Origin of the sequence: Pseudomonas yamanorum, from assembly GCF_013386765.1 — a bacterium.
In the GTDB taxonomy this organism is placed as follows: domain Bacteria; phylum Pseudomonadota; class Gammaproteobacteria; order Pseudomonadales; family Pseudomonadaceae; genus Aquipseudomonas; species Aquipseudomonas yamanorum_A.
Genome location: NZ_JACARE010000024.1, coordinates 119,965 through 176,357, shown reverse-complemented (window position 1 = coordinate 176,357; position 56,393 = coordinate 119,965). Strand labels below are relative to the sequence as shown.

Here is a 56,393-nt window from a genome sequence, read left to right as displayed (position 1 = left end):
ACATGCCGGCGGCACTGCGCAGCCTGCTGGATTTCCTGGTGCTGAGGTTTCCGGAAGAGCCTGAATGGGACGTCGGTCTCTAAGCCGACATAAACAGATTGAATGGCGCCCGATAATGGCGACATGCCCACGCTGACCTATGCTTATACAAGCACCTTCTTGATCCGATCAGAGGTCAGCATCATGTCGATCAAAACAAGAAAGTACCTGATGATTTTCACCCTGTGCGCCGCCGCTACAGCGCTCTATGGCACTGCCGCCTACCGCGTTGAACAGGCCCGCATGCAGCCGAGCTACGCCGCCAGCTGCAATCACGGCCAATGCGTTGGCCACATGGCCGCCTTCAGCTCGTTGCGCTAACGTCCTGATCGGCTTTCAACTGCTCCCGAAACGCTTTCGGGGAAAACCCGACGCGCCGGCGAAACAGCCGCGAGAAGTTGGTCGGGTCGGAAAACCCCAACACTTCCGACATCTCGTTGATGGTCATGCTGGTGTAAGTCAGCAGGCGCTTGGCTTCCAGCAATTGGCGGTCGTGCATGATCTGCAAGGCGGGCTGCCCGCCCAATTCCCGACATGTCCCGTTCAGGTGTGAGACCGAGATCCCGAGCTTGTGGGCCAGGTCTTCGATTTTCGGGTGTTCGCGGTAATGCTGCTCCACCAACTGGGTGAACCGGCGGAAGTATTCGCGGCCTCGCGGCGCGCGGGGATGGCGACGCTGGGTCGCCTGGCGGCTGATCCACACCAGCAGCACGCTGACCAGCGCGTGCATCATCATGTCCCGTGCCGGTTGGTCGCTGGCGTACTCCTCCTGCAACCGGGCGAACAAACTGTTGAGGTAGTCACTGTCCTTGCCGGCGGGGTAGCTGCCCAGGGCGTTCAAGCCATCCAGCGCCGCGCCCAGTTGCCCCTGCAAATGCGCCATCAGCGGTGCGGCCAGGGTGACCACGAACCCTTCGACGTCTTCGGAAAACCGAAAACCATGTACGCATAACGGCGGCAGCACCTGCAGCGTCGATTCGCTCAGGGTACTGCGCTGGCCTTCGATCTCCAGTTGCGCCTGGCCCTTGTGCACGTACAGCAACTGGCACAAGTCCGCATGCCGGTGGGGCTGGATTTCCCACTGGTACTCACGGCTGCGCCGGGAGATGGTTTCACAGTGCAACAAATCCGGGGTCGGCCATTGCTGGCTCTCTCCGTAGAGTTTGAACACTGGAATCACGGCACTGGCAGTTTTGGTCATGGCTTCATCCGATACTTCGGGAGAGTTGTGCGGTAATCGCCCCAATTGGCGAAAAGCGCAGCTTTGGGCTCAGTTTTCACCTTCTTATGCCGGGCACTCAAGTGAAAAATGCCAGCAACACCATCAATGACAACTCTTTCACCGAATACGTTCGGTGAAGCTTGCGGGCCATAAAAATAATGAAAACGCTGAAAACCCAAGTCGCCATCATTGGCGCCGGTCCCTCGGGACTATTGCTCGGCCAACTGCTGCACAACGCCGGGATTGAAACCCTGATTCTTGAGCGCCAGACGCCGGATTACGTGCAAGGGCGCATCCGGGCCGGGGTGCTGGAGCAAGGCATGGTCGACCTGTTGCGCCAGGCCGGCGTGAGTGCGCGGATGGATGCCGAAGGTTTGGTGCATGAGGGTTTTGAGCTGGCGTTGAACGGGCAACTGACCCACATCGACCTCAAGGCGTTGACCGGCGGCAAGACGGTGATGATCTACGGCCAGACCGAAGTCACCCGCGACCTGATGGCCGCGCGCCAGGCCAGCGGTGCTGTCACTTTCTACGAAGCCAGTAACGTACAGCCCCATGATTTGAAACGCGCAGAGCCGTGGCTGAGTTTTGAGCATGAAGGCGAGCAGTATCGCCTGGACTGCGACTACATCGCCGGTTGTGACGGTTTTCACGGTGTGGCGCGTCAGTCGATTCCCGTTGAGGCGCTGAAAATCTTTGAGCGGGTCTATCCGTTTGGCTGGTTGGGCATCCTTGCCGACACCCCGCCGATCCATGATGAGCTGGTGTACGCCAAGCACGAGCGCGGTTTTGCCCTGTGCAGCATGCGCTCACCGACCCGCAGCCGTTATTACCTGCAAGTGCCGGCCGATGAATCGGTGCAGGACTGGTCCGATGAGCGCTTCTGGGACGAACTGAAAACCCGCTTGCCCACGGCACTCAGCGAGCAACTGATAACCGGCCCGTCGATTGAAAAAAGTATCGCGCCCCTGCGCAGCTTCGTGGTGGAGCCGATGCAGTACGGCCGCCTGTTTCTGCTCGGCGATGCCGCCCATATCGTGCCGCCCACCGGCGCCAAGGGCTTGAACCTGGCGGCCAGCGATGTCAGCACCTTGTTCAACATCCTGCTCAAGGTGTACCGCGAAGGCCGGGTGGAGTTGCTGGAAAAATACTCACAGATTTGCCTGCGGCGGATCTGGAAGGCCGAACGGTTTTCCTGGTGGATGACTTCGATGTTGCACCAATTTCCGGAGGCGGATGGCTTCAGCCAGCGCATCGCCCAGAGCGAACTGGAGTACTTCGTCGACTCCGAAGCCGGGCGTAAAACCATTGCAGAAAATTACGTCGGACTTCCTTACGAGGCTATCGAATAGCCAGCTATCTAGTACACTGACGAGCATTCCCGCGGGCCTCCTTTTCCCGTGGGCCCTTGCTCGCAGGTTCTGCCGTGACCAACCTCAATCAGCCCGCCACACCCGCCGTTCGCAGTGTCCTTGTCGCCTTGATGATGGCGATCTTTCTCGGGGCGCTGGACCAGACCATCGTCGCCGTGTCCATGCCGGCCATTTCTGCCCAGTTCCACGACGTCAACCTGCTGGCCTGGGTAATCTCGGGCTATATGGTGGCGATGACCGTGGCGGTGCCGATCTACGGCAAGCTCGGCGACCTGTACGGGCGCCGGCCGATGATGCTGATCGGCATGGGCCTGTTCACCGTTGCTTCGCTGTTTTGCGGCATGGCCCAGAGCATGGAGCAACTGGTGCTGGCGCGGATCCTCCAGGGCATCGGTGCCGGCGGGATGATTTCGGTCAGCCAGGCGATTATCGGCGACATCATCCCGCCCCGTGAGCGTGGGCGTTACCAGGGTTATTTCAGCAGCATGTACGCAGTGGCCAGCGTGGCCGGCCCGGTGTTGGGTGGCTACATGACCGAGTACCTGTCGTGGCGCTGGGTGTTCCTGATCAACCTGCCATTGGGCGCGGGCGCCTGGTGGGTGGCCCATCGCACGCTGGTGGGGCTGCCGGTGCCGCAGCGCAAGCCGGTGATCGACTACCTCGGCACCGTGCTGATGATCGTCGGCTTGACTGCGTTGTTGCTGGGCATCACCGAGATCGGCCAGGGCCATCATTGGCGTGACGATGAAGTGCTGGGGCTGCTGGCCTGTGCGCTGGTGGCATTGACGCTGTTTGTGTGGCACGAACGCCGGGCGCGGGAGCCGTTGTTGCCGATGCACCTGTTCGCCAACCGCAGCGCGGTGTTGTGCTGGTGCACGATTTTCTTTACCAGTTTCCAGGCGATTTCCCTCACGGTATTGATGCCGCTGCGTTACCAGACCGTTACCGGCTCGGGTGCCGACAGCGCTGCCTTGCACTTGTTGCCGCTGGCGATTGGCTTGCCGATGGGTGCGTATTTCGCCGGGCGCATGACGTCGGTGACCGGCCGCTATAAACCGATGATCCTGATTGGCGCCTTGCTGAGCCCGATCGCGATTCTGGGCATGGCCCTCAGTGCGCCCCAGGCTGTGGCGGTTACCAGTCTGTTCATGTTGCTCTGCGGGATTGCCGCAGGGATGCAGTTTCCGACTTCCCTGGTGGGTACGCAGAACTCGGTGGAGCAGCGGGACATCGGCGTGGCGACCAGCACCACCAATCTGTTTCGTTCCCTGGGTGGTGCGGTCGGGGTGGCGTGCATGTCGGCGCTGTTGTTGGCGTTGTTGCAGGACTCCAGCTTTGCGCACCTGGCCAGCGGGGCGCTGGTGGCGGAGGGGAGTTCGGGGAATGTGCTGCTGGATGGTTTGAATGCAGCGCCTGGCCCGGCGCAGGACGCGTTGCGGGGGGAGTTGCTGATCACGTTCCGGCATTTGCTGATGGTCAGTGCCGGGGTATCGTTGCTGGGCTTGGCGGCCGCGATTGCGATGCCTAACCGCGTGCTGCGGGGGCGGGAAGACAAGGCGAAATAGTTGGAGCAATGAAGATTGAATGTGGGAGCAAGCCCGCTCCCACATTCGGTCACATTTTGATGTTCTCGCGGATATTCCAGCCGTACTTGACGGCGCCGCCATCCTTGCCGCCGTCGGCCTTTTGCGGTTGATAGCCGACTTCGACCTTGGCGAAATTCAGGCCGATAACCTCGGTCAGTACATCCGCCGTTTGCGTTGCATCGGCTTGGTAGGAGGTGACCATGACTTCCTTCAAGGTGATCACCAGATACTCTACGGCGCTGTCGCCCCCTGCCTTGCGTGCTACCAGCCTGGCCTCGGGATAATGCTTGCCGGTGGAGCAGGCCATCATCAGGTTGGGCGAGGATTTATCCATGCGCTTGGTGATCATCAGGTTATCGATGTTGACCTTGCCGGCACCGCCACCACTGCCGGTATGCATGGACCCTGATTGGGACATGCCCCAGTTCCACTCGGTGATATCGATCTCGTCGCGATGGACCTGGTCCCTTGACTCTCCCTTGATGTCTCCCAGCTTCAAAAACATATCAGTTGCCATCGTCGTTCCCTCTCTTATGTTTCGCCGGTAGTGGCGGGGGGACGTACCTTTTCTTATTCGGATATTGCCCACAAGACCGTGGGACGTGATCAGGAAGTGCCTGTCTGGAAAAGAGGAGTTTTCTGACATTCTTCGAGGGGATTCAATCTTTACGCTCTGCGCTCTTTAAGACCAAGGAGTAAAGGGATGACTTCCAGCGTAATGAAAGACGGCTTTCCCAGTGCCCATCTCACTACCCGGCAGCGGGTGGAAAGCAGTATCGACGTGCGCCGCCTGTTTGCTGCCATCGACGCCGACCCCGCCATTGTCGGGGCCGGGGTGGTGTATCTCGATGGGAATTTACGGGCGGTTGTGTTGCGTGAGTTCCAGCCGATTTGCAGCATCGTGCCCAAGAAGGTGATTTTGCGCGAGGCACCGCGGTCTGTCGGGAGAGTGGAGTTTATTCGGCGGCTGGAGCATGAGCCGCGGGAATCGCAGGTGGTGTTTGAGTTGGTGAATATGGCGCTGGCCTGCACGGCGGCATGGATTAGTTGGAGGGTTGCGATGAGTGGCGCTTCACTGATTCCATTCAGTGGCGGTGCCTCGGGCGTGGTCGCTGCCATTGGTGTTTCAGCCGGGCTGGCAAGTGGTGCTCAATGCATTAACGGGTTCTTCCGAGTTCGTAACGAATTGGTTGATCCCGCCCGTAATGACTACTTGGATAGCGAAGAGTGGTATCAGAACGTAATGATCGGACTGGATTCTGTTTCATTACTGGGGGCAGGGGCCTCTTTGTTGACCACCGTCAGATTGGTGAACGTGGCCAAAACATCGACAGGTAAAACGCCGCGCCAGGTTCTCAAAGGGCTTAACCGTCAAGAACGCGCAAGGCTGACTACTGAGCTGCTGAGCGTTAAGCATCCCGAAATGACTCGCAGAATGATCAAGCTCAAGCAAATGACGGGAGGTATGCCCAAGCGGCATACACCCACTGAAATCAGGCGTGGCACGTTTATCCAGATGCAGGAGGCGTTGGGGGCTGGGCTCGGGATAGCCAGTAGCGCCTTGGCTGGAAATATCAGGATCATCGCAGTTGGACTCTATGAGGAGATGCCAGAGTGATTCTGTTGCTTTCCCTTCGTCCTTTTCTAGCGCGTTACCTTCCGGTCCTGATGGCAGGGATTTATGTAGCCTTTGTCGCAGGTACAGCAACCGTTTCGTTGGCTGGGAGCACTTATTTTCGGGCTGTGCCTTTAGAAACTGGCGCCTGGGTGGAGTTTGGAGTGTGTATGGCTTTGAGCGTGGTTATTACGCTCAGCAACTTCATGGTTTTATATGGGCGATCCAAGTGGGTGTGGGCTCTAGTGGTCTACTTTATTGTTTGTCTGTTGACGGCACTGCCGACAATTCAGTTCTCTCCCAATAAGTTCATTTACGCAGAAAGTCTATTTTGGCCGTTATTGGGCCTGCTGATACTTAACAGCAGGCGTCACCGGGAAATGCGTGGAAAGTTTATCGAGCTTCGCTACAGGCGAAAGCGGATAAGAAAAATACTATTCGGTCGGCAAAAGAAGCTCTCGGGCTAAAAAAACAGATCGCTACGCCGAGGCCTCAAGGACTGTAATACCCCACCGCCACCATGAAATGCCCAGCTTTACGCAAATACGCATGCTTGTTCTCGACCTTTCCGGTCACCGGGTTTTTCCAGCGGTACTTGTATTCCCCCTGATCCTGCTCCGCCATCACCGCCAGGATCGGCTCACCCACCGGCTTCCCGTCGGGATCCTTGATCTTGCTGAAATCCGTATTCACCAAGCGCGCAGTCGTGCCATGGGCCACATAGCGGTGGGTGTCGAGGTCAACCACAAACACATACAGGTCGTCCTGCAGAAAACCACCCTGCATGTCGTTGATCGCCTTGAGTGTCCCGACCGGGTCCTTCTCCAGCGCCTTGACCGCTTTATTGCGCAGGGCCCTGGCATGCTCCGGGGTCGCCCGTGGCAAGTAATAACCCACGGCCAGGATCCGCTGCCCGACGCGCTGGTAATACACGTGCTTGCGCTCGACCTTGCCGTCATTCCAGTTCTGCCACCGGTACTCGGCCTGCTGGATGCCACTGCCTTCCGGCACCGCCAGCGCGTCCTTGAACGACTTCTTCAGATCCGGCCCGAGCACCTCGGACACATTGCGCCCGATCAATGCCGAAGAGGGCCCGCCACTTGCCAGCAGCACGCCCTTGGTGTCGACCACGAATACGTAGCGGTCCTGGTCGACGAAATCACCCTGGCGGCTGAATGCCGCAAAGGCCTTGTCGCCATTGCTCTGGTAATACGCCAAGGCCCTTTCCAGCAGGGCCTTGGCGGCTTGGGCGTCCTCATCCTGAGTGGTCGCGGCGTGCGCCTGGCCAAGGCACAACAGCAATAGCCAGGTGGCTCGGAGCAGTCCTTTCATTACCCGTCCCTCGTTCTTGTTGGTGTGCCAAGAGCGTAGACGGTTTGCCGGCAAATCAGAACGGTTTGGTCGGCAGGTATTTACCGTCCAGGGTGATCACCGCGCGGGAACCGCCGTCCGGGTCTTCGACCTTCTTGATGTCCAGCTTGAAGTTGATGGCGCTGATGATGCCGTCGCCAAACTGCTCGTGCACCAGGGCCTTGAGGGTGGAACCGTAGACCTGCAGCATTTCATAGAAGCGGTACATGGTCGGGTCCGTCGGCACACCACCGGGGAAGCTGCCGCGCAGGGGCACGGTTTGCAGCAGGCGGCTGGCGTCCTGGTCGAGGCCGAGCTTGTCGCAGACCACGTCGGCAGCGTCTTTCGGCAACGGATGCTGGCCGAGCAGGGCAGCAGTGACGAACGCCAGGCTCAGGCCGGTGCCGTCGGTGAGGTCCTGCCACGACAGGTTCTTGCGCGCCTTGATGTCGATAACGGTGTCGGCCAGGGCCAGGCGTGGGGTTTGGGCAAATTGGGATTGCAGCATGGTGATTTCCTCTTGGGGTTTGATAGGTTTCAGGCGGCGTGGGCGCGGGTGTTCGGGTTGTCCAGCAGCGAGACGAAGCGCCCGCTGCGGCCGTCAAGGGCGTCGATGCCGCCGCTTTCGATGTCGTAGACCCAGCCGTGCAGGCTCAACCGGCCTTGTTCCAGGGCCAGTGCTACTGACGGGTGAGTCTTGAGATTGGCCAGTTGTGCGACCACGTTTTCCCGTACCAGTGAGTTCAACCGGTCGGCGTCTGATGCGTGAGTGCGGGCGGCGTTGATCACCTTGGCCGACTCGGCGTGGCGCAGCCAGTTGGCCACGGCAGGCAAGTGATCCAGGCATTTGCAGGTGGAAATCGCGGTCATGGCGCCGCAGTCGGAGTGGCCGCAGATCACGATGTCGCTGACGCCGAGAACGGCTACTGCGTATTCGACGGTGGCCGACACGCCGCCAGGCTCCGGCCCGTAGGACGGCACGATGTTGCCGGCGTTACGGATCACAAACAGGTCACCGGGTTCCTGCTGGGTCAGCAGTTCCGGGACTACGCGGCTGTCGGAACAGGACACGAACAGCGTGCCGGGGTTTTGCGTGGTGGCCAGGTGCTTGAACAGATCGCTTCGTTGGGTGAAGGCTTCACCCTGGAACTTGCGAAAGCCGTCGATGAGATCTTGCATGGTGGTTCTCCTTGCGTCGCTGATGGGGCAAGGATGGAAGTTTTCAGTTATAGCGTCCAAGACCGGCTTATTATGGTTTCTATAAGTCATGCCTATAGTTGGAGCGTCCTTCATGTTGCTGCGTCATATCCGCTACCTGTTGGCTGTTGCCGAGCACCGCAATTTCACCCGGGCGGCCGAGGCACTGCATGTGTCGCAGCCGACCTTGTCGCAGCAGATCAGGCAACTGGAAGACACCCTCGGCGCAGCGTTGCTGGATCGCTCCGGCAGAAGCGTCAGCCTCACCGACGCGGGTGAGGCCTATGTGCGGTTTGCGCGCCTGGCCTTGCAGGATTTGCAGGCCGGCACCCGGGCCATGCATGACGTGCAGGACCTGAGCCGCGGCAGCGTGCGCCTGGCCATGACACCGACATTTACTGCCTACCTGATCGGGCCGCTGCTGGCGCGGTTCAGCGGCTTGTATCCGGGAATAACCGTCAGCGTCGAGGAACTGACGCAGGACCGCATCGAGGCGGCGCTGACCGAGGATTTGCTGGATATCGGCATCGGTTTCACCGGCGAGCATTTGCCGGATATCGAGTGTGAAGGGGTGTTTGTCGAGGCGCTGAGCGTGGTGGTGAGTGACGGCCATCCGGGTATTGGCCAACAGTCGTGGCTTCAGCAGCCATGGGTGCTGTTGAACTCAGGCTTCGCCACTCGCCGCTATATCGATGAGTATTTTCGCAGCCAGGCGGCGAAGCCTCTGATCACCATGGAGGCCAATTCCATCAGCGCGATTATCGAAATCGTACGGAACACTCAGTTGGCGACCATCCTGCCCAGCGCGATTGCCCGGGTGCAGACAGGCTTGCAGGCGGTGCCGCTGAGCCCGCCGTTGCCGCAACGCACGGCCGCGCTGCTCAGTCGCAAGGGAGGTTATCGCAGCGCGGCGTGCCGGGCGTTTGTCGAACTGGTCAGGGCGCAGCCAGCCACTGGTTGATGATGCCGTCATACACACCGCTCACCGTGCTCAAGTGCAGCCATTGGTCCACGTAGCTCTTCCAGGCCACATCATCCCGAGGCAGCAAGAACGCCTTCTCGCTGTACTGCATGTAGCGTTCTGGATTGACCGCACACAGCCCCGGCTTGAGCTTCTGCTGGTAGCGGGCCTCGCTGGCGTCGGTGATCATCACGTCGGCCTTGTTGGCCAGCAGTTCTTCAAAAATCGTCACGTTGTCCGGGAACAGCGTCAGTTGCGCCTTGCCCAGATGTGCCCGCGCAAACACTTCATTGGTACCGCCCGCAGGCTCGATCACTCGCACCTGCGGCTGGTTGATCTGCTCCACGGTCTGATAGCGCTGCACGTCGGCGCAGCGCACCAGCGGGATCTTGCCGTCGACGCCCAATGGCTGGCTGAAAAACGCCTTCTTCTGCCGTTCCAGCGACACCGAAATACCGCCGAGGGCAATGTCACAGCGCTGGGCCAGGAAGTCCGGCATCAGGGTTTTCCAGGTGGTGGGCACCCATTTCACCTGCACCCCAAGGCTCTTGGCCAGGGACTGGGCCATGGCGATATCGATGCCTTCGTAGCTGCCGTCCGGGCGCAAATAGCTGTAGGGCTTGTAGTCGCCGGTGGTGCACACGCTCATTTCACCGCGCTGGAGCACTTCATCCAGGCGCGATACGGGGCTGTCGGCCAGGGCCTGGGTCGACAGGCCGGCCAGCAGGGAAAGGGTCAGCAAAGCTTTCATGCGGTCGGGTCCTTGGGCATGAGCAGGGCCGCCATTATTTGCAAATGTTTAGCCGTGGCACAACCAAACTCCGTCAAGACTGGATTTAACGGCTTAACCTTGCGTGTGAGGCTGCCCGGCATCTCTTTACTGTGATTCCCGCATGGACGGTTCCCCCGACACACACCCTGAGACATCGCCAGGCGCCAACGCGTCCAGCCGTCCGGACCGTCGTCGGATCACCGCTGATGCACTTCCCTCCGAACTCGCCTTCTGGGCGCTCTGGCACTGCCGCCACGCGCGCCCACCGGACATCGTTCTCACACGTTGATTTGCCCAACCGGATGCCCCGCGCATCTGCCTGGCAGCGCCCACGCGCCTGCCTGAAGCGAACGTATGAGAATGCCCATGAGCACGCCCTTTGCCACCCTGCACGAAGCCCAATCCTTTCTTGCCCAGAACCCGGATATCGAGATGTTCGAGCTGTTCATCCTCGACAACAACGGAGTGCCCCGGGGCAAGTTGTTGCACCGCGATGAGCTGTTGGCGGTCTACGAAAGTGGCCGGCCGCTGCCGAGTACCATCCTCGGCCTGACCATCAATGGCGACGACGTGGAGAACTCCGGGCTGGTCTGGGAAGTCGGCGATATCGACTGCCGCGCCTACCCGGTCAGCGGCAGTTTGCAGCGCATGCCGTGGCGCCTGATCCCGACGGCGGCGGTGCAGGTCAGCATGCACCCCACCGAAGGCATGCCCGCCACCGTGGCCGACCCGCGACACCTGCTGGCCAAGGTGATCGACGACCTCAAGGCCGATGGCTATTACCCGGTGATGGCGGCGGAGCTGGAGTTTTATCTGCTCGACCAGAAACCCGACAGCAACGGCCGCCCGCAACCAGCGCGGGATGTGGATGGTGGTCGCCCGCGCTCGACTCAGGTCTACGGCTTGCGGGAACTGGAGCAGATCGAACCTTTCCTCGCCGACCTCTACAGCGCCTGCAAACTCCAGGGCATACCGGCGCGCACGGCGATTTCCGAATACGCCCCGGGCCAGGTGGAAATCACCCTGGAGCACCGCAGTGATGCCCTGCAAGCCATGGACGAAGCAGTGCGTTACAAACGCCTGGTCAAGGGCGTGGCCCACAAGCACGGGATGACCGCATGCTTCATGGCCAAGCCTTTCGACGACCTGGCCGGCACCGGCATGCACATGCACGTCAGCCTGGCGGACCGCGACGGCAACAACCTGTTTGCCAGCGAAGCACCCGACGGCACGCCGCTGCTGCGCCATGCGGTGGGCGGCATGCTCAGCACCTTGCTCGACTCGTTGCTGATGTTCTGCCCGAACGCCAACTCTTACCGGCGCTTCCAGACCAACAGCTATGCGCCGCTGGCCGCCACCTGGGGCGTGGACAACCGCACGGTGACGTTGCGGGTGCCCGGCGGGCCGGCGTTTTCCCGGCATATCGAACACCGTATCTGCGGCGCCGACGCCAATCCCTACCTTGCGGCGGCGGCGATCCTGGCGGGTATTCACCGGGGCATCCGCGAACAGCGCGACCCCGGCGCGCCGGTGGAAGGCAACGGTTACGCCCAGGCCAAGGAGTTACTGCCCACCGATTGGCTGACCACCCTGCGCGCCCTAGAAGGCTCCTCCTGGGCCCGGGAAGCCTTTGGTGGTGAATTCCTCGGCGTGTACCTGGCGGTCAAGCGGGCCGAGTATCGCCAGTTCATGGGTGAAGTGGGGGAGCAGGACTGGCGCTGGTATTTGCACCAGGCCTGAAGATGAAGCCTTGATCACAGACAGTTAACCGACAGGCTGTGCGCCGGATACTGGCCCTGCATGCGCGGTAAACAATCCTTCGACCTTTTTTTCACGAGACGGTGGTTAAGCTGCGAATGTCTGATCCATTAACTGAGTCGTGTGATGCCGTCGCAACTGCCGTCTTCCATCGAGATTGAATTTGCCGAACGTGCAGGCCAGGAGCATGCCCGGGTCTGTGCTGACACGCGCCCGCCCAAGTTGCTGCGGCGCCTGGCGCTGTGGCGTGATGAGCGACTGGTACGCCGTGCGCTGAAAATCGCCGGCGAACCGGGGCTGATCCTCGACCTGGCGTGCGGCTCGGGGCGCTTCTGGCCGGTGCTGGCCGAGCACAGCAACCGGGTGATCCTCGCGTCCGACAACTCCCAGGACATGCTCGACCACGCGCGCACCCACCATGCGCCGGGCTTGCTCAAGCGGATCAAGACCTTCCAGGGCTCGGCCTTTTCCATCGGCCTGTCGGCCAACGCGGTGGACTGCATTTTTTGCCTGGAGTTGTTTCGTCATGTGCCGACGGCAGAAGGGCGCCTGGCGCTGCTCGGGGAGTTTCACCGGGTGAGCCGCGACACGGTGATCGTCTCGGTCAACAGCGACAGCGGCTACCGCGCTGCGCAGCCGGCCCTGGCGGCGGTTGCCAGCCATCGGTTACAGGTGGAGGCGGAGTTTCGCCAGGCCGGTTTCAAGGTCCTCAACCAACAGGAATTCATGCCCGGCTCAGCCATGTGGCGGGTCTACGTCCTGCGTAAGAGAGGATAAGTCCCGCCTGTCGGACTATTCTTCAGAGCCTATAGGAGTTTTCATGGTCGCAGGTGCACTGCGAATGCTCGCAACTCCCTTTCGCGATATATACTGCGCGCCATTCTTCAAGGGAGAGCCGTGTGGCCATCGATATTCACTGGATCTGCGACAACGATAGCCTCGGCCAGCATTGCGCCGAATGGCAGCAGTTGCCATTCGTCGCCCTCGACACCGAATTCATGCGGGTCGACACCTTTTATCCCATTGCCGGGCTGATCCAGATTGGTGATGGCGTTCGCGCTTACCTGATCGACCCCCTGACCATCGACAACTGGCAACCCTTGGCCGCCTTGCTGGAAAACCCAGGCGTGATCAAGGTGGTGCACGCCTGCAGCGAAGACCTGGAAGTGTTGCTGCGCCTGACCGGCAGCCTGCCGGTGCCGTTGTTCGACACGCAACTGGCGGCGGCCTACCTCAACCACGGTTTTTCCATGGGCTATTCGCGCTTGGTGCAAGCCGTGCTCGATATCGAGCTGCCCAAGGGCGAGACCCGCTCGGACTGGCTGCAGCGGCCATTGTCCGAGACGCAAGTCAGCTACGCCGCCGAAGACGCGGTGCACCTGGCGGAAGTCTACATACGCCTGCGCCCGAAACTTTCCGACGACAAATACGCCTGGGTCCTGGAAGACGGTGCCGAGTTGGTGGCCAACCTGCGCCGCGAAGTCGACCCGTACGAGGTCTATCGCGACGCCAAGCTGGCCTGGAAACTGTCCCGTGCCCAGCTCGCCGTATTGCGTGAACTGTGCGCCTGGCGCGAGCAGCAGGCCCGTGCCCGCGACCTGCCGCGCAACCGGATCATTCGTGAACACTCGTTATGGCCCCTGGCCAAATCCCAGCCGGATAACCTCGCCGCGCTGGGCAAGATCGAAGACATGCACCCGCGCACCGTGCGCCAGGATGGCGAGTTCCTCCTGGGCCTGATCAAGCGTGCCGGCAGCGTCTCCATGGACCAATGGCCGCCGGCAGTTGCCGAGCCATTGCCGGTGGACGCCGCCACGCTGATCAAGCAACTGCGCGCCCTGGGCCAGGCCGAGGCTGAGCGCCTGGACATGGCGCCGGAACTGATGCTGCGCAAGAAAACCCTCGAAGCCCTGGTCAAGAGCGGCTACCCCGAGGGGCCTTACAAATTGCCAGATTCGCTGCGTGGCTGGCGCCGCGAATTGATGGGCCAGGCGCTGCTGGACAGCCTGGCCACTGCCGGAGAACAGCCTTGAAACGTATTTGCTCCATCTATCGCAGCCTCAAACGCAACGAGATGTACCTCTACGTGCTGAAAAGCGATGCACTGGAGCGCGTGCCGGAAAGCCTGCTGGCCGCCTTCGGCAAGCCGCACCACGCCTTTGACCTGGTGTTGAGCCCGGAGCGCAAGCTGTCCCGCGAGGACATCACCGTGGTCCTGGACAACCTCGAGAAGCAGGGCTACCACCTGCAGATGCCGCCGGCCGAGGACGAGTACATCGAACACTTGCCCGAAGAGCTGCTGCGACGTAATGACCCGATGTGATCGGTCAGTGCCCCGTCCGGGGCACATTCATCAATGGAATTCAATTTTTGGCGGTGGCCGCAACGGACAGTGAATTGGGCCGGCGGCCGCCTGCAGTGTTTTTGAAAGGTTTGAACCATGCGCGTTCTGATTGCTGAACACGATCACCCGCTGTACGCCCGACTGCTGCGCGAAGCGGCGCCGGACCTTGAGGTCATGACCAGCGGCGACTCCGCTGAATTGTCGCGCCTGGCGGCCGATTGCCCGGTGTGGCTGGGCCAACCGGACCTGCTGGCCACCTTGTTGCGCCAGGGCCACCAGCCACAATGGCTGCAATCCACCTGGGCTGGCATCACGCCATTGTTGGCTGAAGGCCTGCCGCGGGATTACCGCCTGACCCGCGCCGTGGGCATTTTTGGCCAGGTGATGGCTGAATACGTGCTCACCTACATGCTTGGCCATGAGCGAGAAGTACTGGCGCGGCTGGTCAGCCAGGTCGAGCGCAAGTGGGACAACCGCATGGGCCAGAGCCTGGCGGGGCGCAAGGTGCTGATCGTCGGCACCGGTGATATCGGCCGTAGCGTTGCGCAGTTTTTGCAGCCGTTTGGCGTTGAGCTGTATGGCATCGCCAGTGAAGCCCGCGAACAGGCGCCGTTTATCGAAGTGGCCGGGCTCGACGAGTTGCCGCGCCTGGTGGGCGAGGTGGACTACGTGGTCAACCTGCTGCCTAACACGCCCAATACCCATGACTTGTATGATGCGGCGCTGTTCAAGCAATTCAAGCCGACCGGGTTGTTTATCAACGTCGGGCGCGGGGTGGCAGTGGTGGATGCGGACCTGGTGGAAGCCTTGAAGGAAGGGCATCTGGCGGGCGCGGTGATCGACGTTTGCCGTCAGGAGCCGTTGCCACAGCGCCATCCGTTCTGGACCGCCTGGGGTTTGCTGCTGACCGGTCACAGCTCGGCGCCGACCTCACCGGGGATGATGGTGCAGTTGTTTGTCGAAAATTTACGGGCGTACCAGGCAAACGAAGTGTTGCGCGGCGAAGTGAGTTTCGAGCGCGGCTACTGAAAATACGAGGCTTGGCGAGCAGTTCCGGGTTCTCTGGAGCGGCTCGGCAGGGCCTGATGACTGGCCCTGACAAATCTCTGTAAACACTCCTGCAATTCTCCCCTGGCAGTGCCTATGTGAGGCTTGGACCCTTCTTTCCAATGGAACTGGTCCGATGTTGAATTTTCATACTGGCGCTGCACCTGCCCGCGTTATTCCGTTACTGCCCACTGATCGTGCAACGGTGTCGGCCGCAAACATGCCCTTGACGCAGGATGCCCCGGTGGTCAGCGCACATTCCGGCTTCAAGGCCCTTGAGCATCCCCTGGGCAATTTCGGTGGCGCTTTGTCCTGGCCGGTCCCGATGCATGCCGATGATCAGCGCAAGGCTCTCGCCGCCGCGTTGCGCCATGGCAGCCAGAACCCGAACCCGCCACAGATCGGCGCAAGCCTCGGGGTGCTGGAGTATCTGCACCGCAATCAACCGCCACTCGATGACCCGGCCAGCACCCTGGAAGCCCTAGTTAACTCCGCACGCGGGCGGGCGCTGGGCCAGGTAATTCAAACCGAACTGAATGGCCTCGCCACCGATACCAGTGTGAATGAATACACACTGGCCGCCATCAATCTGACGCTGGACCCGGAATCCATCGCCCAGCCCCTGCGAAACCGGGTGGCAGGATTCAACCTGGCGCACCCGGACCACTGGGGCAAGCCGGCTTCGGCGGTGCTGGCGGCCTTGAGCGAGCACCTGAGCAGCAACGGCAAGACCAGCCCGGCAATGGCCGCGACCGGCGCTTACCTGCTGCTGGCCAGAAAGGCCCCGGTGTTTCTGATCAAGGACATCCCCGACAGCGTTACCTACGGCAGCCCCGCCTGGGTCAGCCTGGCCATCGCGGCGGCGACCATTGAAGCCAAGGCGCCGGGGAAGGTGCCGAACATGACCTTCGCCCAAGTGATGTCGGCCGCTGAAAGTGCTGGCCTGGATGATCGTGCGGTGACCGAGCAGGCCCAAGTGGCGGCGCTGATTGACTGGGGCGTGGTCAACGGGATTGTCCCGGGAAAAGCCGATGATCACTACAGCCTTGATGAAGTGGAGCGTGCAAGGACTGCGTTCAATCAGCAGCAAAAGGAACGGATAGTCGCCTCGCGGTTATTGGAGGTAGAAATCCCGAGTCGCCAAGACATTGCATTGGCCAAGCTCAAAGAGCAGTTTGGGAACGATCTGCCATTTGAAGAAAAACTCCTGAAAGTCGATGATCCACGGCAGCCGGGCATCGAGCCGCTTTACAACCCAAACCGCGCACCCGCCGGGCTTTATTCGATCCTGGATATCGCCATGATGGAACTGAATGGCTACCGCTGGAAAACCAGCGACCGGCGCATTCCTGTTGCGGCGATAAATGCTCCGCTGAAACCGGAGGTGAATAAAACCTTCGACGCACAGTTCAGCGAGGCCATCGACTCACGCAAGCAAGGGATTGCGACCACCATCAAACACATGGTGGCCAAGCTTCCGTTGGCCGACAGGCGAAAGCTTGAACAGGGCCAGCTTGAGTTCTTTCAAAAAAAGACCTACGCACTGGGGACGGATTTCACGTCTAAAACCCTGCATCACACCGATGAAAGCCTGCTGCTGAAAGCCTCGGGTGCCAACGGTGTTGTCGTTTATAAAATCGATCTGAAAAATGCAGAGATAACCACGGTACCCACCTCAGTGTTGACGGAGCAGATACCGCGTAATGCCAACAAGACTTACAAGACAGAAACCTTTACGCCGACCAAGGCCGGTACTTCGGACCTGGGTCGAGGGCAGCCGCAGGGTTCATTGCCACCGTCAAGCTTTACCACGGCGCGTACCAAGGCCATTGCCGATGTATTTGTCGAGCACCTGAATATCGACAACCAGGACGTGGTGAAGCAGGCCAAGGGAATCACTCCCCTGGACCGACAAAGGGAACAGGAGTGGAAGGTTACGAATTTCTTTCTGGACCTGGTTCCGCTTCGGTCCGCCATCGTCAATTTTCAGAACGGTAACTATGTCGACGGCGCAATGGACCTGGCCATGGATGCCTTTGGTTTCCTCACTGCCGGGGCGGGGGTTGCGGGGAAAGTGGCGAAGGCCGGAACCCGGCTTGCCGGCACGGCTGCCAAGGCGGCTAAGGTATCGAGGATTATTGGCACCACGCTTGTCCGCGAATTCAATCCGCTCAATGGCCTGGACGATCTGGTGCTGGGGGGCGCCCGGCTGATACGCCGGGGCGGCGCAGCGACGATGGAGGGCACTGAGCTAGGCAATCGACTGCTGACTGAATTCAAGGTGCCTGAATCGAAAATCGCCGGGCTTTCACGTAACAGCCAGGGGCTCTATGTGGCCGCAGACGGGCACGTGTCGCATATACGCCATACCGACAGTACCGGCCAAAGCGCCGTCTATGAGGTGCGGGAGGCGACCCGAACCGCCGACGGCGTGGTCCAGGCGCGGATTTATCACAACAACCGGCAGACGCCGGTGTTGGTCCAGCATGTTCAGGGTGATCAGTGGCAACGATTTGGCGCCCGGGGTGGTAGCCCGCAGTCGGTCGCCTCTGACCTTGGGCCTGAAATTGGCCGGGGCGGTGAGGGCGTGGTCTACGAAAGCCTGGATGGCAAAAGCGTCTATAAAGACTTCAACACTACAAACGCCACGCGCATTCCCGATTATGTAACGCAGGAGCGGGACTGCCTGAATAAATATTATGGCGAGGGTTTCGCGACGGCAGTCGTCGAGAACGGCCGGGCTTATATCAAGATGGGCAAACTGGATGGGGTCAACCTGGCCACGGTCGAACGGCGCAGCTTGACGCCAGAGGCACGAACCTGGCTGGATGACGCATTGAAGGGGATGGAGGAAAAGGGCATACGCCATCAGGACTTGCAGCTTAAGAACTTTCTGTATTCCGCGGCGGATAAAAGAGTTTACCCGGTGGATATCCAGTCGTTGTCCCTTGAAGACATGGTGCCCGGTGATGGTCTGTATGAGTGGGAGATGAAGACGTACAACAGTAGAAAGAAAGAGTTGCTCAGGGACTTCGGTTTGCTTGTCAGGTAGCGGGGTGTTTGCGAGTTACCGGCGTCTGTCCAGGACCCGGTAACTCCCAGGCTCTGCCTAGAGGCTGAAATCGCCTTCGGCCACCAACTCGCTCAACGGCTTGCGCGGGCTCGGAGTTTCCCGGGCTTGCAGGTAATCAGCCAGGGTCGACTTGTCTCCCAGCTTGCCGATCGCCACGGCCGCGTGCAGGGCGTAGCCTTCGGGGATCTTCAGCTCCTTGCGGGTCAGCTCCTGGTCGAAACCGGCCATGCCGTGGGTGTGCCAGCCGCTGAGGCTGGCTTGCAATGCCAGGTGACCCCAGGCGGAACCCGTGTCAAAGGTGTGCCACAGGGCCGGGGTTTCTTCGGCGGCGCCGGGCACCTGGAAGTCGGTCTTCGATGCCACGATCACCAGGGCCGACGCATGCTGCGCCCAGCCACGGTTGAATTCGTTCAGCAGGCCCAGGAAGCGCTCCCAGTTCGGCGTGTCACGGCGTGCGTAGAGAAAACGCCACGGCTGCGAGTTGTAGGCCGACGGCGACCAGCGGGCCGCTTCGAAGAAGCTCAACAGGGTGTCCACCGGAATGCTCTCGCCGGTGAAGGCGCGCGGCGACCAGCGGTCGGTGAATTGTGGGTGGATCGGGTAGTCGGCGACGCGTGGGTTGCTGCTCATTGGGCTGATCCTGATGAAAAAACCGGGGCTCAAAGCTACTGCGCCGCCGGGTGGCTGACAAGTCTTGTTCTACCGACAGTCGTAAGCGCTTGGCCCCGGCGGCCATGGGCACTAGACTGGCGGCCTTTTAACATACCGATATTGATGTAGAGCCATGGCCGCCAAAGTCGAACCTTTCTGGATCCGTAAAACCCTCGAACAACTCGACCAGGATGAGTGGGAGTCGTTGTGCGACGGCTGCGGCCTGTGCTGCTTGCAAAAGCTCGAGGATGAAGACGACAACAGCGTCTATTACACGCGCATCGCCTGCAAACTGCTCGACCTCAAAACCTGCCAGTGCACCGATTACCCCAACCGTCGGGACTCGGTGCCCGATTGCATCCAGCTCACCCCGGGCCAGGCCGACCAGTTCAAATGGCTGCCGCCTACCTGCGGCTACCGGCTGGTCAGCGAGCGCAAGGACTTGCCGCTGTGGCACCACCTGGTGTGCGGCGATCGCGACGCGGTGCACCACGAACGCATTTCCCAGTCCGGGCGCATGCTGGCCGAAGGCAGCGTGCCCGAGGATGACTGGGAGGATTACCTGATTTTTCGCGCAGGTTGAGAAGGAGTGTGTATGACGGTTGGAGCCAGGCTGGCGGCAAGCCTGCTGTTGTTGGCATTGAGTACGTCGGCGTGGGCGAAGAAAGTCGACCTGGACTATCACGTCAAGCTGTTGCCCCAAAGTGATCAGGCTGAAGTACGCCTGAGCCTGTCCCAGGGCTCGGCGGTGCGCAGCCTCAACTTCGACCTGGGCCGCGACGGTGACTACAGCGACTTCAAGGCCGATGGCCAGTGGCAAGTGCTGCCGGGCAATACGCCGGGTGACAGCCGTGGCCTGTGGCAACCCAGCGCCGACAAGGCCAGCCTGACCTACCGCGTACGCCTGAGCCATGCGCGCAAGAAGGGCGTCTACGAAGCCCGCATGACCCCGAGCTGGGCGCTGTTTCGCGGTGAGGACCTGGTGCCCGCTGCGCGTCTCGACCAGCAGGACGGCATTGAGCTGGTGTCACGCCTGGTGTTTGAACTGCCCACCGGCTGGAAAAGCGTCGAGACGGCCTGGCCGCGCGTCGGCAAGAATAAATTCCGCATCGACAACGTGTCCCGCCTGTTTGACCGGCCCACTGGCTGGATGCTCGCCGGCAACCTGGGCAGCCGCAGGATGCGCCTGGGCGAGACTGAAATCACCGTGGCGTCACCCAAGGGGCAGGGCATGCACCGCATGGACGTGCTGACCTTGCTGACGTTTGTCTGGCCTCAAATGCAAGCGGCCTTCCCGCGGCATCCGGCGAAACTGTTGGTGGTGGGCGCCAGTGATCCGATGCGTCGCGGTGCGTTCTCGGCGCGGGATTCGATCTACCTCAACAGCCGCACGCCGCTGGTCAGCGAAAACGGCAGCAGCCCGTTGCTCCGTGAAGTGGTGCAGGCCATCGGTCGCTTCAACGACCATCAGGGCAGCGACTGGATCAGCGAGGGCTTGGCGCAGTATTACGCCATTGAATTGATGCGTCGTGCCGGCGGGATCAGTGACGATCGTTACGCCGCTATCCAGGCCAAGCTGGCCCAGGAAGGCAAGGACGTGACCAGCCTGCGGGTCGAACACGCCAACAGCGCGACGGTGGCACGGGCGGTGGTGTTGTTGCAGGAGCTGGACCGCGAGATTCGTGTGAAAACCCACAACAAACGTTCGCTGGATGACCTGACCCAGGCGGTGATGCGCATGAACAGCATCAGCACGAAGGAGTTTGTGCAGCTGGGGGAGAGCATTATCGGGGAGTCGTCGGTGGTGCTCGACAGCAAGCTGCTGCGCTGATCCCTGCAGGAGCCCGGCTTGCCGGCGATGAGGCCCTTGAGGACGCCATCGCCGGCAAGCCGGGCTCCTACAGGATCGGGTTCAACCTGTGGTTTTGCTGGCGTTCTCTGCCGCCACTTCAGCCTTGGTCTTGAGGTTTTTCAGTTCCTCACCAGCGCGTTCAATCTTGGTCCGTACGGTATTCATTTCCTGACGGCTGCGTTCCAGCAACTCTTTCGCCGAGCTGTGCCCGCTGATCCCGCGCGCCAGCGCCACGCCGCCAATCGCCACCTGAATCAAACCGAAAAAGCCACCACGGCGCAGGCCTTTGCCCATCATCACCACGCCACCGGCCAGGGAGCCGATGCGTTCCCAGCCCTGGACGTTTTGCGTGGGTTGAGGCTCGAACGGCGTGGACCGGATAACGGGTCGCAGGGTTTTGCTGTCGCTCATGATCTGTCTCCAACAAGGGCTTAGTGATATGCAGCTGACTGCGCACAGGCCGTGGATGTTCCCAAAAAATCAGTACTTGGGACCCGAGCGGGTGTTGTTGCCCTTGGCCAGGCGGTCGTAAAGCACCACGTTGACGGTGGCAGCGAGGTTCATGCAACCGGTGGTCGGGATGTAGATCACGTCTTCACACCAGTCGCGAATCTCCTTGTCCAGGGAGCCGTCTTCCGGTCCGAAGATATACAGCGCGCGGTCCGGGTGGGTGTACTCGGGGAGAGGGCGGGCGCCTTCAACCAGCTCGACGGCGACCGGGATGCAGCCCAGGGGCAGGATCTTTTTCAGGTCGTCGATGCCGATCAGCGGAATGTCGTGGTGGACCTTCTTGGTGTCGGTAATAAAGTCCCGGGCCCGCTCGTAGCGCTTGCCGGTGTAGAACACCGAGGCCACGCCGTAGCAGCCGGCGGCGCGCATCACCGAGCCGACGTTTTCGGGGGATTTGGGGTTATACAGACCGATGCAGCTGTAGCGTTTATTGCCCACGGGAGAGGGTGCCTTCGAGAAAAACGGCGATTATACGGGGATTGCTCGAAAGGCGGTCAGTTTGAACCGCATGGGGTGCAACACTGTGGCGAGGGAGCTTGCTGTGGCGAGGGAGCTTGCTCCCGCTGGGCTGCGTAGCGGCCCCAAGATTTTTGGGAGCGCTTCGCACTCCAGCGGGAGCAAGCTCCCTCGCCACAGCAAGCCTCCTCCCACAGCAAGTCGTTCATCACATTGCTTCAGTCGTCCTTCTTCATCAACCCGGCCAACGCCGCAAACGGGTTGTGCGTCGCTTTGGCAATCGTCGGGCTGCTGGTGGAGCCTTCGCCGAAATACTGCTGGTCGGTATACCGCGAGTGCTCGTTGTCGTGGCAATACAGGCACAGCAACTCCCAGTTGGAGCCGTCCTGGGGGTTGTCGTCATGGTTGTGGTTGCGGTGGTGCACGGTCAGTTCGCTCAGGCGCTTGCCGGCGAATTCACGGGCGCAGCGGCCGCACACATGGGGGTACATCTTCAGGGCTTTGTCGCGGTAGCCCATTTCCCGGTCGCGCTGGGCATCGGCGAGGATGCGGTCCAGCTTGGCGGTGTGGGAGGGCGGGTTGGTCGAGCTCATCATGGCTCCTGTCTTTTAGTGGATCACGGATAGCGTTGATTCTAGCTGCTTGCGGGCCAATAAACCTCCGGCTTTTTCAGCCGCAGGGCATGCCGGTGAGGAGTGTCAGAATTCAATCGAGGTGGTGCGCAACCGCTAGCCTTTCAGTTTTTCGGCAATCCAGATGGTATGCCGCGTGCCCTTGTTGCCATGGGCAAACACCTGCACTTCCTCGGCCTTGAAGCCGGCCTTGCGCAGCTTGTCGCTGAACTGCTTGTCGGCGCTGGCCGACCACACCGCCAGCACGCCCTTGGGCCGCAGGGCCTTGGCGCAGGCGCTGAGGCCACCGGCGGAATACAGCCAACTGTTGGCTTTTTGGGTCAGACCTTCGGGGCCGTTGTCGACGTCCAGCATGATCGCGTCAAACCCCTGGGGCTCGGCCTGCAACACCTTGGCCACGTCTTCCAGGCGGATTACTGTGCGCGGGTCCAACAGCGGGCGGCCGGACTTTTCCCCCAGCGGCCCACGGTTCCACTCCACCACGCCGGGCACCAGCTCGGCGACCACCACTTCAGCGGTCTTGCCCAAGTGCTTGAGCGCCGCCGCCAGGGTAAAGCCCATGCCCAGGCCGCCAATCAATACCCGGGAACCGGGCCGGCCGGCGACCTTGCGGCACGGAATCTCCGCCAGCGCGTCTTCGGAACCGTGCATGCGCGTGTTCATCAACTGGCCACCGTCACCGCCCTGAATCTTGATGACAAAATCCTCACCGTATTCGAACAGGCACAAGGCACCGCCGTTGTCGGGGATCGGAGTGGTGTCCAGCAGAACGAAACGTTTCATGGAAATCTCATTGGGAAGGGCATTCTTGCGCGGTTGGGAGTAGCCTTACGACTTTACGGTCAGGCCATGGAGCCATCGATGAAGTGCAGCATTCTAACGGTCATTGTATGGGGCGCGCTCACCCTTAGCGGTGCGGCCGGGGCCCAGGAGTCGCAAACCGTGCCGATTACGCCCGCACCCGCTGCGGGTTCGCCGGGTACTGCAACGCCCACACCTTACCCGCAAGTCACGCCACCGGCGACGCCCAAGACCTCCGGCGGCGGTGAACCGATGCTGGCGCCTATCGTGTTGCCGACGCCGCCGAAGGACCAGACGATCCCCGTCTTGCAGCAGAACGACATCAAGCCCAAGTCCCCGGGCGGTTAAAACTGCTGGGACAGCAATTGCCCGTCCGCCATGCGCAGGCGTTTGGACAGGGCGATCGCAATCGCACGGATGATCTTGGCCGCGATTTTCGGCGCGTCGTTGAGCATTTTTTCCAGGGAATCCTTGCCCAGGTTCAACAGCACGCAATCGCTGGCCGCCACACAGCTGGCGGAACGGCGCTCGCCATCGAGTACCGCCATCTCGCCAAAGGCACGCCCGCTGCGCAAGGTGGCGATGGTCAGCCGCTGGCCTTCATGGTTGGTCTTCTGCACCGCCACCTGGCCGCTGTGAATGATGCACATGAACGTGCCGGCGTCGCCCTCGAGGAAAATCACCTCATCGCGGGCGATGCTGCTGATGTTGAAATAGCCCGCCGCCACATGGAAGTCTTCCGGCAGCAACGGGTCGAACAGGCCGCAATCCATCAGCATGTCGCGGATTTCGTTATTGAGTAAGGTCGGTTCTGGCATGAGGCTTACAGTCTTTGTCCATAAATCGTGCAGGGCGCGCGCCCGGCGGTCAGGTGTTCAGACCCGCCCGCCGAGCGGAGTTCCTTAAATCAGCCCCAGCGCCTTGAAAACAAATGCATATTCGAGTGCTACGTCACGTAATCCCTGGTAACGACCACTCATGCCGCCATGACCGGCGCCCAGCTCGGTCTTGAGCAGCAGCAGGTTTTCGTCGGTCTTGGTGTCTCGCAGCTTGGCCACCCACTTGGCAGCTTCCCAATACTGCACGCGGCTGTCGTTGTAGCCGGCGATCACCAGCGTGGCCGGGTAGGCCTGGGCGCTGACGTTTTCGTACGGTGCATAGGCCTTGATTCGCTCATACACCTCGGGCTCTTCAGGGTTGCCCCATTCGTCGTACTCGGTGATGGTCAGCGGCAGCTCCGGGTCGAGCATGGTGTTGAGCACGTCGACGAACGGCACTTCGGCAATCGCCGCCTGGAACAGCTCCGGGCGTTGATTGAGCACCGCGCCGATCAACAGGCCGCCGGCGCTGCCGCCGCTGATGGCCAGTTGCTTGGAGGTGGTCAGGCCCTGGGCGATCAGGTGTTCGGCGCAGGCGATAAAGTCGCTGAAGGTGTTTTGCTTGTGCTCCTGCTTGCCGGCGCGGTACCAGGCTTCACCCAGCTCGCCGCCGCCGCGGACATGGGCAATGGCGAAGGCCACGCCACGGTCCAGCAAACTCAGGCGCGCGTGGGAGAACCACGGGTCGAGGCTATGGCCATAGGCGCCGTAGCCGTACAGGTAAAGCGGGGTCGGCTTGCCCAACTGGTCGCGGCGGACCACCAGGCTGATCGGCACCTGGGTGCCATCGGCCGAGGTCGCCCACAACCGCTGGCTGACGTAGTCGTCGGCATTGAACACCCCCAGCACCGGGGTTTCCTTGAGCACCTGCTGGGCGCCGCTGGCCAGTTCCAGCTGGCGAACCTGGGCCGGGCGGTTCAGCGCTTCATAGCGCAGGCGAATCTTGTCGCTGACAAATTCCAGGCTGTTTTGCACATAGAGGCTGTAGGCCGCGTCCGGGAGTTCCACCCGATAAGGCGCTTGGCCTTGCGGGTGCACTTCGATGATCGGCAGGCCGCCGATGCGCAAGCTCAGGGTCATGGCTCGGGCATTGAGGCTCACGCCATCGAGCATCACCGCGTCGTCGTGGGGGATCAGGTTCTGCCAGTCGTCCTGGGTCGGCACGCTGCCGGTGTCGGCGGCCTGGAACAGCGCGAAGTTGATGCCGTCGCGGTTGCTGCGGATAAACCAGGCCCACTGGTCGTCCAGCTTGCCGTGGTCCACGTCATATTCATGGCCTTCGACCCGTGGCGCCATGCAGGTAAACGCCTGCTGCGGCTGCTCGGCGTCCAGGGTCCAGATCTCGCTGGTGGTCTTGCTGCCCAGGGCCAGCAGCAACTGGCGCTCGGAGCTTGAGCGGTAGCAGTGCAGGAAGAAACGACCGTCGGGCTCGTGGAACACTTCTTCGGCGGCGGTGCCGTCCAGGCGATAGCGATACAGCTTGTGCGGGCGGTGGGTGTCGTCCAGTTCGCTGAAGAACAGGGTCAAGCTGTCGTTGGCCCAGGTCATGCTGCCGTCGCAGTCTTCGAACTCCAGTTCGCTGACCTTGCCGGTGGCCAATTCCTTCACGTAGAGGGTGTAAATCTCTTCACCGCTGGTGTCCAGGCTGTAGGCCAGGCGCTGGTGGTCGGGGCTGATGCTGAATGCGCCGAGGGAGAAAAAGCCGCCGTTGGCCAGTTCGTTCGGGTCCAGCAGCAACTCTTCCGCGCTTTCGTCGACCTGTTGGCTGTCATCGGCCGGGCGCGGGCAGCGGTAATGGCGGGCGTACTCGTCGCCGGCGGTGGTGCGGGTGTAATACAGGTACGGGCCCCAGGGGGAGGGCAGCGACAGGTCGGTTTCGAGGATGCGGCCCTTGATCTCCTCGAACAGGGTTTCGCGCAGGGCCTGCTGGTCGGACAATTCTGCTTCTTGCCAGGCATTTTCCGCCTTGAGGTAATCGAGCACCTCGGTGCTGTCGCGCTCTTGCAGCCAGGCGTACGGGTCGGTGCCCAGGGCCTTGCGGGCGATCGGGGCGGCAGTGATGTGGGTCGATGGGGGCATGGATCACTCTCTGTCTGGCGGTTGGCCGACGGCATTGCAGCCTCGGCACTGAAAAGCCGTTATCATAGCGGCCTGTTTGCCTACCTTGCCATGGACACCATGACCGAGAACGACTATCTGATCGCTTGGGGCCTCTACGCCTTCGCAGCCCTGGGTTGCCTGTTGGTGTGGTTTGCCATGACCCGCTGGATGTGGCGCTGGCTGCGCGAGCCGTTGCGGCTGCTGATGGCGGTGCTGCTGTTCAGTCCGACCATTGTCGACCCGGTGAAGACCCAGTTTGCCCCGGCCGTGGCCATCACCGCCCTGGACCTGGTGCTCAAGGTCGGCAACAACGCCTGGCGGGCGATTTCCGATTTGTTCATGTATTCCATGATCGCGTTCGGTGTGTACCTGGTGTTTGTGCTGATCCGCTGGCCCATCGAACGTGCCGCCAAGGCTCGCCGTGAGCACAAAGCGGCAGCCGCCGCGGCTGCGGCGGCTGAGCCGGAGGACGACGAACCCTTCGCCGATGAACGCTATGGTCGTCCGGCACCTGTCGGCGGCATGCGGGTCGAACCGCGCCTTTAACGTCGTACGCTCAGCAATCGAGAAGCCTGGCATGTGTGAATTATTGGGCATGAGTGCCAACGTACCGACCGATATCGTGTTCAGCTTTACCGGGCTGATGCAGCGTGGCGGACGTACCGGTCCCCACCGCGACGGTTGGGGCATCGCCTTCTACGAGGGCCGCGGCCTGCGGTTGTTCCAGGACCCGGCGGCCAGCAGCGAATCGGAAGTCGCGCTGCTGGTGCAGCGTTATCCCATCAAGAGTGAAGTGGTGATCGGCCATATCCGCCAGGCCAATGTGGGCAAGGTGTGCCTGTCCAATACCCACCCGTTCGTGCGTGAACTGTGGGGCCGCAACTGGTGTTTCGCCCATAACGGCCAACTGGCGGACTTCAATCCCCGCGCCACGTTCTACCGCCCGGTGGGCGATACCGACAGCGAAGCGGCGTTCTGCGATTTGCTCAACCGTGTACGTGAAGCCTTCCCGGAGCCGGTGGACATCGAACAGGTGCTGCCGGACCTGATTGCCGCCTGCAGCGAATACCGCAGCAAAGGCGTGTTCAACTGCCTGCTGAGCGACGGCGACTGGCTGTTCTGCTATTGCTCGACCAAACTGGCGCAGATCACCCGGCGCGCGCCGTTTGGCCCTGCGCGCTTGAAAGATGTCGACGTGATCGTCGATTTTCAGGCCGAAACCACGCCAAATGATGTGGTGACGGTGATTGCCACCGAACCCCTGACCGAAAACGAGACCTGGACCCGCTACGAACCGGGCCAGTGGAGCCTGTGGCGACGCGGCGAATGCGTGTCCCAAGGTACAACCGAGTAAGGACGCCGAATATGTTGCTCAGCTATTTGCGACTGGTGCTGTTTGCTGTGGGCCTGTTGGTGGGTGTACAGGTGCCGGGGTTTATCAGCGACTACGCCAAGCGCGTCGAAGCCCATTTGATCGAGGCCCAGACCGGTTTGCTCGGCTTCGACGCCACGGCGCGGCAGTTCTTCAACGGTGACTTGCAGGCGCTGGTGGCCCATTACCGGGCCAGTGACGATCCTGTGTTTCGCAGTGATGCCAACAGCCTGGGCACTTTGCTTGACCGTCAGGTAGCGCTGGATAAGCAATTCCAGGCGATGCAGGGCCCGTGGTACATCCGCGCGCTGCAAGTGGCCGTGGCCGCCGACCCGGCGATTCGCCAGGAAACCTGGAACGGCTACAGCTACATGCTGTTGCTGACTCCGGAAGCCATGGGGTGGGGCTTGGGCGGGGCGATGCTGTTGTCGTTTGGCATCGAATGCCTGTTCCGCCTGATCGACTGGGTGGTGTTGGGCGGCAAGCGCCTGCGCCAGAGCCGGCCGATTGAAGAGCGCGACCTCAAAGGACTTTAAAATGTGGGAGCTGGCTTGCCTGCGATAGCATCACCTCGGTGTAACTGACAGACCGAGTTGACTGCATCGCGGGCAAGCCCGGCTCCCACATAATCCCGCTCCCACAGTTTTAAATCGGTTCCTTCAGTGGAATGGGCTTGCTCAGCACCATCAAATCCTCGCCCACTTTCTGCGCATACCGCCCCACCACGATCTGGCACAGCGCCACAATCTCCTCCACCAACTCCACCCCGACCCGCCACGACACCACCACCTGCAGGTTCGGCGGGCGTTGCTCCATGGCCAGCAAGGTCATCTCGCCCCGCGCCAATTCTTCCCTGACCAGCACCGGCGGCAATGCGCCAATCCCGAACCCGTCGCGTAGCAAGCGGGTGATCGCCGACACCGAATTCACGCAGTTCATCCGGGGCGCGGCCACGCCGTTGGCCTGCATCAGGCTGAGCACGTCCTGGTGCGGGCAAGAGTTTTTCGAGTAGGTGATGATGCGCTCCTGGGCCAGTTCGGCGAGGGAGGCGTAGTCGCGGTTGTGGATCGAATCGCTGGCGACGATCCAGCCCATGGGGTGGCTGCCCAGTTCCAGGCTGCGCAGGGTTTCCTGGCGCAGCAGGTCGGTTTGCAGGATCAGGTCCAGAAAGCCTTTTTGCAGCTGATCGATGAGGTTGAACGAGGTGTCGGCCACCAGTTCGATCTCCACCCGCGGAAAGCGCTCCATCAGCTCGGTCACCAGCGGGCTGAGCCAGGTATGGATCACCGTGTCCATTGCACCGATGCGGATCCGTCCGACCTGGCTGCTGGTGGTTTCCAGGGACTGCTTCAGCCCTTGCATGGTGGCCATCATCTGCTCGGCGTAATCGAGCACCTTCACGCCTTCCGGCGTCAGGCTCACGCCGCGGGAATCGCGCAGGAACAGTTTCACCCCCAGTTCACTTTCCAGCACCGCGATGCGGCTGGAAATCGACGCCTGGGTGGTGAAGAGCTTTTCGGCGGTGAGGCGAAAGCTCTTGAGCTTGGCCACCCAGACGAAGGTTTCAAGGAACTTCAAATTCATGGGATCAACTTTTTCTTATGCATTGGGGCGGTTTTTATTAGTTGGACGTAGCAGGGGTCGCACGCCAAAAATCGGCCCGTCTCACGATAAGCGTCGTAGGGGCCCAGAACAATACCAATAATATTCACGTGGAGATCCGCCATGAGTGCGCCCGATACCCTGGAGGTGGCCAAGCCCGAACGCCGCGCCGGACCTTTTGACTGGTACCGCAATATCAACCAGCAGGAGCGTCGTACGTTCTGGAGCTGCAAGATCGGCTACGGCCTGGATGGCATGGACACCCAGATGCTGAGCTTTGTGGTCCCCACGCTGATTGCGATGTGGGGCATTACCACTGGCCAGGCAGGCTTGATCCACACCAGCACCCTGATCGCCTCGGCGCTGGGCGGCTGGATCGCCGGCATCCTGTCGGACCGTATTGGCCGCGTGCTCACCCTGCAACTGACGGTGCTGTGGTTTGCGGTCTTCACCTTCCTGTGTGGCCTGGCGCAAAGCTACGACCAGTTGCTGGTGGCCCGTACCTTGATGGGCTTTGGGTTTGGCGGTGAATGGACCGCCGGCGCAGTGCTGATGGGCGAGGTGATTCGCGCCAAGGACCGCGGCAAGGCGGTGGGCATGGTGCAATCCGGCTGGGCGCTGGGCTGGGGCATCACGGCGATTCTCTACGCATTGCTCTACTCCTGGTTGCCACCGGAAGACGCCTGGCGCGCGCTGTTCATGTTGGGCCTGCTGCCGGCGATCTTCGTGATTTTTGTGCGTCGGCTGGTCAAGGACCCGGAGATTTATCGCGAAGCCAAGGCCAAGGAAGCGCCGAGCAACCCGGCGAAGTTCTACGAGATTTTTGCCCCCGGCATGCTCAGCACGACGATTCGCGCTTCGTTGCTGACCACCGGCGCGCTGGGCGGGTATTACGCCATCACCTCCTGGTTGCCGACTTTTCTGAAAAACGAGCGAGGCCTGAGCGTTCTCGGTACCGGTGGTTATCTGGCGATGGTGATCGTGGGTTCCTACGTCGGTTACGTGATCAGTGCCTACATGACCGACCTGCTCGGGCGAAAAAAGAACTTTATTTTATTCGCCGTCGGCTCGTTCATCATCGTTGTGCTCTACACCCAATTGCAGGTCAGCAACCAGGTCATGCTGTGGCTGGGCTTCCCGCTGGGCTTCTTTGCCTCGGGGATTTTCAGCGGCATGGGCGCGTTTCTCACCGAGCTGTTCCCCACGCGGATTCGCGGTTCCGGCCAGGGCTTCTGCTACAACATCGGCCGGGCACTCGCGGCGTTTTTCCCGCTGCTGATTGGCCTGCTGAGCCAGAAGGTGCCGCTGAGCATGGGCATTGGCGGGTTTGCGGCGGTGTCCTACGGCGTGGTGATCCTGGCGGCGCTGAGCCTGCCGGAAACCCGTGGCAAGCAGCTGGAAGCACAGTAACCTGAACGTTGCGGGATCTTGAAGAAAGGTCCCACACTAGAAAAATATAAAGACTACAGGAGCCCTCACCGTGAGCCGCCTGCTATTGAACTGCGACATCGGCGAAAGCTTTGGCAACTGGACCTTGGGTCTGGACGCCGAGGTGATGCCGTTCATTGATTGCGCCAACGTTGCCTGCGGCTTCCACGCCGGCGACCCGAGCATCATGCGCAAGACCGTCAGCCTGGCCTTCCAGCATGGCGTGCAGGTGGGGGCGCACCCGGCGTACCAGGACCTGCAGGGTTTCGGCCGCCGTTCCATGGCCTACACCCCGCAGGAAATCCAGGACCTGTTGCACTACCAGATCGGCGCCCTCGACGGCATTTGCCGGGCCCAGGGCGGGCGGGTCAGCTACGTCAAACCCCATGGCGCGATGTACAACGACATGATGGCCAAGCCCGCGCAATTGCGCGCGGTGATCCAGGCCGTGGCGGCCTACGACGCCAGCCTGCCCTTGATGCTGATGGCCACGCGCGACAACAGCGCCGCCCAGGCCCTGGGTGACGAATATGGCGTGACCCTGTGGTTCGAAGCCTTCGCCGACCGGGCCTATGACAGCGCTGGCCATCTGGTCTCCCGGCAGTTGCCGGGCGCGGTGCACCACGATCCGGAAAAGATCATCCAGCAGGCCTTGATCATCGCCCGCGGTGAACAGCTGGTCGCCAGTGATGGCAGCCCGTTGCACCTGCAAGCCAATACCTTGTGCGTGCATGGCGATAACACCAGTTCGGTGGCCGCCGTGCAGCGCATCCGCGAGGCGTTGACCCCAGCATGAAGCCACAGATTGAAGTGGTGGCCATCGACTGCCTGATGGTGCGCCTGTTTGAGGTGATCGCCGAAGACAACATGCCTTGGATGCTCGCCGCCACCCGGCGTTTGCGGGAGAGTTTTGGCCCGGCACTGGTGGACCTGGTGCCGTCCTACACGACCCTGATGGTGCACTACGACCTGCTGGCGCTCGACCCAGGCCAGGCGCGGGAGCTGATCAATCAGGCGCTCGAAGACTTGCAGCCAGAACCCAAGGGCAGCGGGCAGTGCCATGTGTTGCCGGTCTGGTATGACCTGAGTGTCGGCCCCGAACTGACATTACTCGCCCAGCGCAGTGGGTTGGCGGTGGAGGAGGTGATTCGTCGCCACAGTCAGCACGAGTACCAGGTTTTCGCCTTGGGCTTTGCCCCGGGGTTTGCCTTTATGGGCCTGGTGGACGAATTGCTCGCGACGCCTCGGCTCAGTACCCCGCGCAAGCGAGTGGCAGCGGGCAGCGTGGGGATCGCCGAACGGCAGACAGCGGCCTATCCGGTGGTGTCGCCGGGTGGCTGGAACCTGATCGGCCGCACGCCGGCCAAGCTGTTTGACCGCGAGCGCGAGGGCTACAGCCTGATGCAACCGGGGGACACCGTGCGTTACGCAGCGGTCAGTCATCGTGAATTCATCAACCTGGGCGGTGATGACACGCCGTTGGAGGCACAGGTATGAGCCGCTTGCTGATCGAGGCCAGCACACCGTTGTGCCTGTTGCAGGACGCTGGACGTTTTGGCGTAAGGCATTTGGGCGTCACCCAGGGCGGCGCGCTGGATTGGGTGTCGATGTCGTGGGCCAACTGGTTGCTGGGTAACGCCCTGGATGCACCGGTGGTGGAAATCACCCTGGGTGGCTTGACGGTGCAGGCCGAGGATTACTGCCTGCTGGCACTGGCCGGGGCGGACTTGGGCGCTTATGTCGATGAAAGAGCGATCAGCCCGGGGCGCAGCTTTATTCTGCAAAAAGGCCAGCGTCTGCGTTTTACCCAGCCCTTCAGCGGCGCACGGGCTTACCTGGCAGCGCCGGGCGGTTTTGATGCGCCACAGGTGCTGGGCAGTTGCGCCACGGTGGGCCGTGAGGAGCTGGGCGGGCTGGATGGTTTTGGCCGGGCGCTGGCTGAAGGTGCGCAGCTGACGTATTCAGGCACGGGCGGTGCAATGCGGGAGTTGTCCGCCGGGCAGTTGCCGAAACTGGACACGAAGGCGCCACTGGAGGTGATCCTCGGCGCGCAGATCGGCCAGTTTGGCGGGCAGAGCCTGTTTGATGTGTTCAACAGCGAATGGACCCTCGACAGCCGCGCCGACCGCATGGGCATGCGCTTGCTGGGCACGCCGCTGGAGTATCAGGGGCCATCGCTGATCTCGGAAGGCATCCCGCTGGGGGCTATCCAGGTGCCGCCGGACGGGCAGCCGATCGTGTTGCTCAATGACCGGCAGACCATTGGCGGCTACCCGCGATTGGGCGCGTTGACGCCATTGGCACTGGCGCGGCTGGCGCAGTGTTTACCGGGGGAGAAAGTGCGTTTGGCGCCGGTGGTGCAGGAGACGGCGCATCGACAGCAAGTGGAGTATTTGCGCCGCTTTATGAACCGCTGAAAGCATCGCAGGCAAGCCAGCTCCCACAGTTTGGAATGCATTTCCCTGTGGGAGCTGGCTTGCCTGCGATGACGTCGGTGAGTGCTCCGCCTATTTGGAAAGAAAGCGCATCCCTTCCTCAAGCCCCCGCAACGTCAACGGAAACATCTGGTCCTCGATCAAATCCCGAACAATTCCGGTAGAGGCCGTATAGCCCCAGGTATCTTTCGGATACGGATTAATCCAGATCAGCTTCTTGTACTTCTCCATGAACCGCTGCATCCACACGTACCCGGGCTCTTCATTCCAGTGCTCGACGCTGCCGCCGGCCTGGGTGATTTCATACGGTGCCATGGCCGCATCGCCGATAAAGATCACTTTGTAGTCGGCGCCGTACTTGTGCAGCAAGTCCTGGGTCGATGTGCGCTCGGAGGTGCGGCGCATGTTGTTCTTCCACACCGATTCATAAATGAAGTTGTGGAAGTAGAAGTACTCCAGGTGCTTGAACTCGGTCTTGCACGCGGAGAACAGCTCTTCGCAGGTCTTCACGTGGGCATCCATCGAACCGCCGATGTCGAACAACAACAGCAGCTTGATGGTGTTGCGCCGCTCCGGGCGCATCTGGATATTCAGCAACCCGGCATCCCGGGCCGTGTGGTCGATGGTGCCGTCGATGTCCAGCTCTTCGGCCGCACCCTGGCGCGCGAACTTGCGCAGGCGGCGCAGGGCGATCTTGATGTTGCGCGTGCCCAGTTCCACCGAGTCATCGAGGTTCTTGTACTCGCGCTGGTCCCAGACCTTGACCGCCTTGCCCTGGCGCTTGCCGGCGTCACCCACGCGAATGCCTTCGGGGTTGAAACCGCCGGAACCGAACGGGCTGGTGCCGCCGGTGCCGATCCACTTGTTGCCGCCGGCGTGGCGTTCTTTCTGTTCTTCCAGGCGTTTCTTGAATTCTTCGATCAGCTTGTCGAGGCCGCCAAGGGACTGGATCTGCGCGCGCTCTTCGTCGGTCAGCGAACGCTCGAACTCCTTGCGCAGCCAGTCTTCGGGGATCAGCGCCTGCAGGTGATCGTCAAGTTTTTCCAGGCCATTGAAATAGGCGCCAAAGGCCCGGTCGAACTTGTCGAAATGCCGTTCGTCCTTCACCAGGATCGCCCGGGCCAAGTAGTAGAACTCGTCCATGTCGGCGAAGGTCACGCGCTGTTTCAGCGCGTTGATCAGGTCCAGCAGCTCGCGCACCGAGACCGGCACCTTGGCTGCACGCATTTCATTGAACAGATTGAGCAGCATGGCAATCGCCCTTATCGGTTACCGCGACGGCTCATGAACGCCAGGCGTTCCAGCAACTGCACGTCTTGCTCGTTTTTCACCAGGGCACCGGCCAGGGGCGGGATGGCCTTGGTGGGGTCACGCTCGCGCAGCACCGCTTCGCCGATGTTGTCGGCCATCAGCAGTTTGAGCCAGTCCACCAGTTCGGAGGTGGACGGTTTTTTCTTCAGGCCCGGTACCTTGCGCACGTCGAAGAACACGTCGAGGGCTTCGCTGACCAGGTCTTTCTTGATGTCCGGGTAGTGCACGTCGACGATCTTTTGCAGGGTGGTGCGGTCCGGGAAGGCGATGTAGTGGAAGAAGCAGCGGCGCAGGAACGCATCCGGCAGCTCTTTTTCGTTGTTGGAGGTAATGATGATGATCGGGCGTTTCTTGGCCTTGATGGTCTCGTCGATTTCGTAGACGTAGAACTCCATCTTGTCGAGTTCCTGCAGCAGGTCATTGGGAAATTCGATGTCGGCCTTGTCGATTTCGTCGATCAGCAGAATCACCCGCTCCTCGGACTCGAAAGCCTCCCAGAGCTTGCCCTTTTTCAGGTAGTTGCGAACGTCATGCACCTTGTCCACGCCCAGTTGCGAGTCCCGCAGGCGGCTCACCGCGTCGTACTCGTAGAGGCCCTGGTGGGCCTTGGTGGTGGACTTGATGTGCCAGGTGATCAGCTTGGCACCAAAGGACTCGGCCAGTTGTTCGGCGAGCATGGTCTTGCCGGTGCCCGGTTCACCCTTGACCAGCAGTGGCCGCTCCAGTGTGATGGCGGCGTTGACGGCCAGTTTCAGGTCATCGGTGGCAACGTAGGCCTGGGTGCCTTCGAACTTCATCTATCAATCCTCGAACGTGACGCCGAACGGTGCAGCACCGAAGCGGGCGAGTAATCAGCTTTGCCCGACTATACCGCGCAGCCCCGGCGACTGTGAACGCAGACGGGCTATTCAGTCTCTGAATGGGCAGTCACGTTGAATATCAATCTGTCGAGGGCTTGGGCTGTTCATAACGGGCGTTGAAGGCCTGGACAAAACCATTGCGCAAAATCTGCAAAAACGCCTGGAACGCGCTGATATCTTGCTGGTGTACGTTGCCGCTCAGCTCCACGCGGGTGGCAAACTGGTTTTTGTTCTGGTTTTTCAGCACGGTCTCGCTGGCGCCCACCACCGCCTCCCAGATCGAACGGAAGATGCCCTTGTCCTTGTTCTCCACGTCCTGTTGCCAGTTGAACACCTCGACGTTGCGCAGCAAGGGCTTGATGTAGCCCGTCAACTGGGCTTTTTCGGCCTGGGCCTCCACCACGAGGTCGCCGGTGCCGGCATTGAAGTCGAACTTGCCGTAGGCCGAGGCGAAGTCATTCATGCGTTTGAGCTCGATATCCTTGGCCCGGAAACGGAATTCGAAGTTTTCGAAATTGCTCAAGGGGTCGAACGTGGCGGTGGCTTCCAACGGTGCCTGGCCCAGGAACAGCGCCTTGCCGTCGAAGCGCGCGTCGCGCTGGCCTTTTACATCCACCACATTGGTCAGGTTGTAGAAGCTGGCGTTGACCTGGGTGGCGTACAGATTGACCGGCGGTTTCGAGCTGAAGTTATGAAAGGCGATCTTCCCGTCGTCGATGCGCACCTCGTTGAGGGTGATTGGCAACAGTTTGCCCAGTTGCGCCCGCCAGTCGGTGCCCTGACCGGTCTGGGACGCCTGTTTGTTGGTGCCACCATCGACGAAGTTCAGCTCCGGCTTGATGAACTGTGCCTCGGCCACTACTGCGTGGTCGTACCACAGCGAGTGCCAACTGACCGACAGGTCTATCACCGGCGCCTTGACGAACGGTACCGGCACCTTGCCGTCGACCTTGACGATCTGCAAACCGTTGATTCGATAGGCCCCGCGCCATAACGCGAGGTCAACGTCGGTGACCTGGCCACGGTAATCGCCCATGTCGGCGAGTTTGTCATTCAGGTAATTGCGCACCAGATAGGGCAGGGCGATATCCAGGACGACCAGCAGTACCACGACCCCGACGAGGGTCCAGAGCGGCCAACTGTAGCGACGTTTCATGGGAATTTTCTCCATCCGTGTAGGCGATTGACTGCGGGCGCCGCCGGACGTTCGCTTGACTGGACGCGTTGCAACACGAGGCATACCCTTGGGGCCTTCCTGAAATTGCCTTAAGGACCCGTCATGAGCCGCATTTTTGCAGACAACGCGCACTCCATCGGTAACACGCCCCTGGTTCAGATCAACCGCATCGCCCCCCGTGGCGTGACCATCCTGGCCAAGATTGAGGGGCGTAACCCGGGGTATTCGGTGAAGTGCCGGATTGGCGCGAACATGATCTGGGACGCTGAAGGCAGCGGCAAACTCAAGCCGGGCATGACCATTGTCGAGCCAACGTCCGGCAATACCGGGATCGGCCTGGCGTTTGTCGCCGCCGCCCGTGGTTACAAACTGTTGCTGACCATGCCCGCATCCATGAGCATCGAGCGCCGCAAGGTGCTCAAGGCCCTCGGCGCCGAACTGGTGTTGACCGAGCCGGCCAAGGGCATGAAGGGCGCCATTGAAAAAGCCGGCGAAATCCTCGCCAGCGACCCGGCCAAGTACTTCATGCCGGCCCAATTCGAAAACCCGGCCAACCCGGCGATCCACGAGAAAACCACCGGTCCGGAAATCTGGAATGACACCGATGGTGCCGTGGACGTGCTGGTGGCGGGCGTGGGCACCGGCGGCACCATCACCGGGGTGTCGCGCTACATCAAGAACATCCAGGGCAAGCCGATTCTGTCGGTGGCGGTGGAGCCCATCAGCTCGCCGGTGATTACCCAGGCGCTGGCCGGTGAAGAGATCAAGCCCAGCCCCCACAAGATCCAGGGCATCGGCGCCGGTTTTGTGCCGAAAAACCTCGACCTGTCGATGGTCGACCGGGTCGAACTGGTCAGCGACGAAGAGTCCAAGGCCATGGCCTTGCGCCTGATGCAGGAGGAGGGGATTCTGTGCGGTATCTCTTGTGGCGCGGCGATGGCCGTGGCGGTGCGCCTGGCAGAGAAGCCGGAAATGCAGGGCAAGACCATCGTCGTGGTGCTGCCGGACTCCGGTGAACGCTACCTGTCGAGCATGCTGTTCGCCGATTTGTTTACCGATCAGGAAAACCAGGCTTGATTCAAATCAGCGCGATGGCACGGGCCTTATGCATAATTGGCCCATCATCGCGCACCGCAGGATGCTTATTGTTGGAGTGCGCGGGTTTTTCCCGAGGCCCGGAGTGTTTATCATGGCCGGCTGCTACGTCTGGTTTCCCGATAAAGGGAGGCTAATGGCCAGACGCCTATTTCCAGGAGTTGCTGCATGACCTTTTCTTTGGCCGCCAAACTGTCGGTGTTGCTGCTGTTTATCGGCAGCACGCTGTATGTGCATTTGCGTGGCAAGGCCCGTTTGCCGATGTTGCGTCAGTTCGTCAACCATTCGGCGCTGTTCGCCCCGTATAACGCCTTGATGTATATCTTCTCTGCCGTGCCGTCCAAGCCGTACCTGGACCGCAGCAAGTTCCCGGAGCTGGATGTGCTCAAGGACAACTGGGAAGTGATTCGCGAAGAGGCCATGCATCTGTTCGACGAGGGCTACATCCGCGCCGCCGAGAAGAATAATGACGCCGGTTTCGGTTCTTTCTTCAAGAAGGGCTGGAAGCGTTTCTACCTCAAGTGGTACGACAAACCGTTGCCATCGGCTGAGCTGCTGTGCCCGAAAACCGTGGCCCTGGTCAGCAGCATTCCCAACGTCAAGGGCGCGATGTTTGCCCTGTTGCCCGGTGGCAGCCACCTCAACCCGCACCGCGACCCGTTTGCCGGTTCCCTGCGTTACCACCTGGGGCTGTCTACGCCCAACTCCGACGACTGCCGCATCTTCGTCGACGGCCAGGTGTATGCCTGGCGCGACGGTGAAGACGTGATGTTCGACGAAACCTACGTGCATTGGGTGAAGAACGAAACCGAGCACACCCGGGTGATTCTGTTCTGCGACATCGAACGCCCGCTGAGCAGCCGCCTGATGACCCGCATCAACCGTTGGGTCAGCGCCCAACTGGGCCGTGCTACCGCGCCACAGAACCTGGACGACGAACGCGTTGGCGGAATCAACCAGGCGTATGCCTGGAGCAAGCGCTTCAGCGACAGCTTCAGCGGTGTGGTCAAACAGTGGAAACGCAAGCATCCGAAGGCGTATCGCATCCTGCGGCCGGTGCTGGCGGTGGTGGTGCTGACGGCGTTGGGGTATTGGTTGTTTGGTTAGGGCTTTTGCAGGCATAAAAAAACCGCTCGGATGAGCGGTTTTTTTATGCTTTTGATTTCTCTGGGCTGCCAGCCAAAAGGCTGGGCTCTTCAACGCTGATGGTCATTGCAGCACTGAGAAAACGGCGTTGATTAGCTGTAAGTGCTGAGGCCCTGAACTCTTTTATTACCTTCGATGACGCTTTCTGGGTGACGGAGTTTTTAGGAACTGCTCCCATATCAGCCTCCACTATTGATCATTAATTGAGCATGTTTGCGATGCTATGCCTTCTCTACTGCTATCACAAGCCTCCCCTGGGAGTCGAAATCAAAGCCCAGATTCTTATAGAGGGGAATTGCACCAGGCGCGGGCTCTTGAATCTCTATCCACTGACTGCCAATGATCTGTGCGTAATGATCAACAGCGATCATCGTCAGCGCGGCGATACGGCTTTTCAGGGGATGTGTTTTTCCGGGTTTTCCTTCTAGTCGGATTATTCTTATCCGCAGCCGACTTTGATTTGGGTTGGCAAAGCACAATCCACATAATTCGACGTCGAACCAAATGGACAGGTCAAAGGCCAGTGGCTCATGTGCTTTCCACGCTGCAATCTCCTCCCAGTAAAAGTGCGGGGCTTCATCCCAATCTTGATAGGCAGTCAATGCCTCGGTGTTAATCGGCTCAAATCGCACCTTGGTCAAATCGACGTCGTTGCTTTCATCCTGTTTGAGGGCCTCGTACCACTGCCAGGTAGAGGCTTTCGCAAGGTGCAGAGCCGTGGAGCGGTATAGCTGATATCGCAGAGAGTCGCGTTTTTTTGGCATTGGTCATCATGAGTTGAAAGCCCCCGGATCCGGAGCGGATTGGTTTTTCCCAAGGCTAGTGGCGTTGACTCAAGCTGTCCTTACTGGCCTTTTGGCAAACTCATTGCAAAGCATGTCCCCTGCTGGTTATAGTCGGCCACTGGTGTTTTCAGACACCGTATTCATCCCCTCAAAAAAGATCAGCACATGCCAGCTTCCCTGCGCATAGCGGTAGTCGATTCAGCGGTCAACGCTGCGGTCGTGCCGTGCGGGAACCAGCAGCCTGCGCAGATCAGTCACTACCCCCCACCTGTCAGTAGCACGCCGGTGTACGCAGTCGTATCACCGCCGGGTGTTGGCATTTCGGGCTGATCAGCTGATTGCTGTTCCCCTGTGCCCGCCTGAAAAAAACCTACTGAATTTCAGCTGTTGCTGAGTTGGCTTTTTGCCTGATCACAGGTGGTATCCATGTCTGTTCTTTCGAAACAATCCGTGGCCGCGGCGGCCTCGACGAGCCTGTTTGTCTTGCTGTGGAGCAGCGGGGCAATTTTCTCCAAATGGGGCCTGGCCCACGCCTCACCCTTTGCGTTTCTGCTGATCCGTTTTGCCATCGCCCTGGCGGGGCTGGTGATTCTGGTGCCGGTCCTCAAACTGAAATTGCCACGCCCCGGCAAGCCGATGCTCTACGCGGCGGCCACCGGCCTGGTGCTGTTGGGGGCTTACCAGATTTTCTATCTGCTGGCCCTGGACCTCAAAGTGACGCCGGGCATGATGGCGACCATCATGGGCGTGCAACCCATCCTTACCGTGGTGTTGATGGAGCGCCGGCGTTCCTGGAGCCGGATGTTCGGCCTGGCGCTGGGGTTGGTGGGGTTGATCATGGTGGTGTATCAGGGCATCGGCATGTCCGGTATGTCCCTGGCGGGGATGCTCTTCGGCTTGCTGGCCCTGGCCAGCATGACCTTCGGCTCGATCATGCAGAAACGCATCACCGATAACCCGTTGGGTACGCTGCCGGTGCAGTACCTGGCCGGCCTGGTCCTGTGCTCGGTGTTTGTGCCGTTCCAGCCGTTTCACTTCGAACACAGCATCGGCTTTTTCGTGCCGGTGCTGTGGATGGGGCTGGTGGTGTCACTGCTGGCGACACTGTTGCTGTACCGGCTGATCGCCCGGGGCAATCTGGTGAATGTCACCAGTCTGTTCTACCTGGTGCCGGCAGTGACGGCGGTGATGGACTACCTGATCTTCGGCAACCGCCTGGCAATGCTGAGCTTGCTGGGGATGGGCTTGATCATTGTCGGATTGGCTTTTGTGTTCCGTAAGAGCTGATCAACCCCCCCTGTAGGAGCGAGCTTGCTCGCGAAGGACGTCAACGATAACGCGGGAAGCCTGACCCCCCGCGTTGATCTTTCGTTTTTCGCTAGCAAGCTCGCTCCTACAAGGATTTGGCCAATTTCCCTGGCCGAAGCACCAGCCACAACGCCCCCGCAATCAACAACCCGCCATACAGATGCGCCATGGACAGCGGCTCATCCAGCAGCAACGCGCCCCACAACACCCCGAACGGCGGAATCATGAAGGTCACGGTCATCGACTTCACCGGGCCGATGGACGTCAGCAGGCGGAAGTACAGGATGTAGGCAAACGCCGTACACACCAGCCCCAATCCCAGCAGCGACAGCCACACAGGCCAACCACCCCAACTGACCGGTGGATGGCTGATGGCACTCCAGGCAAACAGCGGCAGCAGAAACAGCGTGGCCCCCAGCATGCTGCCCAAGGCCGCGAGGCGACTGTCCAGGCCGCCCCGTTGATCGAGCCAGCGCCGCGCCAAAAAGCCCGCGAAGCCATAACAGGTGGTCGCCAACAGGCACGCCAGCGCGCCCATCAGCAATTCCATATCGAAGGCCACCGGCCCCGCGCGGGTCAGGATGCCCACACCGAACAAACCCAGGCACACGCCGGCAATTTTTGACGGAGTCAGGCGCTCACTGAAAAACAGCCCGCCAATCAGCACGCCCATCAGAGGCGTCGTGGCATTGAAGATCGCCGAGTAACCGGCCGGCAGCACTTGGGCCGCCACCGAATACATAGTGGCGGGAATGCCCGAGTTGATCACGCCCAGCAACAGCACCGTCTTGAACTTGCCTTGGAAATCCCAACTCACCCGCATCAAGGCGAGGATCACCAACAGCCCGGTGGCGGCAATCGACACCCGGAAAAACGCAGTAGGAAGGATGCCGATTTCCGGCGCGATAATCCGCATGAACAGAAAACTCGCGCCCCAGATAGCGGCCAGCACCAACAGGTGCAGGGTGTCGACAGGTCTCACGGAAAAACTCCTACTCGATAAGGGCGGAAGTGTTGCCCACGGGCCTGCCTGACACAATCGCTAATACATGTTTTTACAGCACGAAACGGGTCACCAAGCCATTGAGGTCCACCGCCAGCCGCGACAGCTCCTGGCTGGCCGCCGAGGTCTGGGTGGCTCCGGCTGCGGTTTGTGTCGACAGATCCCGAATGTTCACCAGGCTGCGGTCCACTTCACGGGCCACCAACGCCTGCTGCTCGGCGGCACTGGCGATCACCAGGTTGCGCTGGCTGATCTGCGAGATCGCCGCGGTGATTTTCTCCAGCGCGCTGCCGGCGCTATTGGCCCGTTGCAAGGTCTGGCCGGCGTGTTCGGCGCTGCTGTTCAGGGCGCCGACGGTGTCCAGGGTACCTTGCTGGATACCGTTGATCATCTGCTCGATTTCTTCGGTGGAGTCCTGGGTGCGTTGTGCCAGGGAGCGCACTTCGTCCGCCACCACCGCAAAACCACGACCGGCCTCGCCTGCGCGGGCCGCCTCAATCGCTGCGTTGAGTGCCAGCAGGTTGGTCTGCCCGGCGATCCCGCGAATCACTTCCAGTACCTTGCTGATGTCCTGGGCCTGCGCCGCCAGGCCTTCGGCTTTGGTCGAGGCGCCGAGCACTTCGTCCACCAGGTTCTGGATCGAGCTGATGGTTTCGCTGATCTGGTAGTGGCCGTGTTTGCTGTCTTCGTCGGAGGCCTTTGAGGCTTCGGCGCTGGACACCGCATTGCCTGCCACTTCGTCGACTGCCGCACTCATCTGCGTCACGGCGGTGGCCGCCTGTTCGATCTCGTCGTTCTGCGCCTGCAGGCCGCGGGTGCTCTGTTCCATCACCGAACTCATCTCTTCCGCCGCCGATGCCAGCTGTTGCGAGGACTCGCTGATGCCACGGATGGTTTCCTGCAGGTTGGCCTGCATGGTGGCCAGGGCGGTGAGCAGTTGGGCCGCTTCATCCTTGCCCTCCACGATGATCGGCCGGCTCAGGTCGCCGGACGCGATGGTGCGGGCCACTGTCAGTGCCTGGCCGATGGGCGTGGTGATGCTGCGGGTCAGGAGCCAGGCCAGCAACAAGGTGGCCAGCAGGGCGGTAAGGATAATGGTGCCCACTACCCACTGGGCGCTGGTGTACATCCGGGCCGCTGATTCTGCTGCGTCCTCCACACCTTTCTGGTTGAAGGTGATCATGTCTTCCAGGCTTTTATTGAGGACCGTGCCCTGGGGCGCCAGGCGGCTGTTGAGCAGGTCCATGGCGTTTTGCTGTTGGTCCTGGTCGACCAATTGAATCATCTGGGCGACGATCGTCATGTAGCTCGCAACGTTGGCTTTCAACTGCTTGAGCATGTCGTGTTCTTGCTCGTTGTTCAGCAGGGCTTCGTGGCGCTTAAGCAATTCTTCAAGGTCAGCGCCTTGGCGGGTGATCAGGTTTTTGCTGTTGTCCCGCACTCTGGATTCATCAGTGGTCAGCAAGCGCAACGCTTCCAGGCGGATGCTGGCGACATAGGCGGCGCTGTCGTGGATGTTCTCAATGCTCGGCATCCATGATTCTTCGATGATCAGCGCGCTTTCCCGCAGCTTGGCCATCTGGCCCAGGCCAAACAGGCCGACCAGGATCAACAGACTGGCCAAAACCCCAAAACTCAGACTGGCACGCAGACCGATCCCCATATTCCTCAATGACATCTCAATGCTCCTTGGGCGATTAGAACCTGTTCCCGGATCGGTCTTCTGACCTTGTTAGGGTGGGAGAGGGCGCGCTATATAGCAAAGAGCCATCACTCTTGTAATCAGGGTTTCCCTTACGTTGGATCCAATGCTCGCTTGGTAACTGAGGTCAGGCGCGGTAGAGCAAAAACTCTCATTTACCCGGGCGCTCGCGGGCAAGGCACGCCGCTCAAGGCCTGCAGGTGAAACGTTTAATGGCGAAAGAGTGACTGAGTGATGCTTTTACTGACCGATTGGTCGAATTAAATAAACAGTAAATAAATGTACGAAATGAACAATCTTGTACAAGGCTGTATGAAAAATGACCCTTCTCCTGTTCTCGTACACTGGCTAAGCTCAGCTCACTCCAGATGCCCGCAGAGGTTTCCCAAATGCCGCAGCAAACGCCAGCCCTCGACATTGCGCAGATGATCCTCGACGGCTTCGACGACTACCGCGAGCACTTCCGCCAGATCACCGACGGCGCCCGGGAACGTTTCGAAAAGGCGCAGTGGCAGCAAGGGCAGGCGGCTTCGGCTGCACGCATCAATCTGTATGAAGACAAGGTCAGCGAAGTCACGGCGCGGTTGCGGGAAGCCTTTGATGAGGCCGTATTACTCGACATTGGCCTCTGGCCGCTGGTGAAAAGCGCCTACATCAGCCTGATCGACCTGCGGTTTGACGATGAGCTGTCCGAGACCTGGTACAACTCGACGTTCTGCGGCCTGTTCAGCCATGACCTGATCAGTGACGGCTGCATGTTCATTCACACCACCCGGCCCAGCCTGCGTCGCGCCCGTGCTGCGCAAACCCGCACCTACAAGCCCGGCGGCAAGCTGGCGGGCATGCTGGAACAGATGTTCACCGACTACCGCTTCAGCGAGCCTTACGCCGACCTGCCCGCTGACCTGCGCCGCCTGGAAGCGCAACTGCGGGAAAACCTGCCGGACTGGGTGTGCAAAGACCCGGACCTCAACGTCGAACTGTTTTCCTCGGTGTTGTACCGCAACAAAGGCGCGTACCTCGTAGGGCGTATCTACACCCGCGATGAGCAATGGCCGCTGGTGATTCCGCTGCTGCACCGGGAAGGCCGCGGCATCCAGATCGATGCACTGATCACCGACGAGGCCGATGTGTCGATCATCTTCTCGTTCACCCGTTCCTATTTCATGGTGGATGTGCCGGTGCCGGCCGAGTTTATCGGCTTCCTCAAGCGCATCCTGCCGGGCAAGCACATCGCCGAGCTGTACACCTCCATCGGCTTCTACAAACACGGCAAATCCGAGTTCTACCGGGCGTTGATCAACCACCTTGCCACCACCGACGACCAGTTCATCATGGCGCCGGGCGTGCGCGGCATGGTCATGAGCGTGTTTACCCTGCCGGGCTTCAACACGGTGTTCAAGATCATCAAGGACCGGTTTTCACCGTCGAAAAACGTCAACCGCGCCACCGTGATCGAGAAGTACCGGCTGGTGAAAAGTGTCGACCGGGTAGGGCGCATGGCTGACACCCAGGAGTTCGCCGACTTCCGTTTTCCGCTGAGCAAGTTCGAGCCCGAATGCCTGGCTGAGCTGCTTGAAGTCGCCGCCGGCACTGTCGAGGTGGAAGGCGATACCGTGCTGATCCGCCACTGCTGGACCGAGCGGCGCATGACTCCGCTCAACCTCTACCTGGAAAACGCCAACGAAGCTCAGGTGCGCGAAGCGCTGGAAGACTACGGCCTGGCGATCAAACAACTGGCGGCGGCGAATATTTTCCCCGGCGACATGCTGCTGAAGAATTTTGGCGTCACCCGTCACGGCCGCGTGGTGTTCTACGACTACGACGAAATATGCTTCCTGACCGAGGCCAACTTCCGGCATATCCCGGCGCCGCGCACCCCGGAAGATGAAATGGCCTCCGAGCCCTGGTATTCCATCGGCCCGCTGGATGTGTTCCCGGAGGAATTTCCGCCGTTCCTGTTTGCCGATTCCGGCCAGCGCAGGCTATTCGATGAACTGCATGGCGAGTTGTACAACGCCGACTATTGGAAAAGCCTGCAAGAGGCGATTCGCGCCGGCAAGGTGATCGATGTGTTTCCTTACCGGCGCAAGGGGCTGGATAACGAATAGGGCAACGGGCGGAACATTGCCCTTGAGCTCCTGTTATGCAGGCGGCTGCCACTGACGACTTAACGGCGGGGTATCGGCCCCCTCGTTCAAGGCTTTCAGGTGTGCTTCATAGCCTTCCCTGACCGGCGCCGGTACACCCACGACGGGCGCGTGCACGGGAGGCGTGTTTGCTCCCTCGGCCATGGCCTTTTCAATAAAGGCCTGGCTGCCAAGGTGGCGCAAGTTGATCACTTCATTAATGAAAGCACTGGCGCCGGCATTGTCGATATTCGGGTATCGATCGGCGATTCCGGCACGCAGCATGGTGCGATCATCCGCCGTAAAGTTATTCTCACCCTTGGCCACATAGGCGGGCATGAGCCCCGACAGGGCGGCCGTTGAGGCCTTCACCGTGCCCAATTGAGGGGATACGACCACCGACGGTACCTGGCTCGATGTCTGGTTTTCCACTTCTGCCGCAACGCCACGTGGGCCTTTTTTCTCCAGCGCCTGCTGTTGGAAATAAGCCCGGGCCGCCAGGTAGTCCGTCACCTGATGCTTCAATACCTGCATTGCCGGTGCGAAGACCGTGGTTGCGGCCCACGCCTGCTGGTATTGCTGAATGTCTGTCGCGCTGGCGCCTTGCAAGATCAACTGCGACAACCGCTCGGCCTGTTCGCCAGGAAGGTGCTCCAGTTGCTGGAAAATACGCTCGGCGGCATGGTCCAGATAACTGTGCTGAACATTCCCCGCCAGTTGCGCCACGGCGGCACCGACAATGAGCAGGCCGTTACTGCTGTCGCTACCGCGTGTTTGCAGGCCCAGGACGGTCTTGTAGGGCTGGTCGCTATAAATCTGATCGTAGTCGTAGATTGGTTCCAGTGTCCCCTGCAGGGCTCCCAGTATTGCGCCGGCGCTTCCAGGTTTATTGATATCCTGACCCAGGGCGTACACGTAGTAATCGGCGTCCAGGGTTTTGCGCGTTGCCTGTGGGTTATCGCCGGGAGCACTGTAGCTCAGCCGTAAAGGGGCACCTCCAGGCGTGGTAGCCGGGTGGATGTCCAGTGCATCCACCGAGACCAGGTGGTTGTTCGCCACCTCTGGCGCAAATTTCAGCTGATGACCGTCGAGCAGCACCGGTCGGGTGCTCCGAATCAGCCAATCAACATGGGCCCCCAGTTCTCCCGCGCGCTCGACCGCATCAATGCCGGCGTTGGGGCCGTGCACTACCACGTGTTTACCCGCGAATTTTTCAGGATGGCTGTCGGTTTCCCGCATGAACTCGTCCAGGTCCAATACCTTGCCGCGCAGGGCCTCCTGCTGGTGCAGCTGGATGTTATCCAGGCGTTTTTCTGCCAATGTCTGGGGGCCGTCGTTGTTCCATAAGCGAGTGTGCGGCCCGGCGCCCATGCCGAGCACGACTTGGCGGCTGTCTAACGTCTGGCCGTTGTCCAGCTGAATTTGATAGGTGCCGTTTTTCAGCTGGCGAATGCTGCTGACCTGTGTCGGCAGGTGTTCTGCCCCAAGCGCTTGTGCCCGATCCAGCTGCTGCTGGTTACTCGCTGCAAACTCGGCCCGATCCGCGTATCCGGGGTTGTAGGCGGGAGCCTTGGGGCCCCACTGGTCGATGATTTCATGTTGGTGATTGATGTAGCCTTGGCCGCGAACAGATGCCGACCAAGGGTCTTCCTGGCCGATAATGCTCACTTTGCCCCGCAGGGGTTGCTGTTGGTCACCTGCGGAAAATCGCCCGTTCAGTTCGTTGGCCAGATAGGCCACGCTGCTGCCGACACCGACAAAGGTCAGGTCGCGCACCCGGTGAGGATCAAGTGGTTTGTCGGCGTTGGTGACGGCCTGGTTGCCCGTTGTGGGTGATGTGAGGGTTAGGGTATTGGCTCTTTGGGGCTGCGGGTCATGCAGTGTCTTTCCGATCAGCATCAGGATAATCCTCTTTCAAAAAGGCCCCATCCGCGGGCATAAAGAACTTCTCCCTGGCGTTGTGTATCGCAAAGGCTGCGATCATCAACGCCCCATTAGAACGACTCTCGCTATTTGAACTGTAAAGATTGTTCTGAGTGGGACGTGTGATCTATTTACCAACGACGTAGGAAAGAGCATTCGGCGACAGACTCGTCCTTGTTCGCCGAAATCTGCGACAATCGCGGCCCTGAATTTTGCCGATCACGTCACCGCAGGCCCACCTGCCTCACTAAGAAGACCTTTGCGTATCTGATGACTGACCAAGCGCCCGCTATCGACCAACTGCTGAAAAACCTCGATCACGCCATGCTCGCCGACCGCCACCGCTTGCGGCGGCAGCTGCTTGAGCTGCGCAAGAAACCCGATGAGGAAAAACTTGCGCAGTGGGTGACGCGGATGCAGGCCTCCTGTGCCCAGGTGACGGCGCGGCGTGCCAGCCTGCCGGTGATTCGTTACGACGACAGCCTGCCGATCGCCGCCAAGCGCGACGAGATCAAAGAGGCGCTGCTCAAGCATCAGGTGCTGATCATTGCCGGTGAGACCGGTTCGGGTAAAACCACGCAGTTGCCGAAAATCTGCCTGGAAATCGGCCGTGGCCAATACGGCCTGATCGGCCACACCCAGCCACGGCGGATTGCGGCGCGCAGCGTGGCCAGCCGGGTTGCCGAAGAGCTGGCGACGCCGCTGGGGTCGCTGGTGGGTTATCAGGTGCGGTTTGAGGATCAGAGTGACTCCAACACCCTGATCAAGCTGATGACCGACGGTATCCTGCTGGCCGAAACCCAGAATGACCGCTACCTCGAACGCTACGACACGATCATCGTCGACGAGGCCCATGAACGCAGCCTGAACATCGACTTCCTGCTGGGTTACCTGAAAACCCTGCTGCCACGGCGCCCGGACCTCAAAGTCATCATCACCTCGGCCACCATCGACCTGGAGCGCTTTTCCAAGCACTTCGACGATGCGCCGATTGTCGAGGTGTCGGGCCGCACGTTCCCGGTGGAAACCTGGTACCGCCCGCTGACCCTGGAGCAGGATGAGGAAGGCAACCGTGTCGAGGATGACCTGACCGTCGACCAGGCGATTCTTGCCACCCTCGATGAGATCGCCGCCTTTGAACGCAGCGAGCGCAAGAGCCCTGGCGATGTGCTGGTGTTCCTGCCCGGCGAGCGCGAGATTCGCGATGCCGCCGACATGCTGCGCAAGGCCCAGCTCAAGCACACCGAAATCCTGCCGCTGTATGCGCGCCTGTCGCCGGCCGAGCAGCAGCGGATCTTCCAGTCCCACCCGGGCCGCCGCGTGGTGCTGGCGACCAACGTCGCGGAAACCTCGCTGACCGTGCCGGGCATTCGCTATGTGATCGACAGCGGCACCGCGCGCATCAGCCGCTACAGCTACCGGGCCAAGGTCCAGCGTTTGCCGATCGAGGCGATTTCCCAGGCCAGCGCCAACCAGCGTAAAGGCCGGTGCGGGCGGGTTGAGCCGGGCATCTGCGTGCGCCTGTACAGCGAAGAAGACTTTATCGGGCGCCCGGAATTTACCGACCCCGAGATTCTGCGTACCAACCTCGCGGCCGTGATCCTGCAGATGTTGCACCTGCGTCTGGGCGAGATCACCGACTTCCCGTTTATCGAGCCGCCGGATGGCAAGGCCATCAGCGACGGTTTCAACCTGCTGCAAGAATTGTCGGCCGTCGACCGCAACAGCCAACTGACGCCGATGGGCCGCCAGCTGGCGCGCTTGCCGGTGGACCCGCGCATGGGCCGCATGTTGCTGGAAGCCGCCAAGCTTGGCAGCTTGCAGGAAGTGCTGATCGTCGCCAGTGCGATGTCGATCCAGGATCCGCGCGAGCGCCCGCCGGAGCGCCAGCAGGCCGCCGACCAGGCTCACGCACAGTGGAAAGATGCCGACTCCGATTTCGCCGGGCTGGTGAATCTGTGGCGCGGCTTTGAAGAACAGCGCCAGGAGCTGACCGCCAGCCCGCTGCGTAACTGGTGCCGCAAGAATTTCCTGAATTACCTGCGCCTGCGGGAATGGCGTGATTCCCACCGCCAGTTGAGCCTGATCTGCCGCGACATGCAGCTGACCGTCAACAAAGAGCCAGCAGACTTCCCGAAACTGCACAAAGCCGTGCTGTCCGGCCTGCTCAGCCAGATTGGCCAGAAGACCGAAGAGGGCGATTACCTCGGCGCGCGTCAGCGGCGTTTCTGGATTCACCCTTCGTCGGGCATCGGCAAGAAGCGCCCGCAATGGCTGATGACCGCCGAACTGGTGGAGACCACCAAGCTGTATGCGCGGATGGTGGCCAAGATCGATGCCGACTGGATCGAGCCGTTGGCCGGGCACCTGATCAAGAAAAACCACTTTGAACCCCATTGGGAGAAGAAGCGCGGCCAGGTGGTGGCGTTTGAGCAGATCACCCTGTTCGGGTTGATCATCGTCGGTCGCCGGCCGGTGCACTACGGGCCGATTGATCCGGTGACGTCCCGCGAACTGTTTATCCGCGAAGGCCTGGTGCGGGGCGAGATTCAGTCCCGGGCCCGCTGCCTGACGGCCAACCAGCAACTGCTGGAGCAGCTCGACGAGCTGGAAGCCAAGGCCCGCCGGCGCGACATCCTGGCGGACGAAGAAACCCTGTACGCGTTCTACGACGCGCGCTTGCCGGCGGAGATTCACCAGACCGCGACCTTCGACAGCTGGTACAAGGTCAACAGCCAGAAAGACCCGCAACTGTTGATCATGCGCGAGGAAGACGTACTGGCCCGCGAGGCCAGTGAAGTCACCGCCGCCCATTACCCCGACACCTTGCACCTGGGCGACCTGGCCCTGGCCTTGAGTTATCACTTCGAGCCCAATCACCCGCGGGACGGCGTGACCTTGCGCGTGCCGGCGCCTCTGTTGCCGGCGTTGCCTCCCGAGCGCCTGGAGTGGCTGGTGCCGGGTGTGATCGAGGCCAAGTGCATAGCCCTGGTGCGTAACCTGCCGAAAGCGCTGCGCAAGAACTTCGTGCCGGTGCCGGATTTCGTCAAGGCAGCGTTGCAGCGTATCGAGTTCGGCCAAGGCTCGCTGCCCCAGGCCTTGGGGCGTGAGTTGTTGCGCATGACCGGGGCACGGGTCAGCGATGAAGCCTGGGCCGAGGCCGCGCAGCAGGTGGAAAACCACCTGAAGATGAACCTGGAAGTGGTCGACGGCCAGGGCAAGTTCCTCGGTGAAGGCCGCGACCTGGCCGAGCTGACCGCGCGTTTTGCCGAAGCCAGCCAGGCGGCGTTGGCCGTGCCGCAGACTGCGAAAAGCCAGCAGCCGGTGGAGGCCAAGGTGTTCGCGGCGGTGGCCGAGAAAACCCAGCAAAACATCGCCGGCCTGTCGATGACGGTTTATCCGGCATTGGTGGAGGAAAATGGCACGGTGAAGGAGGGGCGTTTCTCCACTGCCGCCGAGGCCGAGTTCCAGCACCGTCGTGCATTGCAGCGCTTGCTGTTGCAGCAATTGGCCGAACCGGCAAAATTCCTGCGGGGCAAGTTGCCCGGCCTTACCGAGTTGGGGCTGATGTACCGCGAGCTGGGGCGTATCGAAGCCCTGGTGGAAGACATTCTGCTGGCCAGCCTCGACAGCTGCGTGCTGGAAGGCGAGGCCAGCCTGCCGCGAGACGGCGCAGGCCTGGCCGCCCTGGCCGAGCGCAAGCGCGGCAGCTGGACCGAGCATGCCGAGCGCCAGGCACGCTTGACCCTCGAAATCCTGAAGCTGTGGCATGGCCTGCAAAAACGCTTCAAAGGCAAGATTGACCTGGCCCAGGCCGTGGCCCTGAACGATATCAAGCAACAACTGAGCAACCTGGTGTATCCCGGTTTCGTGCGGGAAACCCCGGCTCAGTGGTTCAAGGAGCTGCCGCGTTTCCTCAAGGCCATCGAACTGCGCCTGGAGAAATTGCCGAGCCAGGTGCAGAAGGATCGGGTCTGGAGTACCGAACTGGGCGGCCTGTGGAGCCAGTATCAGAACCGCCTGAACAAACACGCCCAGGAAGGCAAGCGCGACCCTCAGTTGGAGCTCTATCGCTGGTGGTTGGAGGAATATCGGGTGTCGTTGTTTGCCCAGCAGTTGGGTACCAAGGTGCCGATTTCCGACAAGCGTTTGAGTAAACAATGGAGCCTGGTCGAAGCATGACCGACGTGCGGCAAGCAACTGTGGCGAGCGACTGTGGTGAGCGAGCAAGCCACAGTCGCTCGCCACAGGGGTAAAGGTGTTTGTCCGGGACAGGGCGCCAAGTTCTCGATGTTGTGGCAAACTTCGCGGTTATAAATGCCGGGATCGTCGAGTTGGGCTGGTGCAGCCGTGGCGCGATGGAATAAAGCGTTTCCAGTTTGAAGGCCGCTGGGCGGCATAAAACTACTTACGGTTTGGTACGACGGTACCAATACCCTTCTGCCTGAACAGATTTAGAGGAACGACCGTGCATAACGTCGTCATCAGCGGCACAGGCCTGTATACCCCGGCCAACAGCATCTCCAACGAAGAGCTGGTGCAGTCTTTCAATGCTTACGTGCAACAGTTCAACCTGGATAACGCCGCCGCCATCGAACGCGGTGAGGTTCAGGCCCTGACCGAATCCAGCGCCGCCTTCATCGAAAAGGCCTCGGGCATCAAGAGCCGCTTTGTCATGGACAAGGCTGGCATTCTCGACCCGCAGCGCATGGCACCGCGCCTGCCCGAGCGTTCCAACGACGAGTGGTCGATCCTCTGCCAGATGGCCGTGGGTGCTGCCGAGCAAGCCTTGCAGCGTGCCGGCAAGACCGCCGCCGACATCGATGGCGTGATCGTCGCCTGTTCCAACCTGCAGCGGGCGTACCCGGCGATTGCCATCGAAGTCCAGGAAGCGCTGGGCATCCAGGGTTTCGGCTTTGACATGAACGTGGCGTGCTCGTCGGCGACCTTCGGCATCCAGAACGCCGCCAACAGCATCCAGCTCGGCCAGGCCCGGGCGATCCTGATGGTCAACCCGGAGATCTGCACCGGTCACCTGAACTTCCGTGACCGTGACAGCCACTTCATCTTCGGTGACGCGGCCACTGCGGTGATTCTGGAGCGCGCGGACCTTGCTACATCGAAGCATCAATTCGACGTAGTGAGCACCAAGCTGCTGACCAAGTTCTCCAACAACATCCGCAATAACTTCGGTTTCCTCAACCGCGCGGCGGAAGAGGGCATCGGTGCTCCAGACAAGCTGTTCGTGCAAGAAGGCCGCAAAGTCTTCCGTGATGTCTGCCCGATGGTCGCCGAGTTGATCGGCAAGCACCTGACGGAAAACCAGCTGAATGTGGGCGATGTGAAGCGTTTCTGGCTGCATCAGGCCAATCTCAGCATGAACCACCTGATCGTCAAGAAACTGCTGGGCCGCGAGGCTTCGGTGGAAGAAGCGCCGGTGATCCTCGATACTTACGCCAACACCAGCTCGGCCGGTTCGGTGATTGCGTTTCACACCTATCAGGACGACTTGCCCAAGGGGGCTGTGGCCGTGCTCAGCTCGTTTGGCGCTGGGTATTCGATTGGTAGCGTGATTCTGCGCAAACGCTGATCATGTTTTGAAATCGAGGTCTTGAATGGCAGCAGCGGACGACGCGCACCTGCTTGAACGATTGCTCAAGGGCGAGCAGCGGGCCTACAAGGAAATGGTCACCACCTACCAGAGCGCCATGCGCGCCGTGGCCTATGCCATCGTCGGCCAGCGCCATGCCGATGAAGTGGTGCAGGACGCCTGGCTCTCGGTAGTGCGCAACCTGGCAAAGTTCGAGGGGCGCTCCAGCCTCAAGACCTGGCTGCTGACCATCACGGCCAACTCGGCCAAGGGCCGCTACAAGCAAAGTCGCCGGGAAGTGCTGCTCGATGACCTGCCGTCACCCCACGGCACCATCGGCGATGATCGCTTTGTGCCGGATGACGGTCACTGGGCCGTCGCGCCGTTTGCCTGGCACCAGGACACACCCGAAGCGCTGCTTACCGAAGACGAACTGCGCGAATGCCTGGAGCACACCCTGGCCAGTCTTTCCGAGCTGCAAGGCAGTGTGTTGCTGCTGCGGGAGCGTCAGGGCCTGGAATTGGAAGAGATTTGTAATCTTCTGACACTATCGCTCTCCAATGTTCGTGTGCTGCTGCATCGAGCACGGCTTAAAGTCTTCGCCACGGTGGAGCATTTTGAGGAAACCGGCGAATGTTGACCTGTAAGGAACAAGTGGCGCGTTCCAGTGACTTTCTCGATGGGCAACTGACCTTTCGCGAACGTCTGCTGGTGCGCCATCACCTGATGTTCTGCCCCAACTGCCGGCGCTTTATCCGGCAGATGCGCTTGATGCAGGCGACGCTGAAGATCCTGCCCGAGCCGCCAATCGCCGATATTGATGCGTTGGCCGAACGCCTGGCCGCCGAGCGTTCCCGCGACCAGTAATACCCGTCACTTTTCACACTGAAACGAAGCCCGCATCGGTAAAAGATGCGGGCTTTTTTTTGCTCAAAAAATAATCAATATGGAAAATATTTCATTTTTCTCGGGTGTTTTTACATTTTGCAACATCTGGCATTTTCACCATTTTATCGCTCTGAAGCCTTGATGTATGGGGCCTTTGGCTTATTTCGATTGGCTATTAAAAAGTTCCCGAGTAACAAAATCTTTATGTTCCAGCAACCCGCCTGAAATATCCCCTCGCCAAGATCGCCCCCCAACACGAGCGGCTCTAAACCGCGTGTTTTGCCAATGCACAAGACCATCAATTAGGGGAATTCTTCGATGATCCGTAAGCACTTCGCCGGTTTCGCGGCCAGCGTCCTGGCCCTGGCCGTCACCGCCCAGGCTTTCGCCGGTACTGTCACTACTGACGGTGCCGATATCGTTGTCAAAACCAAGGGCGGCCTTGAGGTTGCAACTACCGACCAGAATTTCAGCTTCAAGCTGGGTGGTCGCTTGCAGGCTGATTACGGCACCTTTGATGGCTTTTACACCAAGAACGGCAACTCGGCCGACGCGACGTACTTCCGTCGCGCCTACCTCGAATTGGGCGGCACGGTGTACAAGGATTGGAAATACCAGATCAACTACGATTTCTCCCACAACTCCGGTAACGCCGACGATGGCTACTTCGACGAAGCGTCCTTCTCGTACGTAGGCTTCAAGCCGGTGGTGATTCGCGCGGGTCGTTTCGACCAGGACTTCGGCCTGGAAAAAGCCACCAGCTCCAAGTGGGTGACCGCCATCGAGCGTAACCTGGGTTATGAAGTCGCCGACTGGGTCAACTCCCATGAAAACGGCATGGGGCTGCAAGTCAGCGCTGTGGTGGCCGACGTGGCCTACCTGTCCTCCGGCGTGTCATCCAAGGACATCAACGACAAGAACGGAAAAGGCGTGAAGCAGTTCAACGCCCGTGCCGTGTTTGCGCCGATGCACGACAGCGGCAACGTCTTGCACCTGGGTGTGGACGTGGCGGTGCGAGACCTGAAAGACACCTCGTTCGACTCACGAATCCGTCCTCGCCTGGACGCTCGCGGCGTTGCCACCAACGGCGGCAACGATGCCGGCGCCAACGGCAACCGTGCGACGTTCGGCGGCGGCGTGGGGCTGGACTCCGGCAACCTGACCGCGAACGATGCCTACGACACCGACACGGTGTTCGGTGGTGAATTTGCCTTCGCCCGTGGCCCGCTGTCTGTGCAGGCCGAATACCTGAATCGCAAGATGAAGGCCGACAGCGCCGCTTATCAGGACGTGAAGGCCACAGGTTTCTACGGTCAGGTGGCCTACACCCTGACCGGCGAGTCCCGGGTCTACAAACTCGACGGCGCCAAGTTCGACACCATCAAGCCGCAGAACAAGCAATTCGGTGCGTGGGAAGTGTTCTACCGCTACGACAACATCAGCGTTGACGACAAAAACGTGGTGCGTAACAGCGCGACCCGTGAAGTGGGCGACGCCAAGGCCAGCCTGAACACCATCGGCGTCAACTGGTACGCCAACGAAGCGGTGAAGATCTCTGCCAACTACCTCAAGGTCAGCACTGACAAGATCCAGAACGCCAATGGCGACGACAGCGGCGACGCCATCGTAGCCCGCGTGCAATACGTGTTCTAAGCAACCTGTAACACCGCTCCAAGGCGCTCTTTCTTCATCCGTTAAAGCGCTCCTCATTTGGTTTTGCCCTGCCGTTTGGCGGGGCTTTTTTTTGCGTCGAGCCTTGTAGGAGCAAGCTTGCTCGCGAAGAACCAGAGACCACCGCGTTCTGTCAGAATGGTCGCGTTTTCGTTAACGACCATCGCGAGCAAGCTCGCTCCTACACAAAGCTGTGACCGTCGGGGAATGGGATGCCGTTACAACGTTTGAATAACCTGTCCGAGATTGCGCCCGATGAATGGAACGCGTTGGTCCCCGTCGATCAGCCGTTTCTGCGCCATGCGTTTCTCAGTGCCCTGGAAGACAGTGCCAGTATTGGCCCGCATTCCGGCTGGCAGCCCGAGCATTTGCTGCACTACGAAGGTGGCCGGCTGATTGCCGCGTTGCCCAGCTATCGTAAATGGCATTCCTACGGCGAATATGTGTTCGACCACGGTTGGGCCGATGCCTGCGAGCGTGCGGGTATCGACTACTACCCGAAGTTGCTGACGGCTGTGCCCTTCAGTCCGGTCAGCGGTCCGCGCCTGTTGGCGGCCAGCGCCCAGGACGGTTTCGAATTGCTTAAAAGCCTGCCCGGTTACCTGGAGATCGAAGGCCTTTCCAGCGCGCATATCAACTTTACCGATGCCTTGGCAGACACGGCACTGGCTGAGCAGCCGGGTTGGCTGCAGCGCCTGGGTTGCCAGTTTCATTGGCAGAACCGTGGTTACCGTGACTTCCAGGACTTCCT

Annotated in this window: 54 protein-coding genes (2 of these 54 only partly in view); 33 read left to right on the top strand and 21 right to left on the bottom strand. The window is 60.6% G+C overall.

The genetic code is table 11. The annotated features are described in order from the left end of the window. Positions 1 to 83, top strand: partial view of a LysR family transcriptional regulator gene (locus tag HX875_RS20135; protein WP_177044972.1) — the end only. It extends 823 nt beyond the left edge of the window; only the last 83 of its 906 coding nucleotides appear in the window; the start codon falls outside the window, past its left edge; the stop codon is at positions 81 to 83. A 100-nt stretch (positions 84 to 183) separates the two neighbouring features. Continuing rightward, complete coding sequence (locus tag HX875_RS20130; protein WP_177044971.1) at positions 184 to 360, top strand: hypothetical protein; 177 nt, start codon at positions 184 to 186, stop codon at positions 358 to 360. Here the strand turns inward: HX875_RS20130 and HX875_RS20125 are convergent. Next, complete coding sequence (locus HX875_RS20125) at positions 344 to 1,240, bottom strand: helix-turn-helix domain-containing protein (protein WP_177044969.1); 897 nt, start codon at positions 1,238 to 1,240, stop codon at positions 344 to 346. The two genes, HX875_RS20130 and HX875_RS20125, sit on opposite strands and share 17 nt — an antisense overlap. 188 nt (positions 1,241 to 1,428) lie before the next feature. Here HX875_RS20125 and pobA point away from each other — a divergent pair, with 188 nt between their 5' ends. Beyond that, complete coding sequence (gene pobA / locus HX875_RS20120; protein ID WP_177045158.1) at positions 1,429 to 2,613, top strand: 4-hydroxybenzoate 3-monooxygenase; 1,185 nt, start codon at positions 1,429 to 1,431, stop codon at positions 2,611 to 2,613. A 74-nt stretch (positions 2,614 to 2,687) separates the two neighbouring features. Beyond that, entirely contained in the window at positions 2,688 to 4,199 is a 1,512-nt protein-coding gene (locus HX875_RS20115; protein WP_177044967.1) for an MDR family MFS transporter, read from the top strand. A gap of 49 nt (positions 4,200 to 4,248) precedes the next feature. Here the strand turns inward: HX875_RS20115 and HX875_RS20110 are convergent, their stop codons facing one another. Beyond that, positions 4,249 to 4,737, bottom strand: coding sequence for an Hcp family type VI secretion system effector (locus tag HX875_RS20110; RefSeq protein ID WP_177044965.1), 489 nt, complete (start codon positions 4,735 to 4,737; stop codon positions 4,249 to 4,251). 186 nt (positions 4,738 to 4,923) lie between these two features. Here HX875_RS20110 and HX875_RS20105 point away from each other — a divergent pair, with 186 nt between their 5' ends. After that, on the top strand, positions 4,924 to 5,838 hold the full coding sequence (locus HX875_RS20105; protein ID WP_177044963.1) for an NAD synthetase: 915 nt from the start codon (positions 4,924 to 4,926) through the stop codon (positions 5,836 to 5,838). Then, positions 5,835 to 6,302, top strand: coding sequence for a hypothetical protein (locus HX875_RS20100; protein WP_177044962.1), 468 nt, complete (start codon positions 5,835 to 5,837; stop codon positions 6,300 to 6,302). Before HX875_RS20105 ends, HX875_RS20100 begins: the two co-directional genes overlap by 4 nt. A 25-nt stretch (positions 6,303 to 6,327) precedes the next feature. Here HX875_RS20100 and HX875_RS20095 read toward each other — a convergent pair whose 3' ends face one another. The 3 genes from HX875_RS20095 to HX875_RS20085 are packed head-to-tail and all read right to left on the bottom strand — an operon-like array spanning position 6,328 to position 8,364. After that, the gene (locus HX875_RS20095) at positions 6,328 to 7,167 is read right to left on the bottom strand and encodes a cache domain-containing protein (protein WP_177044960.1); all 840 of its coding nucleotides are present in this window, start codon (positions 7,165 to 7,167) and stop codon (positions 6,328 to 6,330) included. A gap of 55 nt (positions 7,168 to 7,222) precedes the next feature. Next, positions 7,223 to 7,693, bottom strand: a complete 471-nt coding sequence (gene cynS, locus HX875_RS20090) for a cyanase (protein ID WP_088422841.1) — start codon at positions 7,691 to 7,693, stop codon at positions 7,223 to 7,225. 29 nt (positions 7,694 to 7,722) lie between these two features. Further along, on the bottom strand, positions 7,723 to 8,364 hold the full coding sequence (locus tag HX875_RS20085) for a carbonic anhydrase (RefSeq protein WP_177044958.1): 642 nt from the start codon (positions 8,362 to 8,364) through the stop codon (positions 7,723 to 7,725). Between the two features lie 112 nt (positions 8,365 to 8,476). On the opposite strand from HX875_RS20085, the gene cynR reads away from it, so the two are divergent. Beyond that, complete coding sequence (gene cynR, locus HX875_RS20080; protein ID WP_177044956.1) at positions 8,477 to 9,343, top strand: transcriptional regulator CynR; 867 nt, start codon at positions 8,477 to 8,479, stop codon at positions 9,341 to 9,343. Here the strand turns inward: cynR and HX875_RS20075 are convergent. Beyond that, positions 9,318 to 10,094 carry a transporter substrate-binding domain-containing protein gene (locus HX875_RS20075; RefSeq protein ID WP_177044954.1) on the bottom strand — a complete coding sequence of 259 codons (777 nt, stop codon included), beginning with the start codon at positions 10,092 to 10,094 and terminating at the stop codon, positions 9,318 to 9,320. The two genes, cynR and HX875_RS20075, sit on opposite strands and share 26 nt — an antisense overlap. 387 nt (positions 10,095 to 10,481) lie before the next feature. On the opposite strand from HX875_RS20075, the gene HX875_RS20070 reads away from it, so the two are divergent. From HX875_RS20070 to HX875_RS20045, 6 genes are all read left to right on the top strand, one after another. Then, positions 10,482 to 11,855, top strand: a complete 1,374-nt coding sequence (locus tag HX875_RS20070) for a glutamine synthetase family protein (protein WP_177044952.1) — start codon at positions 10,482 to 10,484, stop codon at positions 11,853 to 11,855. A 144-nt stretch (positions 11,856 to 11,999) separates the two neighbouring features. Beyond that, complete coding sequence (locus HX875_RS20065) at positions 12,000 to 12,650, top strand: class I SAM-dependent methyltransferase (RefSeq protein ID WP_177044949.1); 651 nt, start codon at positions 12,000 to 12,002, stop codon at positions 12,648 to 12,650. Positions 12,651 to 12,772: 122 nt separating this feature from the next. Next, entirely contained in the window at positions 12,773 to 13,906 is a 1,134-nt protein-coding gene (gene rnd, locus HX875_RS20060; protein ID WP_177044947.1) for a ribonuclease D, read from the top strand. Beyond that, positions 13,903 to 14,196: a YcgL domain-containing protein gene (locus HX875_RS20055; RefSeq protein WP_177044945.1), complete on the top strand. Its 294-nt coding sequence runs from the start codon at positions 13,903 to 13,905 to the stop codon at positions 14,194 to 14,196. The genes rnd and HX875_RS20055 overlap by 4 nt, the downstream gene beginning before the upstream one ends. A 117-nt stretch (positions 14,197 to 14,313) precedes the next feature. Further along, positions 14,314 to 15,246: a D-2-hydroxyacid dehydrogenase gene (locus tag HX875_RS20050; RefSeq protein WP_177044943.1), complete on the top strand. Its 933-nt coding sequence runs from the start codon at positions 14,314 to 14,316 to the stop codon at positions 15,244 to 15,246. Between the two features lie 154 nt (positions 15,247 to 15,400). Then, positions 15,401 to 18,316 carry an OspG family effector kinase gene (locus HX875_RS20045; protein WP_177044941.1) on the top strand — a complete coding sequence of 972 codons (2,916 nt, stop codon included), beginning with the start codon at positions 15,401 to 15,403 and terminating at the stop codon, positions 18,314 to 18,316. Between the two features lie 57 nt (positions 18,317 to 18,373). Here HX875_RS20045 and HX875_RS20040 read toward each other — a convergent pair whose 3' ends face one another. Next, positions 18,374 to 18,967: a nitroreductase family protein gene (locus HX875_RS20040; RefSeq protein ID WP_177044939.1), complete on the bottom strand. Its 594-nt coding sequence runs from the start codon at positions 18,965 to 18,967 to the stop codon at positions 18,374 to 18,376. Between the two features lie 154 nt (positions 18,968 to 19,121). Between HX875_RS20040 and HX875_RS20035 the strand changes: the two genes are divergently transcribed. Both HX875_RS20035 and HX875_RS20030 read left to right on the top strand, forming a co-directional pair. After that, the gene (locus HX875_RS20035; RefSeq protein ID WP_177044936.1) at positions 19,122 to 19,571 is read left to right on the top strand and encodes a YcgN family cysteine cluster protein; all 450 of its coding nucleotides are present in this window, start codon (positions 19,122 to 19,124) and stop codon (positions 19,569 to 19,571) included. A 12-nt stretch (positions 19,572 to 19,583) separates the two neighbouring features. After that, positions 19,584 to 20,819 carry a hypothetical protein gene (locus HX875_RS20030; protein ID WP_177044934.1) on the top strand — a complete coding sequence of 412 codons (1,236 nt, stop codon included), beginning with the start codon at positions 19,584 to 19,586 and terminating at the stop codon, positions 20,817 to 20,819. Positions 20,820 to 20,900: 81 nt separating this feature from the next. Here HX875_RS20030 and HX875_RS20025 read toward each other — a convergent pair whose 3' ends face one another. From HX875_RS20025 to HX875_RS20010, 4 genes are all read right to left on the bottom strand, one after another. Continuing rightward, positions 20,901 to 21,251 carry a YgaP family membrane protein gene (locus HX875_RS20025; RefSeq protein ID WP_177044933.1) on the bottom strand — a complete coding sequence of 117 codons (351 nt, stop codon included), beginning with the start codon at positions 21,249 to 21,251 and terminating at the stop codon, positions 20,901 to 20,903. Between the two features lie 69 nt (positions 21,252 to 21,320). Continuing rightward, positions 21,321 to 21,788: an RNA methyltransferase gene (locus HX875_RS20020; RefSeq protein ID WP_003210674.1), complete on the bottom strand. Its 468-nt coding sequence runs from the start codon at positions 21,786 to 21,788 to the stop codon at positions 21,321 to 21,323. 236 nt (positions 21,789 to 22,024) lie between these two features. Then, entirely contained in the window at positions 22,025 to 22,399 is a 375-nt protein-coding gene (locus tag HX875_RS20015; protein ID WP_003210675.1) for a YajD family HNH nuclease, read from the bottom strand. Between the two features lie 135 nt (positions 22,400 to 22,534). Next, positions 22,535 to 23,221: a spermidine synthase gene (locus tag HX875_RS20010; RefSeq protein WP_003210678.1), complete on the bottom strand. Its 687-nt coding sequence runs from the start codon at positions 23,219 to 23,221 to the stop codon at positions 22,535 to 22,537. Between the two features lie 78 nt (positions 23,222 to 23,299). Here HX875_RS20010 and HX875_RS20005 point away from each other — a divergent pair, with 78 nt between their 5' ends. Next, positions 23,300 to 23,587 (top strand): hypothetical protein, encoded by a 288-nt coding sequence (locus HX875_RS20005; RefSeq protein ID WP_177044931.1) that lies wholly within the window; start codon positions 23,300 to 23,302, stop codon positions 23,585 to 23,587. On the opposite strand, the gene HX875_RS20000 is transcribed toward HX875_RS20005, so the two are convergent. Next, on the bottom strand, positions 23,584 to 24,057 hold the full coding sequence (locus HX875_RS20000; RefSeq protein ID WP_010176525.1) for a cyclic nucleotide-binding domain-containing protein: 474 nt from the start codon (positions 24,055 to 24,057) through the stop codon (positions 23,584 to 23,586). The genes HX875_RS20005 and HX875_RS20000 overlap by 4 nt on opposite strands. Positions 24,058 to 24,141: 84 nt before the next feature. After that, the gene (locus tag HX875_RS19995) at positions 24,142 to 26,196 is read right to left on the bottom strand and encodes a S9 family peptidase (RefSeq protein WP_177044929.1); all 2,055 of its coding nucleotides are present in this window, start codon (positions 26,194 to 26,196) and stop codon (positions 24,142 to 24,144) included. 90 nt (positions 26,197 to 26,286) lie between these two features. On the opposite strand from HX875_RS19995, the gene HX875_RS19990 reads away from it, so the two are divergent. The 3 genes from HX875_RS19990 to HX875_RS19980 are packed head-to-tail and all read left to right on the top strand — an operon-like array spanning position 26,287 to position 28,125. Further along, entirely contained in the window at positions 26,287 to 26,763 is a 477-nt protein-coding gene (locus HX875_RS19990) for an MFS transporter (protein WP_256348139.1), read from the top strand. Positions 26,764 to 26,794: 31 nt separating this feature from the next. After that, positions 26,795 to 27,571: a class II glutamine amidotransferase gene (locus HX875_RS19985; protein WP_010176522.1), complete on the top strand. Its 777-nt coding sequence runs from the start codon at positions 26,795 to 26,797 to the stop codon at positions 27,569 to 27,571. 11 nt (positions 27,572 to 27,582) lie between these two features. Beyond that, the gene (locus tag HX875_RS19980; protein WP_177044926.1) at positions 27,583 to 28,125 is read left to right on the top strand and encodes a DUF2937 family protein; all 543 of its coding nucleotides are present in this window, start codon (positions 27,583 to 27,585) and stop codon (positions 28,123 to 28,125) included. Between the two features lie 109 nt (positions 28,126 to 28,234). Here HX875_RS19980 and HX875_RS19975 read toward each other — a convergent pair whose 3' ends face one another. Further along, entirely contained in the window at positions 28,235 to 29,173 is a 939-nt protein-coding gene (locus tag HX875_RS19975) for a LysR family transcriptional regulator (RefSeq protein WP_177044923.1), read from the bottom strand. A 141-nt stretch (positions 29,174 to 29,314) separates the two neighbouring features. On the opposite strand from HX875_RS19975, the gene HX875_RS19970 reads away from it, so the two are divergent. From HX875_RS19970 to HX875_RS19955, 4 genes are all read left to right on the top strand, one after another. Continuing rightward, positions 29,315 to 30,601 (top strand): MFS transporter, encoded by a 1,287-nt coding sequence (locus HX875_RS19970; RefSeq protein ID WP_177044921.1) that lies wholly within the window; start codon positions 29,315 to 29,317, stop codon positions 30,599 to 30,601. 70 nt (positions 30,602 to 30,671) lie between these two features. Then, positions 30,672 to 31,415 (top strand): 5-oxoprolinase subunit PxpA, encoded by a 744-nt coding sequence (locus tag HX875_RS19965; RefSeq protein ID WP_177044919.1) that lies wholly within the window; start codon positions 30,672 to 30,674, stop codon positions 31,413 to 31,415. Further along, positions 31,412 to 32,116 (top strand): 5-oxoprolinase subunit PxpB, encoded by a 705-nt coding sequence (gene pxpB / locus HX875_RS19960; RefSeq protein WP_177044917.1) that lies wholly within the window; start codon positions 31,412 to 31,414, stop codon positions 32,114 to 32,116. The genes HX875_RS19965 and pxpB overlap by 4 nt, the downstream gene beginning before the upstream one ends. After that, positions 32,113 to 33,036 carry a biotin-dependent carboxyltransferase family protein gene (locus HX875_RS19955; RefSeq protein ID WP_177044916.1) on the top strand — a complete coding sequence of 308 codons (924 nt, stop codon included), beginning with the start codon at positions 32,113 to 32,115 and terminating at the stop codon, positions 33,034 to 33,036. The genes pxpB and HX875_RS19955 overlap by 4 nt, the downstream gene beginning before the upstream one ends. Before the next feature lie 90 nt (positions 33,037 to 33,126). On the opposite strand, the gene HX875_RS19950 is transcribed toward HX875_RS19955, so the two are convergent. From HX875_RS19950 to HX875_RS19940, 3 genes are all read right to left on the bottom strand, one after another. Beyond that, entirely contained in the window at positions 33,127 to 34,305 is a 1,179-nt protein-coding gene (locus tag HX875_RS19950) for a vWA domain-containing protein (RefSeq protein WP_010176516.1), read from the bottom strand. Between the two features lie 11 nt (positions 34,306 to 34,316). After that, a complete protein-coding gene (locus HX875_RS19945) occupies positions 34,317 to 35,162 on the bottom strand; it encodes an AAA family ATPase (protein WP_003210690.1) in 846 nt (281 codons plus the stop codon). 142 nt (positions 35,163 to 35,304) lie between these two features. Next, the gene (locus HX875_RS19940) at positions 35,305 to 36,381 is read right to left on the bottom strand and encodes a DUF748 domain-containing protein (RefSeq protein ID WP_177044915.1); all 1,077 of its coding nucleotides are present in this window, start codon (positions 36,379 to 36,381) and stop codon (positions 35,305 to 35,307) included. Positions 36,382 to 36,504: 123 nt separating this feature from the next. Here HX875_RS19940 and cysK point away from each other — a divergent pair, with 123 nt between their 5' ends. Together cysK and HX875_RS19930 are read left to right on the top strand one after the other, a co-directional pair. Beyond that, positions 36,505 to 37,479, top strand: coding sequence for a cysteine synthase A (cysK, locus tag HX875_RS19935; RefSeq protein WP_010176514.1), 975 nt, complete (start codon positions 36,505 to 36,507; stop codon positions 37,477 to 37,479). Positions 37,480 to 37,665: 186 nt separating this feature from the next. Continuing rightward, on the top strand, positions 37,666 to 38,604 hold the full coding sequence (locus HX875_RS19930; protein ID WP_017479171.1) for an aspartyl/asparaginyl beta-hydroxylase domain-containing protein: 939 nt from the start codon (positions 37,666 to 37,668) through the stop codon (positions 38,602 to 38,604). A gap of 260 nt (positions 38,605 to 38,864) precedes the next feature. Here the strand turns inward: HX875_RS19930 and HX875_RS19925 are convergent, their stop codons facing one another. Next, complete coding sequence (locus HX875_RS19925) at positions 38,865 to 39,407, bottom strand: hypothetical protein (RefSeq protein WP_177044914.1); 543 nt, start codon at positions 39,405 to 39,407, stop codon at positions 38,865 to 38,867. Between the two features lie 447 nt (positions 39,408 to 39,854). On the opposite strand from HX875_RS19925, the gene HX875_RS19920 reads away from it, so the two are divergent. Then, positions 39,855 to 40,715 (top strand): DMT family transporter, encoded by an 861-nt coding sequence (locus HX875_RS19920; protein ID WP_177044913.1) that lies wholly within the window; start codon positions 39,855 to 39,857, stop codon positions 40,713 to 40,715. A 106-nt stretch (positions 40,716 to 40,821) separates the two neighbouring features. Here the strand turns inward: HX875_RS19920 and HX875_RS19915 are convergent, their stop codons facing one another. Together HX875_RS19915 and HX875_RS19910 are read right to left on the bottom strand one after the other, a co-directional pair. Further along, positions 40,822 to 41,718 (bottom strand): DMT family transporter, encoded by an 897-nt coding sequence (locus HX875_RS19915; RefSeq protein ID WP_177044912.1) that lies wholly within the window; start codon positions 41,716 to 41,718, stop codon positions 40,822 to 40,824. Between the two features lie 73 nt (positions 41,719 to 41,791). Then, the gene (locus tag HX875_RS19910; protein ID WP_371321490.1) at positions 41,792 to 43,402 is read right to left on the bottom strand and encodes a methyl-accepting chemotaxis protein; all 1,611 of its coding nucleotides are present in this window, start codon (positions 43,400 to 43,402) and stop codon (positions 41,792 to 41,794) included. 428 nt (positions 43,403 to 43,830) lie between these two features. Between HX875_RS19910 and aceK the strand changes: the two genes are divergently transcribed. Beyond that, positions 43,831 to 45,552, top strand: a complete 1,722-nt coding sequence (aceK, locus tag HX875_RS19905) for a bifunctional isocitrate dehydrogenase kinase/phosphatase (protein ID WP_177044910.1) — start codon at positions 43,831 to 43,833, stop codon at positions 45,550 to 45,552. A gap of 33 nt (positions 45,553 to 45,585) precedes the next feature. Here the strand turns inward: aceK and HX875_RS19900 are convergent, their stop codons facing one another. Next, entirely contained in the window at positions 45,586 to 47,469 is a 1,884-nt protein-coding gene (locus HX875_RS19900) for a restriction endonuclease (RefSeq protein ID WP_177044909.1), read from the bottom strand. 294 nt (positions 47,470 to 47,763) lie between these two features. Here HX875_RS19900 and hrpA point away from each other — a divergent pair, with 294 nt between their 5' ends. The 6 genes from hrpA to HX875_RS19870 all read left to right on the top strand — a co-directional run. After that, positions 47,764 to 51,675: an ATP-dependent RNA helicase HrpA gene (hrpA, locus tag HX875_RS19895; protein WP_177044908.1), complete on the top strand. Its 3,912-nt coding sequence runs from the start codon at positions 47,764 to 47,766 to the stop codon at positions 51,673 to 51,675. A 286-nt stretch (positions 51,676 to 51,961) separates the two neighbouring features. Next, positions 51,962 to 53,083: a beta-ketoacyl-ACP synthase III gene (locus HX875_RS19890; protein WP_177044906.1), complete on the top strand. Its 1,122-nt coding sequence runs from the start codon at positions 51,962 to 51,964 to the stop codon at positions 53,081 to 53,083. A 25-nt stretch (positions 53,084 to 53,108) separates the two neighbouring features. Beyond that, a complete protein-coding gene (locus HX875_RS19885) occupies positions 53,109 to 53,723 on the top strand; it encodes an RNA polymerase sigma factor (RefSeq protein ID WP_177044904.1) in 615 nt (204 codons plus the stop codon). Next, entirely contained in the window at positions 53,717 to 53,950 is a 234-nt protein-coding gene (locus HX875_RS19880; protein WP_177044902.1) for an anti-sigma factor family protein, read from the top strand. Before HX875_RS19885 ends, HX875_RS19880 begins: the two co-directional genes overlap by 7 nt. Positions 53,951 to 54,289: 339 nt before the next feature. Continuing rightward, positions 54,290 to 55,624 (top strand): OprO/OprP family phosphate-selective porin, encoded by a 1,335-nt coding sequence (locus HX875_RS19875; protein ID WP_177044900.1) that lies wholly within the window; start codon positions 54,290 to 54,292, stop codon positions 55,622 to 55,624. 230 nt (positions 55,625 to 55,854) lie between these two features. Next, a protein-coding gene (locus HX875_RS19870) for a GNAT family N-acetyltransferase (protein ID WP_177044898.1) crosses the window boundary here: on the top strand, positions 55,855 to 56,393 show its 5' end (the start). 586 nt of this gene lie beyond the right edge of the window; 539 of the gene's 1,125 nt are visible here — the first part of the coding sequence; its start codon is at positions 55,855 to 55,857; its stop codon lies beyond the right edge, outside the window.

Excerpts from the sequence above, each read along its gene's own strand:
- HX875_RS19880 (WP_177044902.1), top strand. The coding sequence starts at position 53,717 with ATGTTGACCTGTAAGGAACAAGTGGCGCGTTCCAGTGACTTTCTCGAT.
- HX875_RS20125 (WP_177044969.1), bottom strand. The coding sequence starts at position 1,240 with ATGACCAAAACTGCCAGTGCCGTGATTCCAGTGTTCAAACTCTACGGA.
- HX875_RS19955 (WP_177044916.1), top strand. The coding sequence starts at position 32,113 with ATGAGCCGCTTGCTGATCGAGGCCAGCACACCGTTGTGCCTGTTGCAG.
- cynS (WP_088422841.1), bottom strand. The coding sequence starts at position 7,693 with ATGCTGCAATCCCAATTTGCCCAAACCCCACGCCTGGCCCTGGCCGAC.
- HX875_RS20015 (WP_003210675.1), bottom strand. The coding sequence starts at position 22,399 with ATGAGCTCGACCAACCCGCCCTCCCACACCGCCAAGCTGGACCGCATC.
- HX875_RS20050 (WP_177044943.1), top strand. The coding sequence starts at position 14,314 with ATGCGCGTTCTGATTGCTGAACACGATCACCCGCTGTACGCCCGACTG.
- HX875_RS19920 (WP_177044913.1), top strand. The coding sequence starts at position 39,855 with ATGTCTGTTCTTTCGAAACAATCCGTGGCCGCGGCGGCCTCGACGAGC.
- HX875_RS19985 (WP_010176522.1), top strand. The coding sequence starts at position 26,795 with ATGTGTGAATTATTGGGCATGAGTGCCAACGTACCGACCGATATCGTG.
- HX875_RS19980 (WP_177044926.1), top strand. The coding sequence starts at position 27,583 with ATGTTGCTCAGCTATTTGCGACTGGTGCTGTTTGCTGTGGGCCTGTTG.
- HX875_RS19975 (WP_177044923.1), bottom strand. The coding sequence starts at position 29,173 with ATGAATTTGAAGTTCCTTGAAACCTTCGTCTGGGTGGCCAAGCTCAAG.
- HX875_RS19925 (WP_177044914.1), bottom strand. The coding sequence starts at position 39,407 with ATGCCAAAAAAACGCGACTCTCTGCGATATCAGCTATACCGCTCCACG.
- hrpA (WP_177044908.1), top strand. The coding sequence starts at position 47,764 with ATGACTGACCAAGCGCCCGCTATCGACCAACTGCTGAAAAACCTCGAT.
- HX875_RS20035 (WP_177044936.1), top strand. The coding sequence starts at position 19,122 with ATGGCCGCCAAAGTCGAACCTTTCTGGATCCGTAAAACCCTCGAACAA.
- HX875_RS20130 (WP_177044971.1), top strand. The coding sequence starts at position 184 with ATGTCGATCAAAACAAGAAAGTACCTGATGATTTTCACCCTGTGCGCC.
- HX875_RS20045 (WP_177044941.1), top strand. The coding sequence starts at position 15,401 with ATGTTGAATTTTCATACTGGCGCTGCACCTGCCCGCGTTATTCCGTTA.
- HX875_RS20085 (WP_177044958.1), bottom strand. The coding sequence starts at position 8,364 with ATGCAAGATCTCATCGACGGCTTTCGCAAGTTCCAGGGTGAAGCCTTC.
- HX875_RS20065 (WP_177044949.1), top strand. The coding sequence starts at position 12,000 with ATGCCGTCGCAACTGCCGTCTTCCATCGAGATTGAATTTGCCGAACGT.
- aceK (WP_177044910.1), top strand. The coding sequence starts at position 43,831 with ATGCCGCAGCAAACGCCAGCCCTCGACATTGCGCAGATGATCCTCGAC.
- cynR (WP_177044956.1), top strand. The coding sequence starts at position 8,477 with ATGTTGCTGCGTCATATCCGCTACCTGTTGGCTGTTGCCGAGCACCGC.
- HX875_RS20110 (WP_177044965.1), bottom strand. The coding sequence starts at position 4,737 with ATGGCAACTGATATGTTTTTGAAGCTGGGAGACATCAAGGGAGAGTCA.
- HX875_RS19900 (WP_177044909.1), bottom strand. The coding sequence starts at position 47,469 with ATGCTGATCGGAAAGACACTGCATGACCCGCAGCCCCAAAGAGCCAAT.
- HX875_RS19885 (WP_177044904.1), top strand. The coding sequence starts at position 53,109 with ATGGCAGCAGCGGACGACGCGCACCTGCTTGAACGATTGCTCAAGGGC.
- HX875_RS19945 (WP_003210690.1), bottom strand. The coding sequence starts at position 35,162 with ATGAAGTTCGAAGGCACCCAGGCCTACGTTGCCACCGATGACCTGAAA.
- HX875_RS19875 (WP_177044900.1), top strand. The coding sequence starts at position 54,290 with ATGATCCGTAAGCACTTCGCCGGTTTCGCGGCCAGCGTCCTGGCCCTG.
- HX875_RS20010 (WP_003210678.1), bottom strand. The coding sequence starts at position 23,221 with ATGAAACGTTTCGTTCTGCTGGACACCACTCCGATCCCCGACAACGGC.
- HX875_RS20075 (WP_177044954.1), bottom strand. The coding sequence starts at position 10,094 with ATGAAAGCTTTGCTGACCCTTTCCCTGCTGGCCGGCCTGTCGACCCAG.
- HX875_RS19940 (WP_177044915.1), bottom strand. The coding sequence starts at position 36,381 with ATGAAACGTCGCTACAGTTGGCCGCTCTGGACCCTCGTCGGGGTCGTG.
- HX875_RS20005 (WP_177044931.1), top strand. The coding sequence starts at position 23,300 with ATGAAGTGCAGCATTCTAACGGTCATTGTATGGGGCGCGCTCACCCTT.
- HX875_RS20000 (WP_010176525.1), bottom strand. The coding sequence starts at position 24,057 with ATGCCAGAACCGACCTTACTCAATAACGAAATCCGCGACATGCTGATG.
- HX875_RS19950 (WP_010176516.1), bottom strand. The coding sequence starts at position 34,305 with ATGCTGCTCAATCTGTTCAATGAAATGCGTGCAGCCAAGGTGCCGGTC.
- HX875_RS19970 (WP_177044921.1), top strand. The coding sequence starts at position 29,315 with ATGAGTGCGCCCGATACCCTGGAGGTGGCCAAGCCCGAACGCCGCGCC.
- pxpB (WP_177044917.1), top strand. The coding sequence starts at position 31,412 with ATGAAGCCACAGATTGAAGTGGTGGCCATCGACTGCCTGATGGTGCGC.
- HX875_RS19995 (WP_177044929.1), bottom strand. The coding sequence starts at position 26,196 with ATGCCCCCATCGACCCACATCACTGCCGCCCCGATCGCCCGCAAGGCC.
- HX875_RS20095 (WP_177044960.1), bottom strand. The coding sequence starts at position 7,167 with ATGAAAGGACTGCTCCGAGCCACCTGGCTATTGCTGTTGTGCCTTGGC.
- HX875_RS20040 (WP_177044939.1), bottom strand. The coding sequence starts at position 18,967 with ATGAGCAGCAACCCACGCGTCGCCGACTACCCGATCCACCCACAATTC.
- HX875_RS20105 (WP_177044963.1), top strand. The coding sequence starts at position 4,924 with ATGACTTCCAGCGTAATGAAAGACGGCTTTCCCAGTGCCCATCTCACT.
- HX875_RS20025 (WP_177044933.1), bottom strand. The coding sequence starts at position 21,251 with ATGAGCGACAGCAAAACCCTGCGACCCGTTATCCGGTCCACGCCGTTC.
- HX875_RS19990 (WP_256348139.1), top strand. The coding sequence starts at position 26,287 with ATGGACACCATGACCGAGAACGACTATCTGATCGCTTGGGGCCTCTAC.
- cysK (WP_010176514.1), top strand. The coding sequence starts at position 36,505 with ATGAGCCGCATTTTTGCAGACAACGCGCACTCCATCGGTAACACGCCC.
- HX875_RS20030 (WP_177044934.1), top strand. The coding sequence starts at position 19,584 with ATGACGGTTGGAGCCAGGCTGGCGGCAAGCCTGCTGTTGTTGGCATTG.
- HX875_RS19910 (WP_371321490.1), bottom strand. The coding sequence starts at position 43,402 with ATGGGGATCGGTCTGCGTGCCAGTCTGAGTTTTGGGGTTTTGGCCAGT.
- HX875_RS19930 (WP_017479171.1), top strand. The coding sequence starts at position 37,666 with ATGACCTTTTCTTTGGCCGCCAAACTGTCGGTGTTGCTGCTGTTTATC.
- HX875_RS20070 (WP_177044952.1), top strand. The coding sequence starts at position 10,482 with ATGAGCACGCCCTTTGCCACCCTGCACGAAGCCCAATCCTTTCTTGCC.